We start from the raw sequence: 57,671 nt of genomic DNA, 5'->3' as shown, positions 1-57,671 counted from the left end.
CCAAAATCACCCGCGAGCCTGGGGCAGCGAGCGAAAGTGAACTTGCGGATCCCGCCGCTTTTTGGCGGGAAGGGAAGGAGTGTGAAGAGTGATCGGTAAAACTATTCTTCAGTACGAGATCCTTGAGCAGCTGGGCGAGGGGGGCATGGGGGTCGTCTATAAGGCGAAGGATACGAAGCTCGATCGTTTTGTTGCGCTGAAATTTCTCAGCGCGAAAGTCGCTTCGTCGGAATCGGACAGGCAGCGGTTCATCCAGGAAGCGAAGGCCGCCGCGACGCTGAATCATCCGAACATCTGCACAATTTACGATGTCGGCGAACATGAGGGACAGCTCTTCATCGCAATGGAATTCATCGAAGGGGAAACGCTGCGCGACCGGAAAAGCAACATCTCGCTCAAACAATCGGTCGACATCGGCATCCAGATCGCCGAGGGGCTCGCCGCCGCCCATGAAAAAGGGATCGTCCACCGGGACATCAAGCCGGAAAACGTCATGCTCAGGAAGGACGGGCTTGTGCAGATCATGGATTTCGGTCTGGCGAAATTGCAGGGCGTTTCCCGCCTGACGCGCGAGGGAAACACCGTCGGCACCGTCGGATACATGTCGCCGGAACAAGTCCAGGGGTTCAACGTCGATCATCGGACGGACATATTCTCGTTCGGCGTCTTACTGTATGAATTGATCTCCGGGCAATCGCCGTTCAAAGGAATGCACGAGACGGCGATCATCTATGAGATCGTCAACGTCGACCCGGAACCGATCTCGATCTTGAAACCGGAGCTGCCCCCCGACCTCGATGCGATCCTGCTCGAATGCCTTGCGAAAGAGCCGGATGAACGGTACCAATCGGCAAAAGAAATTGTCAAAGACCTCCGGAAATTAAAGAGGGAATCGAGCAGACAGACTGCGAGCAGAGTCCTGGCGGTCCGGAAAAGCCAGATCGCTTCGGGTTCGAGGGTCGCCCCGCAGACGGTCGAGTTCGAAGCGCTTCCTCAGAAAAAAAAGTTTTCGGTCGATCCCTGGATGATCGCGGCGCTGTCGGTTTCCGCGGTACTGGCCGGGGCGCTCGCGTGGTATTTTCTCGCTGGCGCCGCCCCCCCCGAATTGATCCGGCTCTCGTTCGAAGCCCCCGCGTCCAATATTTTCAATTCGTCGTACGGAGGACACTTGGAAATTTCTCCCGACGGAACGATGATCGCGTTTGTTGCGGTCGACTCAATGGGAAAAGACCACCTCTGGGTTCGCCCTCTCGACTCCCCCACCCCGCTTCTTTTGTCCGGCACTGATAACGCCTACTATCCGTTTTGGTCGTACGACAGCAGGATGGTGGCTTTCTTTGCCGAGGGAAAGCTCAAAAAAATAGATGCAAAAGGGGGGCCGGTGCTGACCGTGTGCGAATCATCGGGGGGGCGGGGAGGAACATGGGACAAAGAGGGCATCATTGTTTTTGCCCCCGGTCCCGACGGTCCTCTTTTTCAGGTTCCTTCCGCAGGAGGTACGCCGAAACAGGTGACAACGCTGGACTCGACCGAGTTCGAGGTGAACCACCGATGGCCCGTTTTTCTTCCGGACGGGAATCATTTCTTTTATACTGTCCAGACAAGCAAGCCTTCCCTTGAGGAGGATGCCGACCATGTCCGGATCGGTTCTTTGAATGACCCGAAAACCAAAATTGTAATCCACGCTTCGAGCAATGTGGTCTACAACAAAGGCTGGGTGATGTATTATAAACAGAATTCGCTGCTGGCGCAGCGCTTCGACGAAGGGGCCGGCGAAGTGACGGGCGAGCCGATTCCGATCCTCGAAAACCTTCTCTATGCGCGTGTCAGGAGCAAAGGGGCTTTTTCTCTTTCGAGAAACAACCGGCTGGCGTACCTCGGCATGTCGAAATCAGACAACGAGATGGTCGTCTATAACTCGAACGGCGCCGTGCAGCGCACGATCCAATCCAAAGTGCCGACAACGTGGGCGTCGTTCTCCACCAACGGAAGATACATCGCCACCGATGCGCTGGATGAATCCTCGAAGAACACGGACCTCTGGATCCACGACATCGATCGGAATGCGGACACGCGGCTGACGTTCGACAAGGGAACGGAGATCGTCCCGGTATGGTCGCCGGACGACAGCAAGGTGTATTTCAGTTCCAATGCGTCCGGCGTGTTCAATATCTACGCGAAGAACAGCAACGGCACCGGCGATGAGGAGCTGGTGTACAGCTCGAAGTACAGCTCGTATGTCACCGACGTTTCGCGCGACGGAAAAAAGCTCCTCCTTTCCATCAACACCCAGGGGCCGCAGAAATGGGACATTGGCGTCTATGATATGGGGGGGAAAAAATTTACCCCCCTCCTGACCTCCGAGTTCAACGAATGGCTCGGGACATTTTCGCCCGACGGGAAATGGTTTGTCTACCAGTCCGATGAGACGGGAAAATACGAAGTCTACATCCGGCCGACGGACGGCTCGCCGAGCAAGTGGCAGGTATCGACCAACGGGGGAGGCTCGCCGAGGTGGCTTACCAACGGCAGGGAGATCATCTACAGCATCAACGACCACCAAATTTATGTTGCACCGGTGTCCGTTTCGGGGAACGAGATCGCCGTCGGCCAGTCGAAGCTCGTGTTCAAGATCGACGCCGGCTTTCAGACAAGTCTCTACGACATTTCAAGGGACGGCAAAGAGGTCCTCATCACCCGAACGTTGAACACGCAAACGCTGAAAAGCGGGTCGCTCATGTTCAACTGGAAGAATCTCGTCGAAAATAAATAACCGGACAGCAGGATGATCGGCCAGACAATTTCACACTATAAAATACTCGAGAAGCTCGGCGAAGGGGGCATGGGGGTTGTCTACAAGGCCGAAGACACGGACCTCAACCGTATTGTCGCGTTGAAATTCCTCCCGCCGCAAAACTCGCTGTCGCAGCAGGATAACGAGCGATTTCTCCGGGAAGCGCAAACGGCCGCCGTTTTGAACCACCCGAATGTCTGCACCATCTTTTCAATAGAAAAAGACGACTCGAACGGGGAGAAGCGTCAGTTCATCGTCATGGAATATGTGGAAGGAATGACGCTGAGGGAAAAGCTTGCCGAGGGGCCGCTCTCGCTCGATACAGCATCGCAGTATGCAATTCAGATCGGCGAAGCGCTTCATGAAGCGCATTCCAAGAACATTATCCATCGCGACATTAAGGCGGATAATGTGATGATGACGGCGAAGAACAAGATCAAGGTGATGGATTTTGGTCTCGCAAAGCTAAAAGGTTCGCTGAAATTGACGCGGACCTCCAGCACCGTCGGCACGCTCGCATACATGGCCCCGGAACAGCTCAATGGTGGAGAAGTCGATTCACGCTCGGATATCTTTTCATTCGGCGTTCTCTTCTTTGAAATGCTCACCGGGAAAATGCCGTTCCGCGGCGAGCACCAGGCAGCGATGGTCTATTCCATTGTCAATGAACCCGCCGAGCCGATCACGAAATATCTCCCCGAAGCGTCGGAAGAGTTGTCGAAAATATTCGAAAAAGCGCTGGAGAAAAATCCCGATGAACGCTATCAAACGGCTATCGATATGTCGGTCGATATCCGGCGGTTAAAAAAGCAGACCTCGAAAATTACGTCGATCCGCTCGCTTCAAAACGATGCCTCAGGAATGAGGCCGGCCGCAGCCCCTTCTGCAGCGCAGAATCTGAAATCGCCGGCACGCGTAATGCCGTGGAATTCGGCGCGGGTTCTTCAAATCGCCGTCGGTGTGTTGATCGTTGTCGTTGCCGTCATTTTATTTTCCAGCAGGACCGCGAGTACGGCCGTTCGTGTCACGGTCTCCCAGATCACTGATATGCCGGGGGAAGAATTGTATCCCGATATTTCTCCCGATGGAAATTTTATCGCGTTCACGCGTAACGAGGGGGAGGAGCAGGATATTTTTCTCCAGCGGATCGGCGGAGGGAATCCTATCAACCTTACGAAGGACTCTCATTCAAAAAATAATAGTGCTGCGTTCTCGCCGAACGGCGACCAGATAGCGTTCTGCTCGGACAGGGATGGGGGCGGGATCTATCTGATGGGGTCAACGGGTGAATCGGTCCGTAGACTCACAAAAACCGGTTACAACCCGGCCTGGTCGCCGGACGGAAAAAAGCTTGCCTACGCAACAGAACAGGTGAGAGTCCCTTATGCGAGAACGACGAGAAGCCAGCTCTGGACGGTCTCGATCCGGGATGGGGCAACTGAGCTGCTGGACTCGGGTGATTGCGTTCAACCACGATGGTCTCCCCGAGGAACGAGGATCACATACTGGGGTTTGCCCACCGGATCCGGTTGGAGAGATCTGTGGACGATCGACAGCGATGGGAAGAATAAAACCCGGATTACCAATGACGCGGCCATCGACTGGAATCCGGTGTGGTCGCCCGACGGCCGCTTCATCTACTTCTTAAGCGACAGAAGCGGCACCATGAATGTATGGCGCGTCCCGATTGATGAAAAAACCGGAGAAGCAAAAGGAGAATTGGAGCAGGTCACTGTGCCGGCTTCGAATTGTGCGTGGCTGACACTTTCCCATGACGGCAGGAAGCTCATCTACTCTTCTTTGGAAACTCGTGCAAATATTTATAGAACGGGATTCGATCCTGTGAACGAGCGATTCGTCGGACCGCCCGTGCAGATCACCAGCGGCTCGAAAACGTACAATTGGCTCGATATTTCACCGGACGGGAAACGGATCGCTACGGCAAGCTCCGGTCTCCAAGAAGATATCTTTGTGATGAACAGCGATGGATCGAATATCCGGCGGCTGACAAACGACAAACCCAAAGACCGGGGAGTGAAATGGTCGAAGGATGGAAATTCAATCTACTCCTATTCCGACCGGAGCGGCAAATACGATTTATGGAGGATAAGTCTCGACGGGAGCGGACTGGAACAGATGACGAACGGTCAGGATAACGTCAACAATCCGCACATTTTCCCTAACGGAGTCAATATCGTGGGTGGAAGCATGAGCGCAACCTGGGTGTTTGACCTGACAAAGCCGATGGAGCAGCGCCTTGTCAGGACCATCCCGAACATTCCTGGTACGGTCGATCGTCTTGGTGTCACCGATATTGCACCCGACAACCAGCTTCTCATCGGAGCAAGAGTATTTCCTGACGGATCCGCTAATGGAATCTATACCTACTCTCTCAATGACGATGAATTCAAGAAGGTCGTCGACTATGGCACTTTTCCGCACTGGATTGAAGGAGTGAACAAGGTGATGTTTTTTTACAAAGGCAAGATCTTTTTGTTGAATAGAAGGACCAACGCTATAAAGGAACTTGATGCCTCGCTCCATGTCGACGTCGAGTATTTTCATGCCCTGTCGCCCGACCAGCGGGCTTTCTACTTTATCAAAACGGAAGCCGAGTCGGATGTGTGGCAGGCAATGATGGAATGACCAGCAAAACTGTCTCACGCAAATCCCGATGGGATGGCTTCGCAATTCGTAGCGCAGCCAGGTTTCTTATCGTATTTTTTGCGCACGTGCGTCTTTGTGTGAAGGAAGCTTCTGAATTTATTCCCCGGATATCTCATGATCGGCCAGTCCATTTCGCACTATAAAATACTCGAGAAGCTCGGCGAGGGGGGGATGGGCGTCGTCTATAAAGCCCAGGACTTGAAACTCGACCGCTTTGTTGCGCTCAAATTTCTCCCGGCTCATATTTCCGGCTCCGAGCAGGAAAAATCACGCTTCATCCAGGAAGCGAAATCGGCGTCGGCGCTGAATCATCCGAACGTCTGCACCATTTACGGGATCGACGAGTACAACGGCCAGCAATATATCGAGATGGAGCTGGTCGACGGCGTCACGCTGCGCGAGAAAGCCGCCGCCTCGCAGCTGACGATCAAGCAGGTCGTCGAGTATGGGATCCAGATCGCCGAAGCGCTGCAGGAAGCGCACAGCAAGGGGATCATCCACCGCGACATCAAATCCGAAAATATCATGATCAACTCGAAGGATCAGATCAAGATCATGGATTTTGGCCTCGCGAAGCTGAAGGGATCGTTGAAGCTGACCAAAACTTCGAGCACCATCGGCACGCTCGCCTACATGTCGCCGGAGCAGATCCAGGGAGTCGAAGCCGATGTCCGGTCGGACATCTTCTCGTTCGGCGTCGTCCTCTTCGAGATGACCGCCGGCAGAACCCCGTTCCGCGGAGAGCACGAAGCGGCGATGATGTATTCCATCGTCAACGAGGAGCCGGAGGAAGCGTCGAAATACCGGCAGGATATTCCGCCGGAGCTGCTCCACATCCTGAATAAATCCCTCGAGAAAGACCCGGAGGACCGCTACCAATCGATGTCCGAGATCATTGTCGACCTTCGGCGCCTGAAAAAAGAATCGACCAGAGTCAATCGCACGCAGCTGGTGTCCCTCCCCGGCGGGAAGCCAGCGAACGTTCTTCCGCCGCCGGAAAAGCCTGGGCGGAAAATACCGTCAAAGAAAATATTGATGTGGGCCGGCGGAGCCGCCGTCCTCGCGGCTGCATTCTTCCTTCTGAAGGATGTCGTGGTGTCAAACATCGGAAGGAACAGCGACAAGAAGATCATCGCGGTCATTCCGTTCGAGAACCTCGGCCCGAGCGACAAAGATTATTTTGTTGACGGCATGACCGACGAGGTCACGAGCCGGCTGTCGGGGCTTTCGGGACTGAGCGTCATCGCGAGGTCGAGCGCAGCGCAGTACAGGAAGACGACAAAATCCCTGAAACAGATCGGCGAAGAGCTCGGCGTCAATTATATTTTGCAGGGGACCGTCCGCTGGGAAGACTTTGACGGCGAGACGCACGTGCGGGTCAGCCCGACGCTCATCAAAGTAGAGGACGGGACGCAGACATGGTCAGAATCGATGGAATCCGTTCTTTCGAGCGCGTTCAAGCTGCAATCCGACATCGCGAGCAGAGTTGCCGGCGCGCTGGACGTTGCCCTGGCGAAGACGGAGAAGACCTCGCTGGAAACGTCGCTCACCGAGAACTCGGAAGCGTACGACTACTACCTGCAGGCGACGCAGTATTCGGACCGGACGGTCTCGAGATCCGATTTTGAGATCGCCGTCAAATTATTCGAGCGTGCGATCCGGCTCGACCCTTCGTTCGCTGCGGCATACGCCAAGCTCTCGTACGTCCATTCCAACATGTACTGGTTCTTCTACGACCGGACCGAAAGCCGGGTCGAGAAGTCGCGTGCGGCGGCTGAAAAGGCAATGACGTTGGCGCCGGAACTCTCTGAAGCCCACGAGGCGATGGGATGGTACTACTACCATGCCAAACTGGACTATAAAAGCGCGCTCGATGAATTTTCTCTTGCACTCAAGTACCGGCCGAGCAATTCGAACATCTATTACGGCATCGCTGCGGTACTGCGCCGCCAGGGAGATATGGCGGGGTCGATTGAGTCGTTCAAGAAAGCGATCGTGGGCAACCCGCGCGGGTCGGATCTGTTCCGGCAGCTCGGGGAGACGCAGACGCTTCTTCGCGATTATCAGGATGCCGACCTTAATTATGAGAAGTCGATCGAGCTCACGCCGGATGTCTCGGCAGTGTATTGGGAAAGGGCGAGAAATTTTCTCCTCTGGAAAGGGGACGTGAACGAGGCGCGCCGGATCGTCGAAGATTGCCGGCGCCAGGGGAAAGACAGCGGGACGGAATACTTCCTTGCCGACATGACATACGAGGTGGAAGTCGTCGGCGGCAATTATGAAGCGGCCAGGTCTGCCCTCAACCACGAGAGCGCCGACGTCATCGTGAACGATCAATTCCAGTATCTTCCTTCATCGCTGCTTCGCGCCGAGCTTGAAGAGCTCCGCGGCAACGGATCCGCAGCAAGGAATTATTTTGACAGCGCCCGTGTCCATCTGGAACGGGAGATCAAAGCACATCCCGCGGACGAGCGCCTGTACGGCTCGCTCGGCATCGTTTACGCAGGACTCGGCCGAAAGGAAGATGCGCTTCGCGAGGGAAAGCACGGCCTTGAGCTTCTTCCGATCGAAAAGGAAGCATGGCGCGGTTCGTACCGGCTGATGGACCTCGCGCGTATTTATGCGATGACCGGCGAGCAGGACCTGGCCGTCCAGTCCCTCGAACGGCTCCTCTCGATCCCGTGCGAGCTCTCGGGAGCGCTGCTGAAGATCGATCCGCGGTGGAATTCCCTCAAGGAGAATAAAAAATTTCAATCGTTGATAAATACCAATCTCTGATAACTTTTAAGGCAGGATGCAAGCATGATCGGTCAGACAATTTCACACTATAAGATCCTTGAAAAACTCGGCGAAGGCGGTATGGGCGTTGTCTACAAAGCCCAGGATTTGAAGCTCGACCGGCTGGTGGCGATAAAATTTCTCCCCGGCCATCTCTCCGCTTCCGCCGACAGCAAGGCGCGGTTTTTGCAGGAAGCGAAGGCTACCGCCGCTCTCAATCACCCGAACATCCTTAACGTGTACGAGATCGACGAACAGGACGACGGGATGTTTCTTGTGATGGAGTATCTCGACGGAACGACGCTGAAAAGATACCTTTCGAACCTCACGAGCGGGACCGGCGTCCCGGTCCATCAGGCGCTCGAGTGGGCTTCCCAGATCGCACAGGGGCTCAAAGCAGCGCACGGAAAGAACATCGTTCACCGCGACATCAAGCCCGAGAACGTGATGCTCGCGCACGACGGGAAGCTGAAGATCATGGATTTCGGCATCGCGAAGCTCAAGAGCAGCTCCGGGCTGACGAGGACCGGCACCTCACTGGGAACGCTGTCGTACATGGCCCCCGAACAGGCGCAGGGGGAATCGGCCGATCAGCGGTCGGACATCTGGTCGCTCGGCGTCGTTCTCTACGAACTTCTCACGGCCGACCTTCCCTTTAAGTCCGAGCACGAAGCAGGGCTCCTTTATCTGATCGTCAACGAAGATCCGCCGGTGCCAAGCCTCATGGATAGAAAAATTCCCCACCAGGTCGATGCTCTCCTCAAAAAAATGCTGGCGAAGGGAAGAACGCAGCGGTATCAGTCGATGGATGAGGTCCTCCAGTCGCTGCAGGAGACGCTGCGCGCGGTCGACAGTTCCGCCTCACAACCGCAGACGAAGGCGATCGCGGTCCTGCCGTTCGGCAACATCAGCCCGGACAAGGAAAGCGATTACTTCAGCGACGGCCTCACGGAGGAGCTCATCATCAATCTGTCGCGGCTGAAGGATATCCGCGTAGTGCCGAGGACGACATCGATGCAGTACAAAACGACAACGAAGGACGTCAAGGCGATCGGGCGGGAGCTCGGCACACGGTACATTCTGGCCGGAAGCGTCCGGAAATTCCAGGACAACCTCCGCATCGCGGTCGAGCTGGTCGACGTCGAAGCCGACGCGCAGTTGTGGGCCGAGACGTACAAAGGAAAGCTCTCGGATGTTTTCGACATCCAGGAGCAGGTCTCAAAACAGATCGTCGACGCGCTGATGGTGAAGCTGACGCCGAAGGAACAGATCGTGCTGACGAAGCGTCCGACGCTGAACGCGCAGGCGTTCGACTGCAACCTCCGCGCGCGCGATTCGATGTACCGGTTCACGAAGAACGGCGTGCAGATCGCCGTCGAGCTTTTTCAGAAGGCCATCGAATACGACGCGCGCTATGCCGATGCCTATGCCGGCCTGAGCGAGGCATACGCGCATTTGTACCAGCAGTTCGACCGGAACGAGACGCTGCTCGACAAGGCCATGGAGGCCGGGCTCAAGGCGCTGATGTACGACCCGTCGCTTTCCGAGGCCTACTCCGCGCTGGGACTTGTCTACCTGCATAAAAAGTCGACCGCAGAAGCCCTCGAGACAAGCCTGAAGGCCATCGAGCTTAATCCCTCGAACCACACGGCGTATTGGACTCTTGGGCGGACGTATGTCACGACCGACCGCACCCGGGAAGCTATCGACCTCTTCCTGAAGGTTGTCGAACTCAACGCCGATTTCTACGCCGCGTACGGAGACCTCGTCCTCTGCTATGTCCGGCTCGGGGAGAATGACAACGTCAAGAAGTGGCTCGACGAATCGCTGGTGATGTTCCCGAGGTACCTGACACTTCACCCCGACGATGCCCGGGCACATATCTTCTTCGCCCTTGCGCTTGTGCGGAGCGGACGCATCGAGGAAGGAAAGGTCAAAGCCGCCCGCGCTATCGACCTGAGCCCGAACGACCCGCTGATGTTCTACAACGCGGCCTGTTTTTACGCCAACATCAACGAAAAGGCGCTGGCGCTCCAGACGCTCAAGAAGGCGCTTGCGTCGGGATACGGATTCCACGAGTGGACCAAGCGCGACCCCGACCTCGACAGCCTCCGCAACGAGCCGGAATATATCGAGATGATGAAGGGAAAATAGCCGATGCTCGGGGAGACGATTTCACAGTACCATATCGTTGAGAAGCTTGGTGAAGGGGGCATGGGTGTGGTGTTTAAGGCCCGGGACACCAAACTCGACCGCTTTGTCGCACTGAAATTCCTTCCCGCCCATCTTGCGGCATCGGACGAAAATAAAGCACGGTTCATCCAGGAAGCGAAGGCTGCCTCTGCCCTTAATCATCCGAACATCTGCACGATCCACGACATCCAGGAACACGGCGGCCAGCTCTTCATCGTGATGGAATTTGTCGACGGAGAGACGCTGCGCGAAAAGAAAGGGACGCTGACGCCAAAGCAGGTGATCGAGTACGGAATTCAGATCGCCGAAGGACTCGCGGCGGCACACGAACAAGGAGTGGTTCACCGCGACATCAAATCCGAGAACATCATGGTGACGGGGAACGGGAGGGTCAAGATCATGGATTTTGGGGTGGCGAAGCTTCGCGAGGGGCCGATGCTGACGAACGCCGGCACCGCCGTCGGGACATTCGCCTACATGTCGCCCGAGCAGATCCAGGGAATGGATGTCGACCGACGGACCGATCTCTGGGCATTCGGCGTCGTGCTGTATGAGATCGCCACGGGAGCGCTTCCATTCCAGGCCGATCACCAGGCGGCGATGATGTACGAGGTCCTGAACGTGGACCCTCCTCCGGCAAACACGAAGCGCCCGGACATCGGGTCGAACGTTGCCTCCGTCATCACCGGACTGCTTCAAAAGGACCAGAGCAAACGGACATCGGCCGCATCGGACGTGATCGAGCATCTTCGGCAAACGCCGAGCGCGGTTCCGGCAGAGGAAGAAGAAAAATCCATCGCGGTTCTTTACTTCGAGAACATGAGCTCTGAGAAGGAGAGTGAATATTTCTGTGCCGGAATGACAGAGGATATCATCACAGACCTGTCGAAGATCAAGCATCTGAAGGTCGTCTCCCGGACGGATATGCTGGCATTCCGCGGCAAGGAGATCAATTCGCGGCTCATCGGGCAGACGCTCCGCGTCAATTACATGCTGGAAGGGAGCGTGCGCAAATCCGGGAACAAGATGCGGATCACGGCGCAGCTGATCGACGTCCGCAACGGCTTCCATCTTTGGGCCGACCGGTACGACCGGCTCCTTGAGGATATCTTCGATGTGCAGACGGAAGTTGCACAGAAGATCGCCGAAGCGCTTAAAATTTCTCTTACAACATCAGAGAAGGAATCGCTGGAGAAGAAGCCGACGGACGACCTGCGGGCTTACGACCTCTATCTGAGGGGGAAGGAATTTGTCTTTCGCCGCGGCAAAAAGAACACTGAGGCGGCGATCCAGATGTTTCAGAACGCAATTTCGATCGACCAAAAGTTCTCTTCCGCTTACTCCGCGCTCGGCGAAGCATGCTCGTACATGTATGCATGGTATGACGGCGACCCGAAATGGCTCGGGAAGACGATCGAGAACAATCAAAAGGCGCTCGACCTCGACCGCGATTCGGTTGAAGCTTCCTTCGGGATCGGGATGGTCTACTACCATCAGAAGCACTTTGACGAGGCGAAGCGGATATGGCAGGACGTGATCCGGCAAAAGCCCGATTTTTATGACGCGTACCGCTGGCTGGGGGCGCTTTCGGACGTCACCGGGAGCTACGACGAGGCCCTCGGTCACTATCAGAAGTGTGCAGAGCTGAAGCCGTACAGCGAAGAACCATGGATGCACACCTACATGACGCATTTAAGAAAACACGACACGCAGTCGTCGGAGAACGCGATGCGAAAAATGATCGAAGTCGGCGAGCGGAAGCTCGGGGTCAATCCGGACGACATCATCGTGCTCAGCAGGATCGTCGGGGCGTACGCCCACTTCGGCGAGAAGGAAAAAGCGTACGCCATTCTCAAGCGGATCACCGAGCTTGACCCGACCGACGGGCTTGCGCAGTACAACTGCGCCTGCACCTACGCGGTGCTGGGGGATACGAAAGAAGCGCTCGCGTGTCTTACAAATGCGATTCGAAGCGGATACAAAAATATGAAGGAATGGGTCAAAGCCGACCCGGATCTCGTTTCGCTGAGAAACGATCCGGAGTACACCGCGCTTGTCGGAGAAATGAGGTGAACCAGCGATGATCGGACAAACTATATCGCACTATACGATCCTCGAGAAATTGGGCGAGGGGGGCATGGGCGTCGTCTATAAAGCCCAGGACACGAAGCTCGACCGGTTCGTCGCGCTGAAATTTCTTCCGGCGCATCTTGCCGCATCGGAGCAGGACAAAGCGAGATTTGTCCAGGAAGCAAAATCGGCCGCCGCTCTCAATCATCCGAACGTCTGCTCCATTATCGATATCCAGGAACACGATGGTCAGATGTTTATTGTGATGGAATTCGTTGACGGGCAGACTCTTCAGGAGAAGAAAGGAACGTTCTCGCATAAACAGGCGATCGATTATGCAATTCAGATCGCCGAAGGACTTGCCGCCGCCCACGAAAAAGGAGTCGTTCATCGGGACATCAAGCCTGAAAATATCATGATTCGCAAAGACGGCATCGTGCAGGTCATGGATTTTGGCCTGGCGAAACTGCAAGGCGCATCCAGATTGACCAAAGAAGGAAGCGTCGTTGGTACGGTTGGATATATGTCCCCCGAGCAGGTGCAGGGGCACGAAACAGATTATCGCACGGATATCTTTTCTTTCGGCGTAATTTTTTACGAAATGCTTACCGGGGCATCACCGTTCAAAGGGGTTCACGAGACCGCGATACTGTATGAGATCGTCAATGTTGACCCGGCACCGCCATCCACAGTAAAGCCGGGACTTCCCCCCGAAGTTGATGCTCTTTTGGAGGAGTGCCTCGCGAAAGAACCGGATGAACGGTTTCAATCGGCAAAAGAAATAGTTAGAGATCTGAGAAAACTCAAGAGGGATTCGGGGAGACAAAGGACAAGCAGTATTGGTATCGGCCGCGGCAGTAAAATCGATTCAGGAACACAAAACTCAACACGAGGCAATTTTTATAGACCGTTGATTCTGGGAGCGTCCTTTGTCCTTCTGGCAATATTCTCGCTGATCATCGGGTGGAATATCCATAAAGAATCATCGAAGGAAGTTCGAAAATTCCAATGGCCTTACGAATATGATTGGTGCGTCTTATCTCCGGATGGAAAGAAGATAGCCTATTCTAAGGGAGAGAAACTCTGGATTCGCCGTCTTGATAAAATCGATCCGATAGAAATTAAGAACGATGGTACCATTACAAATATACTCTGGTCTCCCAACAGCGAATATATTGCATATTTTGCCGGCTTCGAGACATCTAAATATCAACTAAGAAAGATCTCGATCAATGGTACCGGAAATGAATTGATCGTCAAAACAGAAGGCAATTATTATCCAAGATTCTGGGGAATTGATGATTCTATCGTAGTGACAACTTGGGATAACAAAGGAAGCAACATGTTATTAAACGTGCCTTCTTCCGGAGGTGAGTTAAAACCAATGTATGGCGGAGACCCCCTTCTGTCTACGATCAGGGGAAATTTGACCCACGTATTAGGATTACCCGACGGCAAGACCATCCTTCTCAGCGATAATGTGGTTAACGGCAGGGGCGAAATTCTCATACAAACGGGGGACAAACGTACGACCATTTACAGCGGACCTCCGGAGAGTTCTATCGGCAGGCCTGTCTATTCAAACAGCGGGCATATTCTTTTTCCACTTTCCACCCTTAGCAGCTCTGTTCCGGACATCTGGGCAATTCCATTTGACCTCTCTTCCCTGAAAATTACCGGCAATCCTTTTTTAGTTGTCAGGAATGTGAATGCAGACCGAATAAGTGTGACTGAAAACGGGATGTTGTCCTATGTTGACGTGGGCAACTCCGTCATTGGTGCTCAATTGGTCCTGCTTTCCCGCGCCGGCCAGTTTCTAAAAACGATAGGCCAGACTCAATCAGATATTCATTCTCCGGCGGTTTCTCCGGATGGTCAAACAGTCGCGACCATGAGTTCGGAAGGAAATGGAAAATACGATATTTGGCTGCATGACGTAGCGAAAGGAACCAAGTCTCAATTGTCGTTCGACATCCCGGAAACATGGAGGCCAAGTTGGTCTCCCAGCGGCAAGGAAATCGTTTTTCAATCAGGGTTCTTCGATTCATCACGAATCTACGTTCAAGGGGTTAACGGACATACATCCGCAAAACTTCTGATGGGCGCGAATCAATGGGGAAGTTCATCGTATTGGTCTGCTGATGGAAGATTCATCTTGTTCACGCGATCGGAATCCCAGCCTCGAACACATAATGATCTCTGGTATCTGGAATTGGGCAGGGACAGTTCTCAGAAACGGCTCTTCGAATCTAGGTTCAATGAGGATTGCCCCTATATGTCGCCTGATGGACGATTTGTGGCATTCCAATCGGATAAAAGTGGCCAGTGGGAAGTCTATGTTACCGACTTCCCAAATGCCCAACAGCAGTGGCAGATTTCGATTGAAGGAGGGTTGTATCCTCAATGGGTTCGCAACGAGATATTTTTTGTAACTCCAAAGTCGAACGAACTCATGTCAGCCAAAGTGAAGACCAGTCCTGGTTTTCGGGCAGAAAATCCTGAGAAGCTATTTTCAGCGGATGCTGTCCATGTTCAACTGGCATTGGCGTACTCATTCTTCTACACAGTGACCAGGGACGGAAAAAACATTATCGCCGTAAAAAGGCTGGGAGAGTCCAACCGGCCCAATCTGATTATGGTGGAAAACTGGTTTGAAGACTTTAAGGACAAAAGGTAAAGTACATTAATGATCGGACGAACGATATTTCATTATAGGATCCTCGAGAAATTGGGCGAGGGGGGCATGGGCGTCGTCTATAAAGCCCAGGACACCAAGCTCGACCGGTTCGTCGCGCTGAAATTTCTTCCGGCGCATCTTGCCGCATCGGAGCAGGACAAGGCACGATTCATTCAGGAAGCGAAATCGGCCGCCGCTCTCAATCATCCGAACGTCTGCTCCATTATCGATATCCAGGACCATGAAGGGGCTCAGGGGGAGAAGCAGCTCTTCATCGTCATGGAATTCATTGACGGTCAAACGCTGCAGGAAAAGAGATCATCGCTCACTCAAAAACAGGCGATCGATTACGCGATACAGATCGCCGAAGGACTCGCGGCCGCCCACGAAAAAGGGATCGTGCACCGGGACATCAAGCCCGAGAACATCATGATCCGCAAGGACGGGATCGTGCAGGTGATGGATTTCGGCCTTGCCAAGCTCGTCGGTGTGTCGCGGCTGACGAAACAGGGGAGCACGGTCGGCACGCTCGGCTACATGTCCCCCGAACAAGTGCAGGGACAAGAGACCGATCATCGTTCGGATATCTTCTCGTTCGGTGTCTTGCTCTACGAAATGTTGACGGGAAAATCGCCGTTCAACGGCGCTCATGAGAGCGCGATCCTGTACGAGATCGTGAACGTCGACGTTCCCCCCATGTCCACGATCAAGCCGGAGATCGATCCTGAGCTTGACCGGATCGTTCTCGAGTGCATGGAGAAAGACCCGAATGAGAGGATGCAGTCGATCAAGCAGGTGGCGATCGACCTGAGCAGGTTCAAACGGACCTCGAGCCGGTCCAGACAAAGCAGGATCATTCCTGCACAGCCGGCGGCGCTGAAGCCCGGAGCGGAAAATGCTATCCGCGCGGAGAGGCTCCTGCCGCAAAAATATCTCTGGCAGATTCTGACATTGCTCTTCCTGGTCACCACGCTGTTCTTTGCCTGGAATTCGTGGAGAAGCGACAGACCACCGGCGGCCGTCATGAGGTTCACGGTTGATCTGCCCCTCACCACACCGCTGGTCGCCGGGGCTTCAACAGTGGCTATTTCGCCGGATGGAAAATATTTTGTCTACCTCGCGCTATCGTCGGGCGATCCTGTTCTCTTTCTCAGGCCGATCGACAGTTTCACCGCGCATTCTTTGAACGGCACAGAAAACGCGAGCGATCCTTTTTTTTCGCCCGACGGCCAATGGATCGGGTACTTTGCAAACGGAAATTTGAAAAAGATCTCTGTCTACGGCGGCGTGCCGCAGGACGTTTGCACCGTCCCCGGATATATGAGAGGCGGATACTGGACGAAGGATAATTTTATTTTGTTCGGCAATATCAACAACTCCATCTACCGTGTACCGTCGGGGGGCGGAACTCCGGTTGCAGCGACATATCTGGACACGGCCCAAGGGGAGATCAGCCACAGGTTTCCCCAGCTCCTCCCTGACGGCAAAACCGTCATTTTTACGGTCAAGAATAACAGCATGACCACCTTCAACGACGCTCTCATTGTCGCTGAAAATATTCAGACCCATGAGAGGAAGACCCTCGTGCGGGGAGGCGCGTATGCCAGGTATATTTCAACGGGGCACATCATTTATATCCGCGGGTCATCGATCTATGCGGTTCCGTTCGATCCGGATCGGGCAGCGATCACAGGGTCGCCGCTCCCCGTCGAAGAAGGGGGGATGATGAACCCCCTTTCGGGGGATGCTAACTACGGCGTGTCGAATTCCGGAACGCTGCTGTTCGCCCCTCTCGGTTCGTTCTCGGGAACGGAGGTATCGCTGGAATGGATCGACCGGCAGGGAAAACGGAACAACGTTCTCGATACGACCGGAGCGTACGGCGACGGCTCGCTTTCGCCCGACGGACAAAAACTGGCAATGACGATCAGGGCGGCAAATGACGATATCTGGGTATACCAGTTTCACCGGGGAACTCTCAGCCGGATCACGTTTGGCGGCGGGAACAGCGATTTCCCCGTCTGGTCTCCGGACGGGAAGCGGATCATCTTCGCCTCGGAAAAAGGGACGACGTGGAAATTATTTTCAAAACCATGGGACGGCAGCGGAAAAGAAGAGCTTCTCAGCGAAGACGTCGATACCGACCCCAATTCATGGGAATCCATTTCTCCGGACGGGAAAGCCGTTGCGTACGGCAAGAACGGGGACATTTGGGTGCTGCCGTTGACCGATGCCAAAAAACCGGAACAGTATATTGCGTCGCCGGCAACTGAGACCGACCCTTCATTCTCGCCGGACGGAAGGTGGATTTCGTACATGTCAAACGAATCGGGGCAGAACGAACTCTACGTCGTTCCCTATCCGCACGGCGGAGGCAAATACCAGATCTCGACGAACGGCGCTGATTTTGCCGTGCCTCCGCGGTGGCTCCCCGACGGCAGATCATTGATCTATCTTTCGGGAAGGCAGGTGATGGGGGTCCATGTGACACTCTCCCCCTCCTTTGATTATTCTCCACCGCAAAAGATCTTCGACCTTCCGGAATCGTGGAGCGGATCATTTGGAGACATCACAGCGGACGGGAAGAAATTTATCATCGGGACGACGAAATCCGGACCGGTCACAACATCCCGGGTGAATATCGTCGTCGGATGGTTCGACGAGCTGCAGAAGAAGTTTTCCGCACAACGGCAATAACATGCGGCCGGACGGAGAGGCTATGCGATTCCGCGTTTGCTTCGCCTGCCAGTGCATAGTTCGCCGACCGTTGATTCATTGAACAAATGAGATCATGAAGTACGCGATCATATCGGATATCCACGGAAATCTCGAAGCTCTGACGAAAGCGCTGGGCATCATCGAAGAAAGGCACGTCGATGAGGTCATCTGCCTCGGCGACGTTGTCGGATACGGAGCGAACCCGAACGAATGCGTCGACGCTGTTCGACGCACCTGCTCTGCGATCGTCCTGGGGAATCATGACGAGGCGGCGCTGGACCCCGGCGGGCCTCACGATTTCAACCCCATCGCACAGAAAGCGATCGAATGGACCGCGCAGCAACTGACGGAGGAGAACCGTTCGTTCCTGTCGTCGAGGCCGATGAACGTGAAGAAAGAGGATGTGCAGTTTGTCCATTCTTCTCCCCGCTCGCCGGAGCTATGGGATTACATCATCAACGCCGACGATGCTGTCGAAGCGATCCGCAGTTGCGAAGAGAAGATCTGTTTTATCGGACACACGCACGTTCCCGGAATATTCTCGGCGCATGGAAGGTCGAGATCGGTCGTGCGGAGCGAAAAGCAGCTCGTCAACGTCGGCAGCGTCGGCCAGCCGAGGGACGGGAATCCGATGCTGGCGTTCGGGATCTTCGATTCGGTTAAATGGGAGTACGAACTGGTGCGCGCGGTTTATGATATTCAAAGCGCGGCGGAGAAAATTTTGAACGCCGGCTTGCCCCGCGAACTCGGGTACCGGCTGATGTACGGGATGTAATTGTTCTTCTCGTTCCCAATCGGAGATTGGGAACGGGGGTTGAGGTCGTCCATCAACGCATGGTCGTTCCCAAACAGAGTTTGGGAACGAGGAGAGACGCCGGCTTGCCCCGCGAACTCGGGTACCGGCTGATGTACGGGATGTAATTGTTCTTCTCGTTCCCAATCGGAGATTGGGAACGAGGTGAGATGACAGGTTCGGTGGACTCCTCTTACAGATCGTGCTTAGGGTACACCACTCCGCACTCTTTTCTGACCGCGTCGAGCATTTCCACTAATTGAAGGCTGTCGTTCCAGCTCATCAGGCTGCTCTCTTTTTTCCCTTCAAGCAGGCACTTCGCCACTTCTTCCGCTTCATACTCGTAGCCGTTTCCTCTCACCGGGAAATCAAAGATCTTTTCCTTCCCGCCGTTGTAGGTCACTTTCACTTTTCCGGGACAGAACCAGAGATGCTCGAGGAATATTTTTCCCTTATCGCCGTGAATTTCGGCGACGACCGCCGGGTCGGCGAGAAAGGAAGAATACATGACCGCAAGTGTATCCTTGTCGTATTTGAAGGTATAGCTGGCTGAATTGTCTCCCCCTTGCTCGCCCAACCCGGCAATTGCGGAAATGGATTTCGGCTTGCCGAGGAGAAGGAGCGAAAGAAAAATGTTGTAGATCCCCGTATCCAGGATCGTCCCGCCGCAAAGCTCCAGATTATAGTGCCTGTGTTCCGGCCCGTTCTCCGATTTTACGGAGAAAAACGCCGTCAGCAGTTTCACTTTCCCGATCTCCCCCGAGTCGACCAGCTCTTTCGTCTTGATGATGTTCGGAAGAAAACGGCTCCACATCGCTTCCATCAAGAAAAGATCTTTCTCTTTCGCCCTCGCGATCATCGCCGCCGCTTCTTTGCGGTTGACCCCCATCGGCTTTTCGCAGAGGACATTCTTATTGTGATCGAGGGCGAGGAACGTGTTCTCCAAATGGAGATTGTGCGGGGTGGCGATATAGACAACGTCAACGTTGGGGTCGCTCACCAGCTCTTCGTAGCTCCCGTATGCGTGCGGGATGTTGAACTCGCGGGCGAATTTTTTTGCCGCATCGGCAGTTCTCGACCCGACCGCATAGGTCTCACAATTCTCTGCAACTTTGAGGGCGGTCGCGAATTTGTGAGCGATCCATCCTGTGCTCAAGATCCCCCATTTGATTTTTCTGTTTGCCATTGCTTTTTGGGAATGATTAAAAAAGGGAACGTTGTGTGAACGAATGTATGAGTTATTGCGAGGAGAATCAAGATTGGACCCATTCAGGCAACGCCAGGGTTTGAGAATGTCCACTCTCGCTCCCAATCTCAGTTTGGGAGCGGCCTGCTTAATCTATTGTCCCCCTGAAAATATTGACCTCTCAAACAAACTCAGTTCCCTGTCAGAGATTGCGAACGAGAATAACAAGCGGCGGGTCCGTACCGTCCCGCGCAGGGGCGTTTCTTGTGACGACGAAGGAAGCATGACACTGCCCCTTCGCATTCGTAGTTTGTACCGTTCGAAGGACCTGGGGGTACGAAGCAGCATCGACACGGTTTTTCGCCGCTTCACTCCTCAGAATGACCAGCGCCCCGTGCAGTCTTGCCGCTTGGGCGCCTCACATGGTTCTTGAAACTGGTTCCTGTTGGAATTTTCCATACTAAAGAAAACCGGTATTGACTGCTTCCCACTTTCAATAAGCTGGTGCCAATTTTCCGCTCTGTTGCGCGGATTTAGAGGCATAATTGTTGTGCATTTTTCAGGACAGTATATTTTTTCAGTTGGAACATTTCTCGCAGCCCGGGAATATCCTTCGAAAGAGGACGGGCACACGCCATTCAGAAAGGGAGCATTGATGACCACATCGAATTCTACCGATAGTCCTCACCACCAATCCATGCATCAACAGGGTCACAGGAAAAGCAATGGTATTCTGGGAAAGCTCTTCCTGCCGATCGTCGGCTTCCTTTCCCTAGTGTGGATGCTGATCCGCATCATCCCGAAGCCAAGCCGTGCGGAATATCCTTGCATGAAGGTCGCTGCGCCGATCGCCAGCGGTTTCATCGCCTACATCGCCAGCATGCTGATCACCGTCTTTTCGTTCGAAAGATCCCGCCGGTATTTTCGGAATTCAAAATACCTCCTCGGGTCGGCTATGGCCTTTATGGCGCTCGGAGCCGCATTGTTTACGCTCCTGAGGACGGACACGGAGACTCAAGCGCACACGATGAACGACTCGCTCTTCGTGCCGATCGATTCGCCGAACTCTCCGATAGGAACGGGGCAGGGGATCTTTCCGGGACGTGTCGTTTGGGCGAGGGATCCTGCTGCAGCGACGTGGAACGGCATCACCGGAAACTGGTGGTCGGACAACAATACTCACCAGCTCAACGTCGATTCGATGTTCTCCAAGTCTCTCCGTGCGCTTACGGAATCGCCGACCGACAGCGCTTCGTGGACCGCACTCTTCAAATATTTTAACGCAAAACACGGGAAGGGGAATATCGGATATACCCCCGGCGAAAAAATCGCGGTGAAAATAGACCTGAATATGGTCTCGCCGGAGTACCCGCCGGGGAACGCATCATTCACATCGCCCCAGTCGGTACTCAGCCTCCTTCGGCAACTCGTCTATAAGGCGGGAGTCGCCGACAGCGACATCACTGTCTACGACGTTATCAGGTATGTCCCCGATGCGATTTATTCCAAGTGCCACGCCGAATTTCCGCATGTGCATTTCATGGGATGGACGGCCATGAACGGGAGGGAACAGTACGTCCGCGACACCACGATCATTCACTGGTCTGAAAAACTGAACATCGAGCTGGGAGGAGGGAACCCGGCGCATCTTACGACCGCCGTCACCCGCGCGGCGTACATCGTCAACCTTGCCAGCTTCAAGGGGCATCGGTACGCCGGTGTCACGTTCTGCGCGAAGAATCATTTCGGCTCGCTCAGCGTCGACGATACCACGGGGACGCCATACGTCTATGCCCCCCACGCGGCCGGCGTTCATCCGTACATTGCAGTGCACGATATTATTATCCCGGGGAGCGCTGAGTGGACGTTCTATGGGCGGCACATGGGAACATACAATGCTCTCGTCGACCTGATGGGGCACAAAGACCTCGGCGCAAAGACGGTCCTTTTCATGATCGAGGGGCTCTACGCCGGGCAGACCGAAGGAGATATGATTTCTCAAAACAGCCGGTGGATCACGGCGCCGTTCAACAACGGATGGATGTCGAGTCTTTTTATGTCCCAGGACAACGTCGCCATCGAATCGGTCGGGCTCGATTTCATCCGCGCCGAAGCGGCTGTCAATCCGCACGACACCACGATCTACGGCGCTGTCGACAATTATCTGCATGAAGCGGCGCAAGCGGACGATCCTCCGTCGGGGACGTTCTACGCTCCGAACGGGGACGGCGTTCGCCTGCAAAGCCTCGGCGTGCACGAGCACTGGAACAATTCGACCGACAAGCAGTATTCAAGGAATCTTGGACTCAATGAAGGGATCGAGCTGGTGCAGATCAAGAGTTCGACGACCGCGGTTCCGGAAGCGAATGTCCCGGCAGGATATTCGCTCTCTCAAAATTTTCCGAACCCGTTCAATCCCTCCACGACGATCAGGTTCGACATCGCAACACGAAGCCGTGTCCGTCTGTCGGTCTACAATCTGCTCGGACAAAGAGTGGCCGAATTGGCGAACGAAGAACTGAGCACCGGCAGCTACGAAAGAATCTGGAACGCCCGCGTCGCCTCCGGTCTTTATCTTTATCGCATCGAAGCGGTACCGGTCGCTGACCCCAGCAAGCGGTTTGTGGAAGAAAAGAAAATGGTGTTTCTCAAATAGCGCGGTTCAGAGATCATATTGTTCATGATGCGGGAATCCGGCGGATGAGGAAGGAAGTGATTTATGCCCCTTTCCTTTGGCCGAGTTGTCATTGATACCCTGAACCTGCAGGGCTCATGATCATATCGTGGGGGGGCTTTCTCGCGGCGTTATCCCTTTCACTCAAAATCTCCCTCCTCCGGAACGTGGCGCACAAACCTGCGCCCGTCGTGACGTCCATGAGCCGCTCTCGAAGGAACCTTAATGTGTCTCCTCATCGTTGATAGGAAAAAGAAGCCCCGGACGTCCAAGTGAATATTCAGACGATCATCATATATCTTCTGGTTAAGTTCGCCGCCTATGTCTGGTGGTGCCGCGTCGGGCTCGGGAAAAGGGAAGGGGAGCCGAAACCGCCCGAAGGGAGTCTCGATGGGCCGTCGCTCGGTCTTGGACTCTTCCGTTCAATGCTCGGGCTGGTGTTTGGCGCCGGTATCTATTTGTTAACGATCCAGTTCATTTTTCTTTTTGATTCAAATATGCTAGGGGGAGAATTTCTTGCGTACTTTCTGGTGTACATTCCGGTTCGCTGGATCGAGTGGTCGATCGTTGCGATGATCATTTTTCGGCATTCGCGGAATGTTGGTGGATTCGTTCTCGGAGGATCGGCGGTCGATCGACGGTGGCGTGCAGTGGGAATTCTGATTTCGTGTCTGGCCGATATCCCGATCATCGCGGCAATGCACGGCAATCTTTTTTTGGGAAGGATCATGTGCTGACAACTGTGCCGCGAGGGTGCGAGGGTCCAGGGTAAGACCGCTCCTCATCCGAAGGTTCCCGTTGGGATGAGACGCCGGGAACGGGAGCCGGGCACAAGGTTTGACTATCTGCCGTTTTACCCCGATATTTTAAACGCATTTTCCAGCGGGAGAAGCTATGGAGAAACATAGCATGATACGATTCGTTACGTCGGTCGCCGGCGGATCGATGAATGAAGCCGTTGGAATTTTATTGCCACGATACGGAATACTGCCGGAGAGAAATTTAATTGAGAAATTGTCTTATCGAAGCGTCGCTCTTCCTGTTGTTGTCGTTGACTCTTGTTGCGCAGAATCACGGCGCCGGAGGCATTCACGGAATTGTAGTTGTTGAACCGGCTAAGAAGCCGCTCGAGTTTGTCAATGTTATTGTGGTCAAGATCCCGGACAGCACACTGGTCACCGGGACCACGACGGATGAAAAGGGAAAATTTTCGATCATGAATGTTCCGCCCGGAACATTCATCCTGAAATTCACGCTGCTCGGATACGAAGAAAAACAATCCTCAAAATTCACCCTCACCGAGAATCAAAAAGATTTTAACGCCGGCACCATCTCCTTGCGGGAAACGGCGGTCAGCCTGGGGGAAGTGACCGTGACGGCCCAGAAGTCAACGATCAACTCGACGATCGACCGGAAAATCTATAACGTCCAGCAGGACGTGATGAGCAAGAGCGGATCGGTAAGCGATCTCCTCCAGAATGTCCCTTCCGTGCAGGTCGACGTCGACGGCAACGTCAGCCTGCGGGGTTCTGCGGACGTCCAGATCCTGCTGAACGGCAAGCCGTCCCCCCTCCTCGGCGGCAATACTGCCGACGCGCTTCAGCAGATCCCCGCAAATGCCGTCGAACGGATCGAAGTGATCACCAACCCCTCGGCCAGATTCACCCCGGAAGGGACCGCCGGGATCATCAACATCGTCCTGAAGAAAGACGCCGCACTGGGCATGAACGGAAGCGTGACGGCGAACGTCGGGAACGACTGGCGCTCCAATTTCAGCACGAGCGACAACTACAGCCTGGGGGGATTGAATGTCTTCGGGAGTTACTCGATCCGCCAGGATGACCGGAACGGGATCGGCACGCTTTCGCGGCGGCAGGTGGACTCGACCGGAACGTCGAATTTCTTCAACGAGAACGGGACCTCCGCAAACCGTCCCCTTTCCCAGTTCGCGACCTTCGGAGCAGAAAACCACTTCAACGAATCGGAGTATGCCGGCGTCTCGGGCAATTACCGTTACCGGAGCTACACGAGCCACGATGTGACCACGGAAACGCACCTGGACAGCACCCTCTCCGTGATCGATGATTACGACCGCGCCCGCACCGATTTCGATGAGACCGGCTCCGCCGGCTACGCTGCCTTTTACGAGCACGACTTCGACGGCGAAGATCATACGTTGCGCGCCGAGTTCAGCGGCAACCGGCTGTTCGACCAGGAGGATAATCACTTTACGAACACGTACCGGACGCCAGAAGGGGAACTCGAGCGCGACAACACCCTCATCCAGGAGCACGACCGGCGGGAACTCCTCACTCTTGAGTATCATCATGTGCTGGCCGACCACTCCACGCTCGATGCCGGGTACGAAGGAAGGTTTGACGACGACGAATTCAATTTCTACGCTTCCACGTTCGACACGTTGTCGCAGGCATTCCTCGAAGACACAGCGGAAACGAATTTCTTCACGTACCGCGAACAGATCCATGCCCTCTATGTGACCTACGGCAGCACGTTCGGCCGCTTGAGCGCTCTAGCCGGTTTGCGGGGGGAGCGGGTGCTCATCACCTCCGACCTTGTGACCACCGGGACCGTTGTCCCGAACGATTATTCAAAGCTCTATCCGACCCTTCACCTGGCGTACAAGTTGGGGGAGTTCGATGAGCTGCAGCTCAACTACAGCCTGCGCGCAAACCGTCCCCGCGGCGAGGACATGAACCCGTTTCCGGAATACCGGGACCCGAGGAACGTTTACGCCGGAAACCCGGGTCTGAAGCCGGAGTTCATTCACTCTGTCGAGCTCGGCTACCAGATCCAGGAGGAGAAGATCTCGATCCTTCCGAGCGTTTTTTACCGCGACCGGCATAACAAATTCACCTCGCTCACCGAAGCGCTCAACGACTCGACCGTCCTTACGACGCGCGCGAACCTCTCGAGCGACCGATCGGGGGGAGTCGAGCTCGTCGTTTCCGGGAGCCTGTGGGATGTTGTCACCATTAACAGCAGCACCGACGCCTTCTACGAGGAGATCGACGCCACCAACCTTGGCTTCGGCGAAAAAAAATCGACCACAACCTTGAGCGGCAACCTGAACCTGAATTTTGCCCTCGCGAAAGGGTCGACCCTTCAGGTTAACTCCTGGTACCGTTCACGCCAGCTTACCCCGCAGGGAGAGAACCAGCCGATGTATGTCGTGAACTTCGGCTTCCACCAGAACCTGATCGGAGAGCAGCTCACGCTTACCGCCACCGTCTGGGACGCGTTTAAGACGCTCACGCGGAAGACCGAGATGGACACTCCGTCGCTCACGCAGACGACATTCTCCGCACGGGATTCGCGGGTGATTTACCTGGGACTCACGTACCATTTCGGCGGTACGTCGAAGAAGGCGAAAGAGAAAGAGACGGAGTTCGAAGAAGAGAACTGATTGGAACGAGGGAAACTTTATTTTGCAAGAACGGTCGGAAGACCATTCCTGTTAAGACCTACCTATTGATTTCCGCCAGCAAAACCCACGCATCGAGCGCCGCCATGGGGAACGAAGCGATCATGGCGAGGCCCATCCAATAGAGTCCGTTGAAACCCGACGCGAAAACAACGATGCCCGAAGCGACGTAAGGGAGGAGTGTGATCTGATCGGTGGCGATGAGCCGGGCGCAGAGGGGACGGTGCCGCGGCTCCGTCTTCTTCAAGATATTGACGTCGAAGAGAGAAGCCGTGAATCACACGGCAGCGCCGCCGGCTTCCGCGATCAGGACATTCTCCCATCCGCTCATAAAAGATCTTTCCCTCGTTAATTCACAGAGAGGAGCCATTTCCTCGCTTCATCGATCGAACGAAAGACCCCGAACTGAATTCCCTTTTCCTCTGCTCCTATCGAACCCATCCGCAAAAGCCCGAACTGCGCGTCATCCGAAGCGGCGAAGGCAACCCGGTCGTTGAAACGCTTGCTTTGCGATGCGAGAAAGCGGGCCATGATGTTGATCTCCGAAGTGCTCCGGTTGTAGATGCTTCGCGACTGACCGATGTTGATCAAGAGGCAGCATGACGCAGGACAGTGCGCATCGGTAAAGGCATTAAGCACGGCGGCGCGAAGTTCTTCCGTCGAGTATTCCCCCACAGGTTCTACGATGACAATGTTCTCATCGTATCGGTAATGGACCGGCATGGAAGAAGACCTTTCCGTTTTAGGGGATTCCAAAGAAATTGACGGAGATTATCTCCGTCTTGACTTTGCCAGAAGCCTGAGAATTTCCACATAGAGCCAGATGAGCGTCACCATGAGACCGAACGCTCCGTACCATTCCATGTATTTCGGAGCCCCGTTCGCCGCCCCCTGTTCGATGAAATCAAAATCGACCACCAGGTTCATCGCCGCAACGATGACGACGAACACGCTGAAGAGGATGCCGAACAGGGAATTGTCGTTGACCAGGGGGACCGCAATGCCGAAGAACGACAGGACAATGCTGATGAAATAATAGAACGCGATGCCCCCTGTTGCCGAAGCGACGATGAGCCTGAAATTTTCCGACGGTTTGATGATCTCGAACTTGTAGATCAGCAGCAGGCACCAAAAAATTCCGAACGTGAGAAGGAGCGCCTCGATCACGATGCCGGGATAGCGGGCTTCCATCATCGCCGACAATCCGCCGAGGACCAGTCCTTCGAAGGCGGCATAGAGGAGCGAAAGGTACTGTGCGAGGTGCTTGTTGAACACCAGCACGAATCCGGTAATGGTCCCCCCCAAAATGCCGATAAGAAAAAACGGAGCGATCGCGCCGAAATCCTCCGCGGCCCCGAACCGGTCCCACACGAACATTGCCGGGATGAAAACGGTCAACAACAGCAAACCGGTCTTATTCACCGTCCCCTGCAGCGTCATCACGTTCTCGGCGTTGGCGGACTCTGCAAAGCCGGAAAATGTTTCCTGCTTCAAGGCCGGATTGCCGGATTTGAACAATGCCATAGTGAACTCCTCTTTTGGTGAATGATTTCTGCGATCCTACTTGTTCCGGATGGTTTCGATCAACTGATAAACGCTCGCGACATTTTCAATGAGCTCGAAGCAGGGCACGACGGAACGTCCGTATCCCGGCCAGCCGCTCGTTGCAAAGAATGTGCGGACAGGGAATGCGCTGCCGAAGGTGATCGTTCCGCGCCCGTTCTCCCGCTGTTCAAGCGAGATATCTATCTGGAGTTTCAAATTGATGGAGCGTACAGTTCTGCCGAAGAGCCCCGACAGGATGAGCGCCCGTTCCGTCGTGACGGCGTAAACGGTTTTTTGCCGGATCATCAGGTCGGCGACGAACCGTCCGACCGTGATGTAGAGGCCGACGACAACAAAAATGCCTCCGAACAGAAGAAAGAAAGGGGGGGCGCCGCTGTTGTAAGCCATGACTTCCCAGTACACCGCAAACCCTCCCCATGCCAGACTGAACGGGACCATGACGGCATCCGATCTCCTGAAGAGCAATCCCCCCGGCGGACGTCCGGTCCATTGTAGCGATTCGTTCGGCTGCAAGTAGGGTGACATTGCCTGTTGATCTTCGATCTGCATGGAGGCTGCTCTTTCTAAATTGAATTATTTCTGCTCAGCTGAGAATGTCCCCTGGTTTGCCATTCCGTCATTGCTTATCCATGTCCATTGTCCGGCCAATCTCCCCTTCGCGAGCGTTCCGTTCAGCTGAAGATTGTTGTTCCTTACCTTCGGGTTCAGCTCGATCCAGATCTTTTCGCCGTTCACACCGCCGACAAGATTCCCGTCGCCAGTCTGCGGACCGATCCGCTCCGGAGTTCCGACCGGTGCGAAGTGCCATTCACCGGAGAGAGAGGTTGAATCCGCTACGGCAAATTTAAGCCACCCTCGCACCAACACCGTACCGCCGGTATCGTAACTTGTATAGGCATAGGCGCCCGGAGGGACCGAATCGCTTGAGGGACGATTGCACCCGCAATCGCAAAGAGCCATCATCAATAAAAAGAAAACAAGAACAAATCTCAACGAAGAAAATCTCTGTCCAGAATATGATGCCGCCTTGAGAACTGCCATAGAATGAGCGTACGTATGGGGATGATGAGACGTTTGCTTCTCAAACAAAACTACGGCATTTCAGATAAAAATGCAAAACGGCGATAGCGGGGTCTTTCGGCGGAAGATAGTTACTCCGATCCCAGCCGGAGATCGGGATCGTGAGAAACTGTAAGAGTACCGTCTATTGAATTGTGTTTAGGGAGTAGGTTCACTCTGGCACCGCTGAAATGCCGCGCTCAGATCACCACTGTCTTGAACGTGATATGCGTTGTTGTCCCCGGTGTCAGCGAGGTGATGGTGACGGTGATTGACCCGCCGCTGACGGTGACATTGTCGCCGTCCGATGCGTTGGTCTTCGGAACGCCGTCGACTTCGACTCCCATCCCCGTGCCGTAGCTGTTGCTGCTGAACGTTGTGTTGTTCGGGATCGCGCTGTTCAACGTGATGTTGGTGGCATTGGCCGTGCCGCCATTCGTGACGGATAACGTGTACGTCAGGATATCCCCGGGCACGGGACTGCTATTATCAACCGAATTTGCAATCGTGATGGTTGGAAGATTCGAGATTGCAACAGAGGCCGAGACGCTTTCAACATTTCCGCCGCCAAAATTGATCTGAGCGGCGTTGGCGATTGTCTGTGTCGTCGAGATCGTGGAGTCCGAACGGAGCTCGAAGGTCCTCGTGGTCGACCCGCCGGCGGCGAGCGAGAATGCGGACCAGGTGATCGTTCCCCCTTCAAGGTCTGTGCCGCTCAATGTCTGTCCGGAGATCGACCCGCCGTTGCTGATCGTCCCCGGCACGAGGATAAAGTGCGACGACAGCGCATCGCTGACGTTGATGCCCGATTTCGTGATCAGGAACGGATTGACGGCAGTGATCGTGTAGGTGAGCGTGTCCCCCGCAATGGTGCTGCCGCCGTTGTTGTCGAGCACGGCGTTCGAAGATGCGCTCGCTCCGATCCCCCACGTCCCGAACGAAGTCACTCCCGAAAGCTCGACATAGTTGTTGACGCTGTCGTGCGCCGTTGCCCCTTCGTTCACCCACGTGCTGCTCGAATCGTACCAGAGCTTCAGCAGTGTTTCGTTGAGGCTGTTCGTCTCGGGGTTTTCATAATGAAGCCGCAGTGTCGCGGTGAAGCTCCCGCCTGTGTTTGAAAGGACGACGGTCCTGTTCACGGCGAGCATCGTCGGGCTCGGCGGTGCGGACTGCGTTACAGTCACCGTCACCGACGATGGTGTCGAGCCGGAGGTAAAGGTGATGAGAGTGTTCGGTCCTTCGAAAGCGTACGGTGTCGAGAGAGAAAATGATTGCGTCCGCGTAACCGTTCCGATGATCAAGGCGCTCCCCGTCCGCGAGCCGGTGATGGTGACCGAATTCGCCCCCGTCTGCATCGTCCCCATCGTCATCGTCAGCGTGCCGACGCTGATGTTGCTGCTGAGTGAAATGGCGGCGGCCGAATCCTGCTTATTGACGGTGAGCGCGTTGAAGGTCGTCGTGCCGGAGATCGACATCGCCGGGACACCTCCCAGGACCACCGTTGATGTTCCCGCCGAGAATGAGCCGTTGTTTGTCCAGCTTCCGGTCAGCACGATCGTGGCAGAGCCGCCGGCTCCCGCAGCCCCTGCATCGATCTGGAGGTTCCCGGCAACGCTGTCGGTGCCCGAAAAAGTCTTGGCGCTGGGGCTTCCGTTCGTCAGCTCAAGATTGTTGTACGAGAAGGCGGCGATGCTCTGTGCGCCGGTCCCGTTGTACTCGACAGTACTGCCGGCGTTGATGTATGAGCCGGTGGTGAACGTTGCTGTCGGGTTAAATGCACCCGCGATATAAATTGTACCCGAACTCGCCAACGTCACGGAATTGGTTGTCCTTGCCTGGCTGATGCTTAAATTGTTGTAGCTGAAAGCAACGACCGATTGCGCGCCAGTTCCGTTGTAGTCGACCGTACTTCCTGTGTTGACAAACCCGCCGCTCGTAAAAGTTGCCGATGGATTGAATGTGCCGGCGACGCCGATCGTGCCGGAACTTGCGAAGGTGACGTTGTTCACCGTGCGCGGCTGGCTGACGGTGAGATTGTTGTAGTTGAACGCGGCGATAGACTGTGCGCCTGTTCCGTTGTAATCGATCGTGCTGCCGGTGACAACATACCCTCCACCCGTAAAAGTCGCCGTCGGATTGAATGTGCCGGCAATGCCGATGGTCCCGGAATTTGCCAGCGTAACGTTGTTCGTCGTCCTCGCACCGCTGATCGTTAAATTGTTATAGCTGAATGCGATGATCGTCTGGGCGCCGGTTCCGTTGTAGTTGACCGTGCTCGTGCCGGGCGTGAAGGTTCCCGCCGTGTAGGACGTGGCGCCGGCGATATTCAGCGTGCTCGAATTGCCGAGAAGCGAACCGTTGGTCATTGTCCAGGCGCCCGTAAAAGTATGGGTGAATCCCGCACCCAGGTCAAGGGTTCCGCCTGCACCGCTCATCGTAAAGGCCCCGCCGTTCACATTGCCCGTCAATGTTGCCGTGCCGGAGGTCTTCGTCATCGACACTGTACCCGTCGTTGTGAATCCAGCGATACTTTGTGCCGATGTTGTCCCCGCTATTGTGACTCCCCCCGAGCCGCTTGTTAATGTGCCGGCATTGATGAAATCTCCGTCAAACGTCAAGAGATTGGTTCCGGGAGTAAGTGTAGCTCCGCTGACAATGTTCAAGGGGACACTTGTGTTGTTGCCAATGACTTTTGCGGCTGCCAGTGTTACTGTTCCGCTGTTGATGATCACCCCCCCCGTTGCGACAAACGGTGTGATCCATTCCGGCCCGGCGGTCGCTGTCTCGTCGTACTGCAAGGTCGCCGCCGCGCCGTACGTCGGAGCTGCCGATGCTGTTGCAGTTCCTGCCATATCAAGAATATTATTGACTGTAACAACCCCGATGGTTTTCGCTCCGCTGCCTGAAAGTGTGAGATTGTAATACGTGGCAGCGTAGACTGTTTGCGCCCCGGCAAATTCGTAATTAACCGTTCCGGCGGTTTGGTTCAGGCTCCCTGTGAATGTCAACGCCCCCGCGAAATTGATGTTCAAGGCGCCTGTTGCCCCGTTGGCCAGGGTGCCTCCTCCCGCAAGCGCCGTTGTGACGGTTAATATCCCATTGTTGGTGTATGAACCGGTCACAGTTACACTGGGGATGGAAGTTGTTGATGAGCCGCCGATGGTTTTTGTTGCACCGCTGAAGGTATGGACCCCGGTGCTGGCATTGTATGTTCCGTTATTCGCGAGACTCCCGGCGATACCAACAACGGCGGCTCCATTCTCCGTTAACGTGCCGGTGATCGTTACATTGTTGCCAAATGAAAGTTGGGCAGCCGCTGTCTCTGTTATTGCTCCGCCGGCATTGATCGTTACGGCGCCGGTAAATGTTTTTGTGCCTGTGGCATTGGTGATGCTCAATGTGCCGCTTGTTCCGGTGCCTATGGTTGTCGTTCCGCTCACGGTAAATGCAAAGGCTCCGGCAACGCTCAGTGTCGTTCCATCACCGATCGTGAGATTCCCCCCCATGACCCTGGCTGCCGTCTCAGTCCATGTCTTTGTTCCCGAACCGGATATTGTAAGATTGCTGTAAGCAACATCCTTCACTGTTTGCGCCCCCGCACCGCTGTAATTGACCGTGTTGCCGGCAGCGCTGACCGTGAGCGTGGTAAACGTAGGGACGGCAAGATCGCTGATGTTAAGCGTGCTTGTGGAGGTTGCGTTGTTGAAACTCGTGATCGTGCCCGAGGTCGTAAGGTTCACGATGCCCCCGGCGTTGTTTGTCATACCGGCAATCGTACCCGACCCGTTGAGATTGATTGTGCCGGTGTTGGTGAAGCCTGCGAGTAAGGTCGTAAAATTGCCCGAGCCGCTCACGGCGAGAGTGCCCGAATTACTCAAGCCGCCGGATGTCGAACCGATCGAACATGACCCGCCAAGGTTTAATGTACTGGTGTTCGATAATGTCCCGGTGGCTCCTGCAAGCGCGGTGTTGATCGTCAACGTTCCATTGTTGGTGTATGAACCGCTGACAGTAACGCTGGGGATGGAAGTTGTTGATGAGCCGCTGATGGTTTTCGTTGCACCGCTGAAGGTATGGACCCCGGTGCTTGCATTGTATGTTCCGTTATTCGTGAGACTCCCGGCGATACCGACAACGGCGGCTCCACTCTCTGTTAACGTGCCGGTGATCGTTACATCATTGCCGAATGAAAGTTGCGCAGCCGCAGACTCCGATAAAACGCCATTACTATTGATTGTTACAGCGCCCGTGAAAGTTTTCGTCCCCGTTGCGGAATTTGTTGTTAACGTTGCGGTTGATCCGCTTCCGCTGCCGACCGTGGTAGTTCCGCTCACAGTCAATGCATAGGCTCCCGCGGTAAAGGTGGTGCCATCTCCTACAGTGAGATTGCCGCCGACCGTCAAAGCAGCTGCGGTCGTTACCGTTACGGTTGATCCGCTGCTTAAGACCAGATTGCCGTTGATGGTTGCATTCGTCAGTGTCTTCGCCCCGCTTCCGGAAAGCGTAACATTGTTAAACGTGTATGCAAAGGGAGCGATTGCCTGTGCAGCGCCATCGAAATTAACAGTGCTCGAAGAGCACGTGAAGGTCCCTGCGGTTCCGCTCATAAAAGTGCCGCCGGCATTCAAGGTCCCAGCTCCGGAAAATACGATCTGACAACCGGCCCCCCCGGAAGTAATATTACCAGAAACCGTAAGGGTTCCTGTACTAATATTGATAACATCCTTCCTGGCAGCTGTAGTAGCAGAGAGGGCAATGGAGCCGCACGTAATGCTTCCGGTGCCGATGTTCACGGTTCCGGTGGAGCCAGTTGCCGGCCTCGGCATCGTCAATGCACCCGTAATAGAAATGGAATTCGATCCGTTTATCGTCACAACGCTGTTCGCATTGATCGCAGCGAAAGTTAACGATGCGCATTGTGCTGCGACATCGACCGTACAGTTCGCACCGGAGGCGATCGTCGCGGCGACTGCGCTGGTCGGCACTCCGGCACTCCAGTTCCCTGCGCTGCTCCAGTTGCCCGTGCCGCTGAATGTGCTTTGCGCAGCCGCTGTCCCGCTCAGTGCAACAATGAGCAGCGGGATGAGGAGGGATGACGAAAAACTTTTCCGAAGGGATGATATGTGCTTGTCTCGGGTCACGAGCTGAGCTCCCCTTCAGATCAATATGGAATTTGTGATTGTGCAGCCGGAAGGAATCCTTTTCCACCACACGCCGGGCACAACGGAAGTTCGTGCAAAGGCACTATCGTCGGCGATAACAGAACCCCTGCTGAGAGGGGGCAGAATAAGGGATGGATGTAAAACGAAGGGAGAATGAAATACGTGAGATTTTTTCCTCATTTTACCCGCTCACAACGATCCTGAATTCTCTCATACAACGGCGTATCTGCACACAACTGAACCGATCGCCAACAATTGCAATTGAGAAAGGCCACGTAATGCTTCGAGATCAATGTGAAAGGGAATCGATTCAGTGCTGCACAGTCTTCGCAACGATGCCGGTTCCGTGCCGTTAAGCCCCTTCGGATGTGCGTCTCCTAAATCGTTACCAATATATATATTGCCCCGGTTCAAAACAAGGCAGGGGGATGTGAATGTGGCCTGGGACAAACTTGCACTTCATCCGTTTCAAAGCTTATTATTTCCGAAACCAGCGAAGAAGAAGGAGGGACGCTCCGAGCAGAAAGGCGATGAGCGAAGCGGTGAAAATATGGCTGCGGACATTCGTGACGGCCGTTTCCCAGTTGCTCCCGACGTATTTTCCGAGCAGGACGAAGGTCGATGCCCAGACGACCGCCCCCGAATACGCGAAAAGACCGAACGTGCGGTAGCGGAGCCCGGAGACGCCCGCAACGAAGGCCGTGAAATGCCGGACCCCCGGAATAAAGTATCCGACCGGCAGCGACCATTTCCCGAAGCGCCTGTACCATTCGTTTGCCCGTTCAAGCTCATCGTGTGTGATGAGGAGATAACGGCCGTACTTTTCAATGAGCGGGTAACCGAACCAGCGGCCGAGCTCATAGCTGACGGAAATTCCCGACATGCTTCCGAGATATGCTGCGAGCAGCGTGTAATGAAGAAGGAGGGTGTGATTCGATACTAAATAGCCGGCGTATGTCAAGAGCGTTTCGTCCGGAACGGGGAGACCAACGATCCCGAGCATCATGCCGCCGAAAAGAGCGGCGTAGCCGTACTGCGCTATCCAGTGGTAGACAATTTCCATCAGGTGCTATCTTTCGTGAACAGGAATCGGGAGTAAAGGTAGGAAATTTTGGGCTGTGTTCAAAGGCCGGGATCTCTTCTGGCGCCGATCGTCTCCCCCCTTGCTAAAATGGCGGCAAATTGTTAACTACGTGAGGACATCCGGATGACGCAGGGTGAAGGGAAGATCTCTTGCTCGCTCTCCGGATCCTCCTAAGAGAACCTCGTCTCTGTTCATGGATGATGAAGGTCAAGCCGCACTCATTGATATTGTGCGCATTGGTATAATGCTGGCAAGCCCGGCAAAAAAGTTTGCACCTCAATGGACTTTTGATCCATAACATATGGAGCGCCCGTTATGATCTCGCGCAAAGTTGTCCCTCTTGTCTTCTTTCTCCTTCTGTTGTTATTGAATTCACCCAGCACAAAGGCGCAAACAATCTCCACAGCGCCGGTTGATACTTCTGCCGATGCGAATAAAAAAATTATGCTCCGCTTCCTTGAAGAGGGGTGGAACCAGGGGAACCTCGACGTCTGCGACCAGCTGATCGCTCCGCAGGCGATCGGCCACTACCGCGGCAAGGACTTTCCTTCTCCCCCCGAAAGAGCAAAGGAGATCATCCATCGATGGAGAATGGCGTTTGAAGGATTTCACTTCCGGATCGATTATCTGATCGCCGAAGGAGACCGGGTTGCGGCTCATGTGCCGTTCGAAGGAACGCATGCTGCGGCCTTTTTCGGCATTCCCGCGACCGGACGAAAAATCAATGCGGACGAAATTCTTGTCTGTCGATTCGGCGGAGGAAAAATTGTCGAATTCTGGGAAGTGTATGATGAGTATGGCCTGAGAACGGAGCTCGGCAGTTCTGCAGATACGACAAAGCCAAAGTGATCCCAGACTCTCCACCTGTCTAGGGAGCCTCATCCCTCACTTCATCACAACCTGTAACGCACCCCTTTGTGAAGAGCTCGGAGGTGACACCTCTCGGGAGACGGATGCTTTTCCCGCCGGCATTATCCCCGCCGATCCTCCTCGTCACTCATTTCGCCAGGATCAGCCTTGTGGTTTGACTTTTTCCTTCCGACTCAAGGCGGCACCAGTATAATCCCGACGGAAAATCGTTGAGGTTCGCTGTAACGGTGTAGGTCCCCGCATCCTTGTAGTCGTTGAGCACCGTGCGAAGTTTTTGGCCGAGGTTGTTATATATGGTGATCGCTATCGTACCGGCTTTTACGACCGTGAACGGGATCGTTGTGCTGCCGTTAAAGGGGTTCGGATAGTTCTGCATCAGAAGGAAATTCCCCGGGGGGACGCTGCCGCCGTTCACCGGCGTGACCGGCTGCGTAACGAATATCAGCAACGTATCGGACCTCCCGTGCTCGACCACTTCTCCTATCACCGCGTGTGAGCCGACGGGGAGGGGGGAGACTCTGCACGGACAGGGATAATCCATCGGATCCCATCTAACCGCGCTGTGCGGCGGAATGACTCTCGAGGTGATGATCTGGGCGCATGCCATGTACCGTGACAAATAAAAGGTATCGATCACGAAGGATGTCTGGCACGCGGATCCGAAGGTCAGGGTGATCGTGTCCGCCTGCGGATTGAATGCGGTCACGGTCACCGCGACGGTGTCGCCGTAATTGTAGATCGGTTTGTCGGTCCAGACTCCGACCTCGATCTGTCCGGGCAAGGAGCTGCACAAGCCCGCCGTCAAGATAAGGATCATGAAAGGTTTCATTGTTTTCCCTCCCTAAAGTTTTGGCGTGGAATGGTCCGGGCGGCATTTCCGAAGGCATCGCAATTTTGGCATCCGTATGGCGCGCGCTCCTCCAGGAGTACTGCGGATGGAAGCGACACCGCCGGTCTTAACGTTTCCCGGAATCGTTCCCCCCGCAAAGATCGTGATTTATTCCAACTTGCGAAAGTTATAATATTTTGGTAACTAGGTATATCCGTTCAGACGCACTAAGAGCAGCACTACTTCAGAGAGGGAGCAAATGGCTGAGAATAAAACGAAGCCGATGGCGGCGGGCGTCGATGCTTTTCTGAAAAAGATCGCCGACCGGCAGGTCCGGGATGATTGCGACTCGCTCATCGCAATGATGGAATCGATCTCGAAACTCAAGCCGGTGATGTGGGGGAGCGCGATCATCGGTTTCGGCACCCATCACTACGTCTATGAGAGCGGAAGGGAAGGAGATACCGTGATCGTCGGCTTTTCTCCGAGGAAGCAGAATATTGCGCTCTACCTCCACGGCGGCCTCGCCCCGCTGAGCCGGGAACTCGCCTCGCTCGGGAAATTCAAAACCGGCAAGGGATGTTTATATATCAAGTCCCTTGAAGACGTCGATACATCAGTTCTCAAAAAAATTCTTACCAAATCATTCAAGAGTGCAAAGCAATAGGCATCGCTTCATTCGACATTTGTCATTGCCAAAAAGAGACTGTTATGAATTATCAAAAGCATCAACAGGAATATTTGCTTGGGCTGATGAGGATGGCATCTGTGCTCATCCTTTGCAGCGTTTCATGTTTCTCCCGCGTCTCTGCTCAAAGCACCACGGTCTATTTGGACAGCAGCCTGCAGACGATACGAGGATTCGGCGCGGCGAACATCCTGCCGTGGCGCCCTGATATGGACACGGCAGAAGTGCAGACCGCGTTCGGCACAGGCCAGGGACAGCTTGGGTTTTCTCTTTTGCGGCTCCGCCTTCCAAGCTCGCCGAGCGATTTTCCCCTGAGCGTTGCGACAGCGCGGCTTGCAAGCTCTATGGGAGCGAACATCTTTGCGACCCCCTGGTCGCCTCCCGCCGCAATGAAAACGAACAACAATATTGTCGGCGGCCAACTGAGCGATACGTCGTATGCATCGTTCGCGGCATACCTGGAATCGTACATCAATTACATGGGGACGAACGGCGTTCCGCTGTATGCGGTTTCGGTGCAGAACGAACCCGACGCGAACGTGACGTACGAATCATGCTTCTGGAACGCGACGCAGTTCATGAACTTCCTCAGGAACAACGGGTCCGCGATCGGGACGAGGATCATCATGCCGGAGTCGGAGGGCTTCAATCACGCCTTCTCCGATTCGACGCTCAACGATTCCGCGGCGGCTGCGCAGGTATCGATCATCGGAGGACACCTCTACGGCGCAATCCCGGGACCGTATCCCCTTGCGACGAGCAAAGGGAAGGAACTCTGGATGACGGAATATCTGAGCACCGACACCTCATGGTCGGCAGTTCTCGCCACCGGCAAGCAGATTCACGACTGCATGACCGCCGGCATGAATGCGTATGTCTGGTGGTACATCGTTCGGTACTACGGACCGATCGACGAAAGCGGCAACGTGACGAAGCGCGGCTACGTGATGTCGCAGTTTTCGCGGTACGTTCGCCCCGGATTCCGTCGGGTCTACAGTACGACATCCGCGCGAAGTCTGGTCTATGTCACTGCGTACACGAATGGTACACAGATCGTCATCGCCGCGGTGAACATGAGCACGTCGGCGGTGTCGCAGAGTTTTTCATTCCAAAGCTCTCCCGGCGTCAATACGACCTTCACGCCGTATACGACCTCCCAGATGGTAAATTGCAGCCAGGGATCCGGCATCGCCTGCCCGAACGGGAGCTTCTCGGCTTCGATTCCGGCGTCGAGCGTCACGACATTTGTCGCAAATTCAATCACCGCCGTGAAGGATCATCCCCAGATTCCACTCAGTCCGAGCTTGGGCCAAAATTATCCGAACCCGTTCAACCCGGCCACAATCATCAGCTATCAATTGACAGCTAACAGTTTCGTTACTGTAAAAATATATGACGAACTCGGGAGGGAAGTGGCGAAACTGGTGAACGAGCAGGAGTCGCCCGGATCTCATTCTGTGCGGTGGGATGGCGGTAATTTCTCGAGCGGACTCTATTTCTACGAACTGACCGCCGGGAACTTTCACGACGTGAAAAAGATGGTGTTGATGAAGTGAGAACGTGACGGGAAGCAACCTCAAAAGCGAATTTGTGTACGCCTTCGTCGCGTTCGCTCCGTTCACGTGCTCCCCAAAGGGAGCGCGCAGCACGTCGCATCCCCGCGAAGGGAACTTGCTTATTGAGCATCAGTCTCTTAATTGTCAAATTAAAAACCGATCATTGAATTCTCTTCGCATAACGAGTCAATATTTTGAACCGGCCTGGCTATAACATTTCATATCCCACCAAACTTATGCGCCTCATCATTATCGCAGCGGCGGCGCAGATTACATTTGCATTCTGTGCCGACGCGCAGGCGGATCGCCCGATCGATTCGTCCGCGTATGCTCCTATTGTCCGACTGACCGCCGAGCAAGACCACCGGCGGCTTCTCGATCTGCTCCACATCGATTCACTTCGTCCGGGTCCTTCGGGAAATCCCAAAGCGCCGAACGCGGCGAACTCGGACGAATCAAAAGCGACGACGTACACCTCGCTCCCCGATCCATTGCTCCTTAAGGACGGAGCAAGAGTCACCACTGCGGAGATGTGGTGGAAGAAGAGGCGTCCCGAGATCGTCGAGGATTTTGACCGGGAAGTTTACGGCAGGGAGCCGGCAGTACTTCCCGCGGTCAGGTGGGAAGTCGCGAGTGTGACGCACGATTCCAACGGTACGTTCCCTGTCATCACAAAGAAACTCGTCGGCCATGTCGATAATTCTTCGTATCCGCTTCTTACCGTCGACATTCAGTTAACGCTCACGCTCCCCGAGCACGCGGCCGGGCCGGTGCCGGTCATCATGGAATTCGGCTTCGTCTTCCCGCCGGGGTTCAAATTTCCTTCCCCGCCTCCCGGCGCTGCCGCCCCGGCAGGGCCGACCTGGCAGCAGCAGCTCCTTGCAAAAGGGTGGGGATACGCGGTAATCGTTCCAACAAGTTATCAGGCCGACAACGGAGCCGGATTGACAAGCGGCATCATCGGACTCGTCAACAAGGGGGAGCCGCGCAAGCTGGATGATTGGGGAGCGCTGCGTGCATGGGCGTGGGGGGCGAGCAGAGCGCTCGACTATTTCGAGACCGATAAGTCGGTGGACGCGAAGAAAGTGGGGATCGAAGGGCTCTCGCGGTACGGGAAGGCGGCTCTCGTCACGATGGCCTATGACCAGCGGTTCGCGATCGGTTTCATCGGATCGTCCGGCGAAGGCGGGGCGAAACTCCACCGGCGCAATTTCGGCGAGGAAGTGGAGAATGTCGCGTCGTCCGGCGAGTATCACTGGATGGCGGGAAATTTTCTGAAATACGCCGGTCCGCTCACCCCGAACGATCTGCCGGTCGATTCCCATGAGCTGGTCGCTTTGTGCGCTCCGCGTCCCGTCTTTATCAGCTGCGGATCGCCGGCTGTCGAAGGGAATTGGGTGGACGACAAAGGGATGTTCCTCGCCGGCGTGTATGCCGGTCCGGTCTATGAACTGCTCGGGAAGAAAGGCCTCGGAGTTGCCGCAATGCCGCCCATGGAGACCACGCTCATCGACGGAGAGGTCGCATTCCGACAGCACAGCGGCGGGCACACCACCGGCCCCAACTGGCCGACATTCATAAAATTCGCCGAGCGGTATTTCAAGTAATACTGTTCATTAGATTTTCCTCGAAAATAAAAAGGCCGGGACATTCATCCCGGCCTTTTTTCTTTCTGGAGGTGAGTCGTCCTAAAACAGGTTGACACAAATGGAGAAGACCGATGGAAGGACAAGGAACAAATAAGAGGTTACGGCGGACTCAAGGGGACAACAGTCTAGGCTTCAAGCTGGGGGGGTAGGAGAAGTTGAAGCAGGAGAATTCACGTATAAGCAGGCTCAACGGAACTATGGGAGACACAGTCGTTGACGATGCGCTCTCCCGCTCTTCGGGCGGTCGAAGACTCGACTCGGCGAGGTTCACTTACTCCCCGAAAGAGACCTTTGTGAACAGGATGTCCTTCGTCTCGTGGCGCGATGACGCCGCGCCACTCGCTCAGGACGAAGTGTTTCTTTGAGTTGTAATAAAAGCTCGTTCACCCTGAGCGAACCTGTTCCGTTGAAAGCGGAACGTTGACTTGAAGGGCAGACCCGATTCCCCGCTTATCCTTTATCTCCTCCAGCGATTCTTTCTCCTCTTTGCAGTAACCGCTGTCCTTTTGGGAAGCAAGTCCCCAAAATGCGGACGCGTCTGGCAAAGGCATCCCTTCGGGCGGAGCGTCAGTCTAAATTAATTTTTTGAAATGGCTTCTAATTTATTTTTTTCTTCATATATTGTAGCGGTTATCTATGCAGAGGACGATGTGAAAGGAGTCATCAGTACATGTTCCCCGTTGTCCGGTTCTTTCAGTTTATGAGATTGAGATGCTCGCATTATCAAGAAAGAAATTGCTCTTCCCCGTGGCTGTAACGAGTCAGAACGGACACATCCCAATTCTACTGTCGGACTCTTGGCTGCTGCCGTAGTTGTGTGTTAGGGTATGGCACCGGCCATGAATTGACTGCTTTCACCTTCCCTCCGCGAAGAACGCTTCACGCGTTTCTATTCGGGAGAAACTAATGCTTGCCGCTCCGCTCCAGGGGGGAGCTACAACTCTCGCTGATCATCTCGTTCGTACTTCTGGTATATCGGTACAACGCTGCTACCAATGCGGCAAATGCTCTGCGGGATGTCCCGCGGCAGACCACATGGATTTGACGCCGAGCGTCGTCCTGCGGTTGTTGCAAACCAGGACAGCGGAAGCGGAACGCAAAGTACTGGGCAGCTATGCCATATGGCTCTGCCTCGCCTGTCAAACATGCGTTGCCCGTTGTCCGATGGAAGTAGACCTTCCGAAAGCGATGGATGTTCTCCGTGCAGAGTCGCTCCGTCTCAATCTCGTTCATCCCCGCGCCAGAGATATTGTTGCATTCCACACCTCCTTCCTGAATACAATCAAGCGTTTTGGCAGATTGTGGGAAATTGGGTTGATCGCAGAATACAAGGTGCGCACCCTTCATCTCTGGCAGGATGTTGTCCTCGCTCCGGTGATGCTGATGAAGGGAAAACTTTCGCTCATTCCTTCATTTCACAGAAAGCTCGTCAGCCAGGTTTTCTCCGCCGGGCAAAGGAAGAAGGAGCACGCTGCATGAAAATCGGACTTTACCCCGGCTGTTCGTTCGAAGGCTCCTCGCGTGAATACGCTGAGTCGCTCCGCGCGATTGCGCCGAGACTGGGTTTGGAGCTGCACGAAGTTGAAGGATGGAATTGCTGCGGTGCAAGTTCAGCGCATTCGCTCGATCACTCGCTGTCGCTCGCTTTGCCGGCGAGGGTCCTTGCTCAGGCAGAAGCACAAACAATGATGGAGTTGTTGGTTCCGTGCGCAGCGTGTTTTAATCGGCTTGCCTCGGCAAAAACAGAACTTGCCGGCGATGCCCGCGCGCGCGCGGATGTTGCTGATGCGATCAACATGCCGTATGCCGGTACGACGGCAGTGCGCAATATTCTAGAGGTGCTCAATCAGGTACTCACGGCCGAGGTGGCAGCATCATTCCCGAAAACTTTTTCTCATAAGGTTGTCTGCTATTACGGATGCCTCCTAGTTCGCCCGGCGAGCGTCGTCCATCACGCGCGGATGGAAGACCCGACGGAGATGGATGACCTCATGAGGCGGATCGGCGCGACGCCGCTCGACTGGGCGATGAAAACGGAATGCTGCGGTGCGAGCTTTTCAATCACACGGACAGACATTGTCGGGGATCTCGGGGGAAGAATTCTGGAGGATGCCGCCGCGCGGGGCGCTGAAGCGGTGATCGTTGCATGTCCGATGTGCCATTCCAACCTCGACATGCGCCGGAAAGAAATAGAGCGTGCGACGGGGAAGAAATTCGGCGTTCCCATCCTCTACGTCACACAGGCAATCGGCATTGCCCTCGGTCTCGATGCGCAGGCGTTGGGATTACAGCGGCATTTTGTTCCGGTTCGACTGGAAGGCAAGAGCAAAGCTCAACACAATGTACCCGCCCGCACACCAGCGGGGGTGTCGTAGGAAGATCAGGTCAGGCGATGTCACGAATCGGAGTTTTTATCTGTCATTGCGGCGAGAACATCAGCGCGACCGTCGATTGTGAAAAAGTGGCGAAGACGGTTGCGCGCATGCCGGGTGTCGTACAGAGCGTGGACTATAAGTATATGTGTTCCGACCCCGGGCAGAACCTTATCCGCCAGGCGATCAAGGAAAAGAACCTTACCGGCGTTGTCGTGGCTGCGTGTTCACCCCGCATGCACGAACCGACATTCCGCAGGACATGCGCCGAAGCAGGATTGAACCCGTTCCTCTGCGAGATGGCGAACCTGCGCGAACACTGCTCCTGGGTGCATGCCAGAGGAGATGCGACGACCGAGAAAGCCGCCGATCTTGTTGCGATGATGGTCGAAAAAGCAAAGCGGGATAAGCCGCTGTATCCGATCAAAGTCCCCGTTACAAAAACCGCGCTCGTGATCGGGGGAGGTATTGCAGGGATCCAGGCCGCACTCGATATTGCCAACGCAGGGCAAAAAGTGGTGCTGGTGGAAGACGATCCGTCGATCGGCGGACATATGTCTCAGCTCTCGGAGACGTTCCCCACCCTCGACTGCTCCCAGTGCATTCTCACACCGCGCATGGTGGAAGTCGCGCAGCATCCGAACATTACGCTCTACACGTATGCAGAGGTAGAAAGCCTCACCGGCTTCATCGGCAACTTCACAGCGCGGATCCGCAAGAAGGCAAAAAGCATCGACGAGAAGGCGTGCACCGGCTGCGGTGAATGTGTGACGGCATGTCCGATCAAAAAAATTCCGAGCGAGTTCAATACGGGACTCGGCGTGCGCAGTGCGATCTACATCCCCTTCCCGCAAGCCGTTCCGAACAAGCCCGTCATCGACCGCTCTCGCTGCACGTATTTCAAGAACGGGAAGTGCAAGTTCTGCAAGACCAAATGCCCGGCGGATGCGATCCGGTTCGAACAGCAGGATGAATTCATCGAGGTGGACGTCGGTTCCGTCGTCGTTGCCACCGGCTTCACTATCAAAGAAACATCCTTCTTCCCCGAATACGGATACGGCAAATACAAGGATGTCCTGACCGGTTTGCAGTTCGAGCGGCTCCTTTCCGCTTCGGGTCCGACGCTGGGTGAACCGCGTCGCCCGTCCGACGGCACGGTGCCGAAAACGATTGTCTTCATCGCATGTGCGGGTTCGCGCGATCCGGCGAAAGGGATCGAGTATTGCTCGAAGATCTGCTGCATGTACACTGCCAAGCACGCGATGCTCTATAAGCACAAAGTTCACGACGGCAATGCGTACGTCTTTTATATGGATATTCGGGCCGGGGGCAAGGGGTATGACGAGTTCGTGCGCAGAGCGATTGAGGAAGACGATGTGAACTACATCCGCGGGCGTGTATCGCGGATCTATGAACGGGAGGGCAAGCTGATTGTGCGCGGCGCCGATACGCTGCTCGGTGGGGAGCCGGTGGAGATTGAAGCTGACATGGTCGTGCTCGCAACGGCGGGTGTTGCGAACGAAGGGGCGGAGGAGCTTGCGCAAAAACTGCACGTCAGCTATGATGCGCATCATTTCTTCTCGGAAGCGCATCCTAAACTGCGTCCGGTGGAGACGAATACGGCCGGAATATTTCTTGCCGGAGCGTGCCAGGCGCCGAAGGACATTCCCGACTCCGTCGGCCAGGCCTCCGCCGCTGCAAGCAAGGTGCTCGGGTTGTTCTCCGCCGACGAATTGACGCGCGAGCCGGTGATCGCCGTTGTGAATCGCGCGGCGCCGCCGGTGTTCTCAACATGTATCGGATGCTTTACGTGCCAAACGGCATGTCCGTACAATGCAATCGAGCAGGAAGAAATAAGAACGCGGGAAGGAAAACTCATGAAGACGGTTGCGAAAGTCAATTCCGGGTTATGCCAGGGATGCGGCACGTGCGTGGCGTTCTGCCGGTCAAAGTCGATCGACCTGCAGGGCTACAGCAACGAACAAGTATATGCAGAAGTCATGGAGTTGTTAGCCTAATGGAACCGCCGTTCGAGCCTAAGGTTGTCGCGTTCGTCTGCAACTGGTGCACGTATGCCGGCGCTGACTTGACCGGTACGAGCCGCATCAAGTACGCGACGAATGTCCGCATTGTGCGGTTCCCATGCACGGGCCGTATCGACTATAATCTCTTGCTCAAAGCATTCGCTCAGGGTGCGGACGGCATCATCGTGTCCGGCTGCCATCCGAACGATTGCCACTACACTTCGGGAAACTTTCACGCGCGGCGCCGATGGATCGTTTTCCGGCAGATGATGGAGTATATGGGCGTGGATATGCGCCGCGTGAAATTCTCGTGGGTTTCTGCCGCTGAAGGGGCAAAGTGGGCGGAGGTCGTGAACGCTGCCGTCGCTGAAGTCCGCGAGCTTGGACCGGCGGCGGCATTTCAGAGGATGACCAAAGAAGTTGCATGATCAGCGGGCGGAATCGATCCAATCCGGTCAGAGAAAATCTATGCAAGCCTTACATGAGAAAGCGAAAGAGCTCTTAGAATCCGGAAGAGCGAACGTGATCGTCGGCTACGGGAATGGAAGCGGCAACAGGGTGCGCCCCGTTTTCATTCGAACCGCTGAGGATGTGCCGCAGCTCGTGTGGGATCAACGATGCCGGCAAAATCTTGCCGTCTATCTCCTTAAGCCTGAAATCAAAAGAATGGGAACGCCGGCCGTCGTCACCACCCCCGCGGTGGTACGGTCGATTATCCAATTGATCGCTGAGCGGCAGATCAAAAGCAGCGACCTTGTGCTCCTCGCTATTGAAGATGCCGCAGTGATTGAATTGACGGACAATGCCTCGCTCGAAAAGTATGCCGCAGCCCATCCGGTGGTATTTCCGCCCCCCGTGAAGAAAGAGATCGAAACGCTCGCTGCGATGTCCGTCGAAAAGCGGTTCGCGTTTTGGCAGGATGAATTATCGCGATGCTTCAAGTGTTACGCATGCCGTTCATCATGCCCGTTGTGCTACTGCGACCGCTGCATCACGGACTGCAACCAGCCGCAGTGGGTGGACGTCGCAGCGAACGCGATCGGGAATTTTGAATGGCACATCAATCGCGCGATGCATCTTGCAGGGCGGTGTGTGCAATGCGGTTCGTGCACCATCGCATGCCCGGTCGGGATTCCGATAGCACTCCTGACGATCGAAGCGACACGCATCGTCGAGCGGGAATTCGGCCAGCATGCCGGAACGCAATGCAACGCGCCGGCCGCGTTATCGTCGTTCCGCGCGGAAGATAAAGAAGCATTTATCCTGTAACGCCTCAAGCAATCGTATGGATACATACTCACTCTCCCATGAAAACTTGCTGACACTTCTTGATGCGATCACTGCATCCGGCAAGAAACTCTACGCGCCGCAGCGCAAGGGGGAGAAAGTTTTTTTCGCTCCTGTTACGGATGTGAACGCCGTGGTGTTTGACTTCACCCAGACAACGGAATCGCCAAAGGAACTGCTCTTTCCGAAATATCAGAGGCTTATCTCGTACGATTTCGAAGACGGCGAGGTACGCGTGAAGGATTACGCAGCGGTGCCGGTGCCCGAATGCGTGCTTTTCGGTTCCCGTCCCTGCGACGCTTCGGCGCTGCAGCGGCTCGCCGATTTCTTCGCCCGCGATATTTCCGATGTATTTGTCGCTCAACGAATGAACGCACTGACCGTCATCAGCGTGAGCTGCACAAAAGCTGATGCCGATTGCTTCTGCACGTCTGCGAGCAGTTCGCCCGGGGACGCAACAGGAAGCGATATTCTCTTGACGCCGGTCGAAAACGGCTGCTATTTCGTCGAATCCGGCTCGGAAAAAGGGGCTGCTCTGATTGCATCGCACAACGATCTGTTCGCAGAGCCCGCGCCCATCGGGAAAGAAATATACTTAGCAAAGGTTGAAAGGGCATTTTCGCATCATGAGCTTTCCCAAAAGCTCGCGGGGGGTTTCGGGAATGCGATCTGGTACGAAGCTTCCTTGCGCTGTATTGGATGCGGCGCGTGCGCGTTCGTATGCCCGATGTGTTCGTGCTTCGACATCCAGGATGAGGGGACGGCAAAGAAAGGCGATCGTGCGCGCTGCTGGGATTCTTGCGCGTTCGCGCTGTTCACGCTGCACACGTCCGGGCACAATCCGCGTCCCGTCCAAAGCGACCGCTGGCGGCAGCGGGTGATGCATAAGTTTTGCTACCAGCCGCAGCAGTATGAATTACCCGGTTGTGTCGGCTGCGGACGATGCTCGCGTGCGTGTCCCGCAGATATGAACCTGAAAGAACAGCTCCTTGATGTTGCCGCCGCGATCGAAACGGTGTGATGCTCCGGGTTTCGTTTGTTGAGGGGCGGGAGAAATTGCGATAGCGGTTCAGTAAAAGCCGGAATCGAAATATGTCTTCAAACAATACGTACAATCCGTATTTGATGCGGATCGAAAAGGTCACCGAAGAGGCGCCGGGCGTCAGAACGTTCCGTCTGAAATTTAAGAATGATGCCGATCGTGAACAGTTCACCTTCAACGCAGGACAATTCGGCGAGTATTCCGTCTTCGGGGAAGGCGAATCGACCTTCTGTATCGCATCATCGCCGACGCGCAAAGAATACATTGAGTGCACCTTCCGCCAAGCCGGCCGCGTGACCTCCGTGCTCGCCCGAAAAGAAGAGGGGGACATTATCGGGTTCCGTGGCCCCTATGGAAACATCTTCCCTCTTGAAGAGTGGAAGGGAAAGAACCTGTTATTTGTTGCGGGAGGTATTGCGCTGCCGCCGATGCGTTGCGTTATCTGGAACGCGCTCGACCTGCGCGAATGGTTCAACAACGTCACCGTTGTCTACGGCGCTCGTTCCGTTGCCGACCTTGTGTATAAGCACGAATTGGACGAATGGGGAAAACGATCCGACATGACGCTCGTGACAACGGTCGATCCGGGGGGAGAAAATCCCGCATGGAAAGGCAAGGTTGGATTCGTCCCGAAGGTCTTAGAGGATTTGGCTCCGTCAAGCGAGAAGACGATCGCCGTTGTTTGCGGTCCCCCGATCATGATAAAGTTCACGTTTCCGGTACTGGAACGATTGGGTTTCGCACCGCAAACGGTCTTTACGACGTTAGAGAATAGAATGAAATGCGGTGTAGGGAAATGCGGACATTGTACAGTCGGGTCAGTGTATGTCTGTAAAGACGGACCGGTGTTTACGTACGAGCAGCTCCGGAAACTCCCGCCAGAATATTAATTGAGAGATGAGGTAAACCGAATCCGGCTGCGAAAAAAGGGGATGACGGCTACCGGAATGAATACTGCACACAAAGACCGTTGGCCGTCGGCATGATGGACAGCCCGCCGTTGGCGCCGCCTCGTCCTTCGCGCTCTCGTTCTCTTGAAATAACATAGAGACCGGTCGCAATTCCCAGCGCACTGCCTGCCGCTACGTCGGATGTCCAGTGCTGGGTGAAGCGCACGCGTGAATAGGCGGTCAGCGCAGCCATGCCGTATAGCCCGATCGATGCAAAAGGATTGTTGATCTGTTCGGCGAGTACCGTCGACATCGCGAACGCTGCCACACTGTGCCCCGAAGGGAAGGATTGCCGTTCAGCGTCCCAACGGAATGCCTTGAAGTCGTGCGAATTGCCGCCAGGTCCCGGGCCGGTTCTAGCCGTGACGTACCGAAGGACGATGACCGCTGAACCGGAGAAGAGCAGACTTTCGAGAAGGAGCCGCCCGGTGACTCGAATGTTTTTCTCCCCTGAAAAGAGACCTGCTGTATAAACCCCTGCAGAAAAAATCCCCGCGTAGGGGAACTCACCGTAATAGGTTGGAATCTCCCATGGAGAATTCGGCAGTTGATCATCTGTCTGGATGCTGAACATGCTGGCGAGATGGCTGTCAGCGGAGACCAGGCCAATGAGCCCCCCGGCAGCTCCCCCGGCAATGATCCAATCCCGGCCGGAAAAATGCGCCGGTGCCGACCAGTAAGAAAGACCGTCCTCTAGTGCGATTTTAGCATCGTTGATTACGATCCGGTCGAGGGACATGGCCGCCGCGGAATCCTGTGCGGCCAGGTTGAAATTCGCAAGGGATGAAAAGAGGGCTAAATATGCAAGGCGGCGGATCATAGGAGCAGGCCGGGCCGAAACCAATGCTATGAAAAGGGATAGTTGTCTGAAAAATATACTCAAATAATGGGACCAATCCAAAATGGGGTTATTCCTGCTCTATGTTGTTTTGTAGATTTACTTTAAAGAGATAAATCACTACATTTTCGCTATCCACCAGAAATGTTAGATAGTTAAGTTTACTACCCCCTGTGTTGATCTGTATCGTGCAGTTGGGGGAAAAGGATTATTGTCCCATGTGGGTTGCATAAATGTGACTCAAAGGGCGGAGCTGTGAGAAGTCGGAAGAGCAGAAATGAATAAAATGTCGGTCAGAGCGGAATGCGGTGCGGATTTGCAGCTCCCGCAATCGCACTTTGGTTCAGGTATCTGGCCGGGAATGCTCATCGTTGGTTTCTTCGAAAGGGTATCGGAAATATGAGACGAAGCACGATGCTTCTCTTTGCAATATCAGCAGCGGGCATTTTCCGGACACTCCCCGCGCAAGTGACCACAACAGCCGTCCCGTTTCTGATGATCGCTCCCGACTCGCGCGCCAGCGGTATGGGAGAGGCGGGTGTCGCCCTGGCCGACGATGCGTGGGCGACATATTGGAATCCGGCGGGGTATGCGTTTCAATCAGGCTCCGAGGCATCGATCAATTATTCAGACTGGCAGCCTGCACTCGACCTCGGCGATGTTTGGATCGCGAACATGGTGTACAAGCAGGACGTCAGGCAGCTGGACGGAACCGTATCTGCGGCATTCACGTATCTCAACCAGGGGGAGATCGGGCGGACGCTGAACGACGCGACCGTCCTTGAGACATTCAAGAGTTACGAACTGGCTTTTGTACTCGGCTATTCGACGAAGCTTTCAAATGTACTCGGCATCGGCTTCAACCTCAGGATCATTCACAGCGCCATTTCGCCGTTCGGTTCGCCTGACGGACAGGGAAACGGGATCGCGACCGGAGGGAGCTTCGACGTCGGCATGCTCTACCATCCTCAGTCCCTCGTCATTCCCCTGGTGAATCACAACCTCGGCGACAGGCTGAGTTTGGGGTTCAACCTCTCGAACATCGGGCCGAAGCTGACGTACGGCGATGCCTCGCTCGCGGATCCAATTCCGATGAACCTTCGTCTCGGACTTGCGCTGAAGCTTTTCAAGAACCAGTACAACGACGCGACCTTCATCGCCGATTTCAACAAGCTGCTGGTCAATGACACGGACAGCGGTTCGGACGTATTCTATAAAGCCTTCTTCACTTCCTGGACGGGGAGGACGATCGGCGAAGAATTCCGTCAATTCGACACTGGGCTGGGTTTCGAGTACTGGTACGGGGCTCCGAAACTTTTTGCCTTCCGGACGGGTTATTTTTATGAGGACCCCGCCTACGGCAACCGTAAGTTTTTCACCTTCGGCGTCGGCGTGCGGGTGGAGTCGTACGAATTTGATTTCAGCTATATCGCGGCGTCGGAGAAGGACGATCCCGTCGGCGGAACGCTCCGGTTCACGCTTCTGGCCTCTTTTGGGGGACTCTCGAAGAGCGACCGGGCGTTGCCGTAGGCGGTCATCAGGAGAAAAGTGAGGCAGGACACGGCGAGTAAAGGGGAAGAATATCACATTTAATAAAGTGCTGCAAAATCAGTCACCTGTGCCGATAGACTATCAATCAACCAATGTTCACAATTAAACGAGGTTTATCTATGAAACGTGCGATACGAATACTTGCGATAGCATCCTTCTTGCTCCTTGGCGTCCATTCTTCACGAGCGCAGTGGATTCCCGATACCCTCATTAATGAAGGGAAGGTGTATTCATTTGCCGTAAACGGGTCAAACCTCTTTGCGGGAACAGACAGCGGTGTGTTTCTCTCGACCGATAATGGCACAAGCTGGACAGGGGTGAATAACGGTTTAGTAAGTGCCCCTGTCTATTCCTTTGCTGTAAATGGCACTACCCTCTTTGCATTGCTTGCCGGAGCAGGAGTGTATCGTTCTACCGACAATGGCAGCACTTGGACCGCTGTCAATAATGGAATTACTGATCTATTTGATAATTCCCTTGGAGTCAGCGGAACGAACATTTTGGCAGGGGGCGAAACGGGGCACATATATCTTTCCACCGACAACGGAGATGACTGGACAGCTGTCACTTCTGGAGTAGTAAGTTCTAATATTTCTTCTTTTGTCCAAAGCGGAACAAACCTTTTTGCAGCTTCCTATGGAGAGGGAGTTATTCTGTCGACCGACAACGGGACCACTTGGACACCGGCCACTACGGGATTATTCGCTAGCGTGAATTGCTTAGCAGTTTTGGGTTCTAATCTCTTTGCCGCAACCGACAGCGGTGTATTCCTTTCTACCAACAACGGTGCGAATTGGCAGCCGGCCGACTCAGGGTTGACATTGCTGTTTCTGCCGATGAATTCTTTGGCCGTTTCCGGCACAGATATTTATGTTTCGTCATACTTAGTTTACAAATCCACCGACAATGGAACAAGCTGGGTTGACTCGAGTGATGGATTACCAGAAAGCTCACCTGTTAATGCTTTGGCTGTCCAAGGTTCGTTTCTTTATGCGGGAATGACGGGGGGCTTGTACCAACACGACCTCCCTGTGGACCTCCCTGTTGAATTGGCAGCATTCTCCGCTTCCTACACCGGGTCAACGATTGAGCTGCAATGGAAGACGGCAACGGAAATCAACAACGCTGGATTTGATATACAACGGCGATCAGCGGGCACGCAGCAGTGGACAAAGGTCGGCTCGGTCTCTGGCGCGGGCACAAGCAACGTCCCTCATTCGTATTCTTTTAAGGACAACGTCGGGACCGCAGGTACCTATTCGTACCGGTTAAAGCAAACCGACCATAACGGTGCGTTCAGCTATTCACGTGAGATCGAAGTGTCCATAGGCGGAGCGCCGAGGGTTTTCGGGATGTCGCAGAATTATCCGAACCCGTTCAACCCGTCGACAAATATCCAGTTCACGGTGCCGGCGGACGGACGTGCAACGTTGAATGTATACAATGCGATCGGACAGCTGGTGGCGACGCTGTTCGATGGAATCGCGAAAGCCGGACAGTATAACCAGGCAACGTTCGATGGCTCGCGCTTTGCGAGCGGAATATATTTTTCGCGGCTGGAGTCGAACGGCAGGACTGAGCTGAAGAAGATGCTGCTGTTGAAGTAACCCCACACAAAAAAAGTGTAATTGTCATTCTTCGCTCCGTTCAGGGGGATACGAGAAACGGGATTTTCATTCTGACAAACAATGTAACGCCATTGTCATTCTGAACGGAGTCCCGCGATAGCGGGACGGAGTGAAGAATCTGGACAGCAGGGGTGCAAATCAAAGACGAAAATTGCGGCACAATCCCCCGCGCAATCCAGCCCCTTCGCTCCGCTCAGGGTGACACGAGAAATGGGATTTTTATTCTGACAAACAACGCAACGTCATTGTCATTCTGAACAGAGTCCCGCTATGGCGGGACGGAGTGAAGAATCTGGACAGCAGGGGTGCAAATCAAAAACGAAAATTGCGTGACACAAATCCCCCATGCAATCCAGCCCCTTCGCTCCGCGGAGGGTGACACGAGAATTGGGATTTTTATTCTGACAGACAATTCAACGTCATTGTCATTCTGAACGAAGTCCCGCGATAGCGGGACGGAGTGAAGAATCTGGACAGCAGGGGGCAAATCAAAAACGAAAATTGCGGCACAATCTCCCGTGCAATCCAGCCCCTTCGCTCCGCGGAGGGTGACATAATAAAGAGATCGCATAGATTGTTCCGTTTTAGCCGCACACAGCCTCATTTTTTATAAACTCCTCAGACCGCAGCAGATGCTTACGAATAGGATCATCAGATGAATTCTTACCGGGAACCGCAAAGTAATGACAAGGGCAACGGACGACACCAGGCAGATTCGCTCGTGTCACCTTTGTGGGAATATTTGGCAATTCTACTCCGAGGGAAGTGGATCATTCTGGTCTCGGTGTGCGTGGCAACCGGCCTCGCTTTCCTGTATTCTAACGACACAAAACCCAAGTTTGAAGCAAGCTCTCTCGTTTTGATCGAGACGAAAGCTAGCGATAAGGCAAATCCGATGCTCGATTTGACGGGAGCGACCGCCGCAACCAAGATTTCGAACGAGATCGAGATATTGAAATCCCGGTCCACCATCCAGGCCGTTGCCGAAGCACTCCTTTCTCAAAAATACATCAATGACAAAAAAACGAAGATCATACCTATTTTGAGGTCGGCGGGGGGCAGAGACTCCCTGGCGACAGTCGAAGAAGTTTCGGAACGATTGGAGGGAGCTGTCGATTTTTCTCCGATCCATGAAACCGATATTGTCAAGATCACGGCAGTGAGCGGGGATCCCGTGGAAGCGGCGCTGATCGCGAACGTGTACACCGAAATTTACACCACGCAAAACCTCCAGGCAAGCCGTCTCCGGACCACCGCGATCCGCGAGTTTCTGCAGTCACAACTTGAATCAAGGAAAGCATTGCTCGATTCAGCTGAAAACAACCTGCAGGACTACATGCGTTCTTCCGGCGTCGTTTCCCTCGATGCAGAGGGGACCAAAGTTGTAGACCAACTAACGGCGCTTGAGGCTCAACGGGACGCCATCGAAGTAGAGAAAAGTTCAAGGCTGAAAACGCTCGCTTCGTATAAGGAAGAATTTGAAAAGCTTGGACAAAGCTCTGCCAGAGCGATCGAAGAATCGAACGACAGCTACATCGCTCTTTTGCAGGAGCAGATAGCGAAGCTTGAAGTGCAGCGCGATATCGTGACCGCGCAGAACCCCGGTGTCGCCGATCAGAAACTTTATTCCGACAAATTGAAGGAGATCGACCAGCAGATAGCCTCCCTGAAAAAGACGCTCGCCGGCCGCACGGACCAATTCCTCAAGTCCGTCCTCCCCGGCACGGGGGGGACATCCGGAGGAGGAAGCGGGTCGTTTCTTGCCGAGGCAAAGCAGAGGATCATCGAGCAGAGCATCGAACTTCAGGCCCTCGACGCGCGAAAAAGCGCGCTCGACGGCGTGATCCAGGACTATGAAAAAAAATTCAATCAGATCCCGAAGAAGAGCATGGATCTGGCTCGATTGCAGCGCGCGAAGATGAGCAATGAAAAACTCTATTTGCTCGTCGAAGAAAAGTATAACGAAACGTCGATACAGGAAAAATCAGAATTCGGGTACGTAAACATTGTCGACCCGGCCGTGGTGCCGCTGACGCCCGTGGGGACGCGTCTTCGTGTCTATCTTATTTTCGGGTTTGTTGTTGGCCTGACCCTCGGAGTCTTCGTCACGTTCGTATGGGCGTTTGCCGACGTCCGCATACGAACACCGGAAGACCTGAAGCGCCACGGGTTTGTCCCGCTCTCGACGATCAGCCGGATGAACTACGAAATAAAAAGGATCGTTGAAGATACCAGGGACAGTACGGCGCAATCTCCGCTCGATATACATCTGGTCTCTTTTTACCGGCCGTTCGGACCGATTGCAGAATCATACAGGCATCTGCGGACCAATGTGCTTGCAACCCAACAGGACAATTTCCCCCGATGCATCATGATGACGAGCGCGATTCCCGGAGAAGGGAAAACGACGACGGCGTGCAACCTTGCCATCTCGCTTGCTCAGGCGGACAAGAAAATTTTGCTCGTGAACGGAGACCTACGGCGTCCGACGATCCATGAGTTCTTCGGGCTTACAAACGAGCGCGGGCTCGCCGGCTTTCTTTCCGGGGAAGCGGGTCTTGAGGATGTGCGCCAGCGGGGAGTTCTGGAGAACCTCGATATCATCGCTTCCGGAGAGCTTCCGGACAATCCTTCCGAGCTTCTTGGTTCAAACAAAATGAAGGAATTCATCGGAATGATGAAACAGGAGTACGACATCATTCTTGCCGACGCACCGCCGCTGCTGGCTGTGACGGATGCAGCCGTGCTGGCAAAAGAAGCAGAAGGCGTTGTGATCGTTGCATCTGCCGGGATGACGAGGGCCAATGCCCTGATGTCCGCTGTCGAGCTGCTTCACAGCTTCGACGCAAGATTGCTCGGTGTGGTTCTGAATAACTTTGATATACGCTCTTCTTTCGGCTCGTATGCGTACGGCCACCCGAACGGCTACTATGGTTATGAATCAGGATACTACGGTTCCAACGGGAAGAGGAAAAAGTCAAAAAAAAGAACGAACCGGCCGCTGGAATCCCACACGTGAGGCAGCGTATCATACTCTGGTTGCTGCAGAGAATTAACGACATACATGCAAATCCTGGCATCCAGTGCGACCAAGCTGGATTCGGCATCCGAAGTAGTTCCGTTAGAATTTTCGTTGGATTGACTTTAAAATTGAAACCGAGACACTAAAAGCTTTCTTAAAAACGAATTTTTGCCGACCATTCTCCCAGAGGGATGCCCTCGGGACTGTCTGTCCTTCGACGCGTTCGCTCCGCTCACTTGCTCAGGGTGAACAAATAGTAGGCTCATCCTGAGTAAGTCCCGCGTTAGCGGGACGCATCGAAGGATGAAATGACGTATTTTTGAGATAGCTTCTATTAAACTTGAAGGTTAACAACACCATGAGAAAATATTGCAGCATTGTTTTTGCCGCATGTCTGATGTTGTGTCTGACAGACGCGGATGCACAGATCAATCCCAGCTCCTTTCTTTCAGCAACGTCGGCGGGGGAGACGAGCACGAACTACTATTTTGCCCGCCCCAACGACCTTACGCTCATCGTGAACGTGATAGGATTCGTGCAGAGACCGGGCAGGTACGAAATCGCGAGCTCGATAGACCTGATCAATTTGATCGCGTTGGCCGGTGGACCGACGCCCGACGGATCGTTGAGTAAAGTGACCATCATCCGGATCGACGGAAAAGGAGAGAAAGTTACACGACGCGAGTTTCACGTCGACCTGGAAGACCTTTCATCGGTGAAACAAGAAGAGCTGCAGCTAATGCCGGGGGATTTCATTATGGTGAATCGCACCGGCTGGGCGAAGTTCAGAGATGCCTTCGAGGTGGTCGTGGAGGTCTCGGCGGTAACGATAGCCGTCACTCAGGTTCTTAACTATTCGAAGAAGTAATATCAGGAACTCGAGGCGTTGTTTCTCGCCAGTGTACCGGCAAAGCCAGCCTCCAAAAGAGCCCTCTCTGAGGGGATGAACCACTCTTTTTGTAAAGCTTAACGGAACGCAGATTCATCCTGAGTAAGTCCCTCGAATGCGGGACGCATCGAAGGGCAAAGTAAGGCCCTTCGACTCGCCCCGATAGAAGACATCGTGACTCGCTCAGGGTGAACGTCCCTTGTTTTGTAAAGCCTAGCAAAAAGCAGGTTCATCCCGAGTAAGCCCCGCGAATGCGGGACGCATCGAAGGACGAAGCAACGCGCTTCGCCTCAACCCCAATAAAGAATATCGTGATTCGCTCAGGGGAAACGACTTTTACAAAAAACGAGATTATTTTTAAGAATGTCAGTCGTGGCACCTCAATGGTATGCCCTCTACCTGCGTAGCAGGTACGAAAAAAAAGTGGCCATCGAACTGGAGAAAAAAAAGATCGAACAATTCCTCCCGTTGATCGAAGAGGTGCACGTATGGAGCGACCGGAAGAAAAAGGTGACGGAGCCCCTCTTCCGGGGATATCTTTTCGTCAGAACCGATTTGCGGGACAGAGAGACAATCCTGAGGACAAACGGAGTTATCCGGTTTGTCGGCATCCAGAGCAAGCCGTCGCGAGTTCCCGATTTGCAAATAGACTGGCTTCGGCGGGTGGTCGGCGGATCAAAAGCAGTCCAGCGCGAATCGTATCTCGAAGTCGGTGAAAGGGTCAGGATCATCAGCGGACCGTTGATTGGGGTAGAGGGAATCATAAACAGAGTGAACGGAGGCTCACGCGTGATTGTGCCAATTGCCGCAGTGCAGCAGTCTGTTTCGTTTCAGGTGCCGTCAGAGCTTCTGGAACTTATCCGCAGTAATGATGGCTGAATTCTGTCCGTGTGAGGAGAGAAAAGGCTCTCGTGAAGGATCGGACAGCCGATCAGAGATTTATTGTTATCATGGTGCAGGATCTTTACCCACCCCGTTTGCACTGTCATTCACCCGATATCCAGAATCTCGATGCATCCCCTCGCGGGCATACCAAATACTTTACTCCATCTGCGGGGATTATTTTTTAGAGAAATTCAGAATTGGTTTCCCGTTCAGCCTCGTTGAAGGGAATTGTACTGCTTTTTTGCCGGAGGGCTAAAGAAATGAAGCAAATATTCTACATCTTTCTTTCGATATTGATCGCCATTCCGCTCGTCCAGCCAGGAGGCGGTCTTGCAAATGCTCAGACGACGTACTATGTTGCCGCAGCGGGCAATGATGCAAACCCGGGGACTCAAGCCCAACCGTGGCTTACGCCGATGCGGGCGGAATATGCAAAGTTAAATCCAGGTGATTCTGTTCTTTTCAAGCGCGGAGATGTCTTTGAAGGCGGGATATTTGATACCTTGATCGGCACGTGGGCAAACCCCATAGTGATCGGAGCGTATGGGTCAGGACCAAGGCCGATTTTTTATGGCGACTTGAGAGGAAGGACATGGACACCAACGCCAGGACATCCGAATATTTATCAATGTTATGTTGGTGCGGGAAGTGATTTCCAAAACGGCTATAAGCAGTATTACAACGGCGCATGGACAAATTCAAGCGGAGTCAATTACCGAAATGCCTTC

At 54.4% G+C, this 57,671-nt stretch carries 39 protein-coding genes; 29 read left to right on the top strand and 10 right to left on the bottom strand.

Annotated elements, in window-relative coordinates:
* Positions 1 to 88: 88 nt before the first annotated feature.
* The 8 genes from VMF88_00700 (at position 89) to VMF88_00665 (ending at position 18,672) form a co-directional block, all read left to right on the top strand.
* Positions 89 to 2,773, top strand: coding sequence for a protein kinase (locus tag VMF88_00700; GenBank protein HTY09563.1), 2,685 nt, complete (start codon positions 89 to 91; stop codon positions 2,771 to 2,773).
* Positions 2,774 to 2,785: 12 nt separating this feature from the next.
* Positions 2,786 to 5,440 carry a protein kinase gene (locus VMF88_00695; protein HTY09562.1) on the top strand — a complete coding sequence of 885 codons (2,655 nt, stop codon included), beginning with the start codon at positions 2,786 to 2,788 and terminating at the stop codon, positions 5,438 to 5,440.
* Between the two features lie 135 nt (positions 5,441 to 5,575).
* Positions 5,576 to 8,239, top strand: coding sequence for a protein kinase (locus tag VMF88_00690; GenBank protein HTY09561.1), 2,664 nt, complete (start codon positions 5,576 to 5,578; stop codon positions 8,237 to 8,239).
* Positions 8,240 to 8,263: 24 nt separating this feature from the next.
* On the top strand, positions 8,264 to 10,393 hold the full coding sequence (locus VMF88_00685; GenBank protein HTY09560.1) for a protein kinase: 2,130 nt from the start codon (positions 8,264 to 8,266) through the stop codon (positions 10,391 to 10,393).
* A 3-nt stretch (positions 10,394 to 10,396) separates the two neighbouring features.
* A complete protein-coding gene (locus tag VMF88_00680) occupies positions 10,397 to 12,505 on the top strand; it encodes a protein kinase (protein ID HTY09559.1) in 2,109 nt (702 codons plus the stop codon).
* A gap of 7 nt (positions 12,506 to 12,512) precedes the next feature.
* Complete coding sequence (locus VMF88_00675) at positions 12,513 to 15,179, top strand: protein kinase (GenBank protein HTY09558.1); 2,667 nt, start codon at positions 12,513 to 12,515, stop codon at positions 15,177 to 15,179.
* A gap of 9 nt (positions 15,180 to 15,188) precedes the next feature.
* Positions 15,189 to 17,876 (top strand): protein kinase, encoded by a 2,688-nt coding sequence (locus VMF88_00670; GenBank protein ID HTY09557.1) that lies wholly within the window; start codon positions 15,189 to 15,191, stop codon positions 17,874 to 17,876.
* Positions 17,877 to 17,970: 94 nt separating this feature from the next.
* Positions 17,971 to 18,672 (top strand): metallophosphoesterase family protein, encoded by a 702-nt coding sequence (locus tag VMF88_00665; GenBank protein HTY09556.1) that lies wholly within the window; start codon positions 17,971 to 17,973, stop codon positions 18,670 to 18,672.
* Between the two features lie 211 nt (positions 18,673 to 18,883).
* On the opposite strand, the gene VMF88_00660 is transcribed toward VMF88_00665, so the two are convergent.
* Positions 18,884 to 19,876: a Gfo/Idh/MocA family oxidoreductase gene (locus VMF88_00660; GenBank protein ID HTY09555.1), complete on the bottom strand. Its 993-nt coding sequence runs from the start codon at positions 19,874 to 19,876 to the stop codon at positions 18,884 to 18,886.
* Positions 19,877 to 20,531: 655 nt separating this feature from the next.
* Between VMF88_00660 and VMF88_00655 the strand changes: the two genes are divergently transcribed.
* From VMF88_00655 to VMF88_00645, 3 genes are all read left to right on the top strand, one after another.
* Positions 20,532 to 22,532 carry a DUF362 domain-containing protein gene (locus VMF88_00655; protein ID HTY09554.1) on the top strand — a complete coding sequence of 667 codons (2,001 nt, stop codon included), beginning with the start codon at positions 20,532 to 20,534 and terminating at the stop codon, positions 22,530 to 22,532.
* 290 nt (positions 22,533 to 22,822) lie between these two features.
* Positions 22,823 to 23,287 (top strand): hypothetical protein, encoded by a 465-nt coding sequence (locus VMF88_00650; GenBank protein HTY09553.1) that lies wholly within the window; start codon positions 22,823 to 22,825, stop codon positions 23,285 to 23,287.
* Between the two features lie 269 nt (positions 23,288 to 23,556).
* Positions 23,557 to 25,974, top strand: a complete 2,418-nt coding sequence (locus VMF88_00645; GenBank protein HTY09552.1) for a TonB-dependent receptor — start codon at positions 23,557 to 23,559, stop codon at positions 25,972 to 25,974.
* Positions 25,975 to 26,032: 58 nt separating this feature from the next.
* Here the strand turns inward: VMF88_00645 and VMF88_00640 are convergent, their stop codons facing one another.
* From VMF88_00640 to VMF88_00610, 7 genes are all read right to left on the bottom strand, one after another.
* A complete protein-coding gene (locus VMF88_00640; protein HTY09551.1) occupies positions 26,033 to 26,239 on the bottom strand; it encodes a hypothetical protein in 207 nt (68 codons plus the stop codon).
* 101 nt (positions 26,240 to 26,340) lie between these two features.
* The gene (locus VMF88_00635) at positions 26,341 to 26,715 is read right to left on the bottom strand and encodes a hypothetical protein (protein ID HTY09550.1); all 375 of its coding nucleotides are present in this window, start codon (positions 26,713 to 26,715) and stop codon (positions 26,341 to 26,343) included.
* Positions 26,716 to 26,763: 48 nt separating this feature from the next.
* Positions 26,764 to 27,516 carry a Bax inhibitor-1/YccA family protein gene (locus VMF88_00630; protein HTY09549.1) on the bottom strand — a complete coding sequence of 251 codons (753 nt, stop codon included), beginning with the start codon at positions 27,514 to 27,516 and terminating at the stop codon, positions 26,764 to 26,766.
* 36 nt (positions 27,517 to 27,552) lie between these two features.
* A complete protein-coding gene (locus VMF88_00625; protein ID HTY09548.1) occupies positions 27,553 to 28,107 on the bottom strand; it encodes a hypothetical protein in 555 nt (184 codons plus the stop codon).
* 24 nt (positions 28,108 to 28,131) lie between these two features.
* Positions 28,132 to 28,599: a hypothetical protein gene (locus VMF88_00620; GenBank protein HTY09547.1), complete on the bottom strand. Its 468-nt coding sequence runs from the start codon at positions 28,597 to 28,599 to the stop codon at positions 28,132 to 28,134.
* A gap of 218 nt (positions 28,600 to 28,817) precedes the next feature.
* Positions 28,818 to 33,758 carry a hypothetical protein gene (locus VMF88_00615; GenBank protein ID HTY09546.1) on the bottom strand — a complete coding sequence of 1,647 codons (4,941 nt, stop codon included), beginning with the start codon at positions 33,756 to 33,758 and terminating at the stop codon, positions 28,818 to 28,820.
* A 499-nt stretch (positions 33,759 to 34,257) separates the two neighbouring features.
* Positions 34,258 to 34,842: a DedA family protein gene (locus tag VMF88_00610; GenBank protein HTY09545.1), complete on the bottom strand. Its 585-nt coding sequence runs from the start codon at positions 34,840 to 34,842 to the stop codon at positions 34,258 to 34,260.
* A 336-nt stretch (positions 34,843 to 35,178) separates the two neighbouring features.
* Between VMF88_00610 and VMF88_00605 the strand changes: the two genes are divergently transcribed.
* Positions 35,179 to 35,712: an ester cyclase gene (locus tag VMF88_00605; GenBank protein HTY09544.1), complete on the top strand. Its 534-nt coding sequence runs from the start codon at positions 35,179 to 35,181 to the stop codon at positions 35,710 to 35,712.
* 148 nt (positions 35,713 to 35,860) lie between these two features.
* Here the strand turns inward: VMF88_00605 and VMF88_00600 are convergent, their stop codons facing one another.
* Positions 35,861 to 36,562, bottom strand: a complete 702-nt coding sequence (locus tag VMF88_00600; GenBank protein HTY09543.1) for a T9SS type A sorting domain-containing protein — start codon at positions 36,560 to 36,562, stop codon at positions 35,861 to 35,863.
* 259 nt (positions 36,563 to 36,821) lie between these two features.
* Here VMF88_00600 and VMF88_00595 point away from each other — a divergent pair, with 259 nt between their 5' ends.
* From VMF88_00595 to VMF88_00545, 11 genes are all read left to right on the top strand, one after another.
* Positions 36,822 to 37,229, top strand: a complete 408-nt coding sequence (locus VMF88_00595; GenBank protein HTY09542.1) for a DUF1801 domain-containing protein — start codon at positions 36,822 to 36,824, stop codon at positions 37,227 to 37,229.
* A 44-nt stretch (positions 37,230 to 37,273) separates the two neighbouring features.
* Positions 37,274 to 38,806: a T9SS type A sorting domain-containing protein gene (locus VMF88_00590; protein HTY09541.1), complete on the top strand. Its 1,533-nt coding sequence runs from the start codon at positions 37,274 to 37,276 to the stop codon at positions 38,804 to 38,806.
* 236 nt (positions 38,807 to 39,042) lie between these two features.
* Entirely contained in the window at positions 39,043 to 40,413 is a 1,371-nt protein-coding gene (locus VMF88_00585) for an acetylxylan esterase (protein ID HTY09540.1), read from the top strand.
* A gap of 239 nt (positions 40,414 to 40,652) precedes the next feature.
* The gene (locus VMF88_00580; protein ID HTY09539.1) at positions 40,653 to 40,820 is read left to right on the top strand and encodes a hypothetical protein; all 168 of its coding nucleotides are present in this window, start codon (positions 40,653 to 40,655) and stop codon (positions 40,818 to 40,820) included.
* Positions 40,821 to 41,361: 541 nt separating this feature from the next.
* Positions 41,362 to 41,934 (top strand): 4Fe-4S dicluster domain-containing protein, encoded by a 573-nt coding sequence (locus tag VMF88_00575; GenBank protein HTY09538.1) that lies wholly within the window; start codon positions 41,362 to 41,364, stop codon positions 41,932 to 41,934.
* Positions 41,931 to 42,830 (top strand): CoB--CoM heterodisulfide reductase iron-sulfur subunit B family protein, encoded by a 900-nt coding sequence (locus VMF88_00570; protein HTY09537.1) that lies wholly within the window; start codon positions 41,931 to 41,933, stop codon positions 42,828 to 42,830. Before VMF88_00575 ends, VMF88_00570 begins: the two co-directional genes overlap by 4 nt.
* 17 nt (positions 42,831 to 42,847) lie before the next feature.
* On the top strand, positions 42,848 to 44,845 hold the full coding sequence (locus VMF88_00565; protein ID HTY09536.1) for a CoB--CoM heterodisulfide reductase iron-sulfur subunit A family protein: 1,998 nt from the start codon (positions 42,848 to 42,850) through the stop codon (positions 44,843 to 44,845).
* Positions 44,845 to 45,279, top strand: a complete 435-nt coding sequence (locus tag VMF88_00560; protein ID HTY09535.1) for a hydrogenase iron-sulfur subunit — start codon at positions 44,845 to 44,847, stop codon at positions 45,277 to 45,279. Before VMF88_00565 ends, VMF88_00560 begins: the two co-directional genes overlap by 1 nt.
* 40 nt (positions 45,280 to 45,319) lie before the next feature.
* Positions 45,320 to 46,120, top strand: coding sequence for a hypothetical protein (locus VMF88_00555; GenBank protein HTY09534.1), 801 nt, complete (start codon positions 45,320 to 45,322; stop codon positions 46,118 to 46,120).
* A gap of 16 nt (positions 46,121 to 46,136) precedes the next feature.
* Positions 46,137 to 47,159, top strand: coding sequence for a 4Fe-4S dicluster domain-containing protein (locus VMF88_00550; GenBank protein ID HTY09533.1), 1,023 nt, complete (start codon positions 46,137 to 46,139; stop codon positions 47,157 to 47,159).
* A gap of 71 nt (positions 47,160 to 47,230) precedes the next feature.
* Entirely contained in the window at positions 47,231 to 48,070 is an 840-nt protein-coding gene (locus tag VMF88_00545) for an FAD/NAD(P)-binding protein (protein ID HTY09532.1), read from the top strand.
* 49 nt (positions 48,071 to 48,119) lie between these two features.
* Here the strand turns inward: VMF88_00545 and VMF88_00540 are convergent, their stop codons facing one another.
* Positions 48,120 to 48,950: a phosphatase PAP2 family protein gene (locus tag VMF88_00540; GenBank protein HTY09531.1), complete on the bottom strand. Its 831-nt coding sequence runs from the start codon at positions 48,948 to 48,950 to the stop codon at positions 48,120 to 48,122.
* A gap of 417 nt (positions 48,951 to 49,367) precedes the next feature.
* Between VMF88_00540 and porV the strand changes: the two genes are divergently transcribed.
* From porV to VMF88_00510, 6 genes are all read left to right on the top strand, one after another.
* The gene (porV, locus tag VMF88_00535; protein ID HTY09530.1) at positions 49,368 to 50,498 is read left to right on the top strand and encodes a type IX secretion system outer membrane channel protein PorV; all 1,131 of its coding nucleotides are present in this window, start codon (positions 49,368 to 49,370) and stop codon (positions 50,496 to 50,498) included.
* A gap of 140 nt (positions 50,499 to 50,638) precedes the next feature.
* Positions 50,639 to 52,126, top strand: coding sequence for a T9SS type A sorting domain-containing protein (locus VMF88_00530; protein HTY09529.1), 1,488 nt, complete (start codon positions 50,639 to 50,641; stop codon positions 52,124 to 52,126).
* Positions 52,127 to 52,802: 676 nt separating this feature from the next.
* Complete coding sequence (locus tag VMF88_00525; GenBank protein ID HTY09528.1) at positions 52,803 to 55,166, top strand: polysaccharide biosynthesis tyrosine autokinase; 2,364 nt, start codon at positions 52,803 to 52,805, stop codon at positions 55,164 to 55,166.
* Between the two features lie 361 nt (positions 55,167 to 55,527).
* Complete coding sequence (locus VMF88_00520; GenBank protein HTY09527.1) at positions 55,528 to 56,037, top strand: SLBB domain-containing protein; 510 nt, start codon at positions 55,528 to 55,530, stop codon at positions 56,035 to 56,037.
* Positions 56,038 to 56,421: 384 nt separating this feature from the next.
* The gene (locus VMF88_00515; protein ID HTY09526.1) at positions 56,422 to 56,937 is read left to right on the top strand and encodes a UpxY family transcription antiterminator; all 516 of its coding nucleotides are present in this window, start codon (positions 56,422 to 56,424) and stop codon (positions 56,935 to 56,937) included.
* A 266-nt stretch (positions 56,938 to 57,203) separates the two neighbouring features.
* Positions 57,204 to 57,671, top strand: a 468-nt coding sequence (locus VMF88_00510) for a hypothetical protein (GenBank protein ID HTY09525.1), incomplete at its 3' end; no start/stop codon positions are given.

The sequence above is a fragment of the Bacteroidota bacterium genome (assembly GCA_035506275.1).
Lineage (GTDB): Bacteria > Bacteroidota > Ignavibacteria > UBA10030 > UBA8401 > JAGVPT01.
Note: the sequence above shows the minus strand (reverse complement) of the source record. Positions and strands in the feature narration are given on the sequence as shown.

Coding starts and splice junctions, on each gene's coding strand:
- VMF88_00695 (HTY09562.1), top strand. CDS start 2,786: ATGATCGGCCAGACAATTTCACACTATAAAATACTCGAGAAGCTCGGC.
- VMF88_00690 (HTY09561.1), top strand. CDS start 5,576: ATGATCGGCCAGTCCATTTCGCACTATAAAATACTCGAGAAGCTCGGC.
- VMF88_00685 (HTY09560.1), top strand. CDS start 8,264: ATGATCGGTCAGACAATTTCACACTATAAGATCCTTGAAAAACTCGGC.
- VMF88_00680 (HTY09559.1), top strand. CDS start 10,397: ATGCTCGGGGAGACGATTTCACAGTACCATATCGTTGAGAAGCTTGGT.
- VMF88_00675 (HTY09558.1), top strand. CDS start 12,513: ATGATCGGACAAACTATATCGCACTATACGATCCTCGAGAAATTGGGC.
- VMF88_00670 (HTY09557.1), top strand. CDS start 15,189: ATGATCGGACGAACGATATTTCATTATAGGATCCTCGAGAAATTGGGC.
- VMF88_00665 (HTY09556.1), top strand. CDS start 17,971: ATGAAGTACGCGATCATATCGGATATCCACGGAAATCTCGAAGCTCTG.
- VMF88_00660 (HTY09555.1), bottom strand. CDS start 19,876: ATGGCAAACAGAAAAATCAAATGGGGGATCTTGAGCACAGGATGGATC.
- VMF88_00655 (HTY09554.1), top strand. CDS start 20,532: ATGACCACATCGAATTCTACCGATAGTCCTCACCACCAATCCATGCAT.
- VMF88_00635 (HTY09550.1), bottom strand. CDS start 26,715: ATGCCGGTCCATTACCGATACGATGAGAACATTGTCATCGTAGAACCT.
- VMF88_00630 (HTY09549.1), bottom strand. CDS start 27,516: ATGGCATTGTTCAAATCCGGCAATCCGGCCTTGAAGCAGGAAACATTT.
- VMF88_00625 (HTY09548.1), bottom strand. CDS start 28,107: ATGCAGATCGAAGATCAACAGGCAATGTCACCCTACTTGCAGCCGAAC.
- VMF88_00620 (HTY09547.1), bottom strand. CDS start 28,599: ATGGCAGTTCTCAAGGCGGCATCATATTCTGGACAGAGATTTTCTTCG.
- VMF88_00610 (HTY09545.1), bottom strand. CDS start 34,842: ATGGAAATTGTCTACCACTGGATAGCGCAGTACGGCTACGCCGCTCTT.
- VMF88_00605 (HTY09544.1), top strand. CDS start 35,179: ATGATCTCGCGCAAAGTTGTCCCTCTTGTCTTCTTTCTCCTTCTGTTG.
- VMF88_00600 (HTY09543.1), bottom strand. CDS start 36,562: ATGAAACCTTTCATGATCCTTATCTTGACGGCGGGCTTGTGCAGCTCC.
- VMF88_00595 (HTY09542.1), top strand. CDS start 36,822: ATGGCTGAGAATAAAACGAAGCCGATGGCGGCGGGCGTCGATGCTTTT.
- VMF88_00590 (HTY09541.1), top strand. CDS start 37,274: ATGAATTATCAAAAGCATCAACAGGAATATTTGCTTGGGCTGATGAGG.
- VMF88_00585 (HTY09540.1), top strand. CDS start 39,043: ATGCGCCTCATCATTATCGCAGCGGCGGCGCAGATTACATTTGCATTC.
- VMF88_00580 (HTY09539.1), top strand. CDS start 40,653: ATGGGAGACACAGTCGTTGACGATGCGCTCTCCCGCTCTTCGGGCGGT.
- VMF88_00575 (HTY09538.1), top strand. CDS start 41,362: ATGCTTGCCGCTCCGCTCCAGGGGGGAGCTACAACTCTCGCTGATCAT.
- VMF88_00570 (HTY09537.1), top strand. CDS start 41,931: ATGAAAATCGGACTTTACCCCGGCTGTTCGTTCGAAGGCTCCTCGCGT.
- VMF88_00565 (HTY09536.1), top strand. CDS start 42,848: ATGTCACGAATCGGAGTTTTTATCTGTCATTGCGGCGAGAACATCAGC.
- VMF88_00560 (HTY09535.1), top strand. CDS start 44,845: ATGGAACCGCCGTTCGAGCCTAAGGTTGTCGCGTTCGTCTGCAACTGG.
- VMF88_00555 (HTY09534.1), top strand. CDS start 45,320: ATGCAAGCCTTACATGAGAAAGCGAAAGAGCTCTTAGAATCCGGAAGA.
- VMF88_00550 (HTY09533.1), top strand. CDS start 46,137: ATGGATACATACTCACTCTCCCATGAAAACTTGCTGACACTTCTTGAT.
- VMF88_00545 (HTY09532.1), top strand. CDS start 47,231: ATGTCTTCAAACAATACGTACAATCCGTATTTGATGCGGATCGAAAAG.
- VMF88_00540 (HTY09531.1), bottom strand. CDS start 48,950: ATGATCCGCCGCCTTGCATATTTAGCCCTCTTTTCATCCCTTGCGAAT.
- porV (HTY09530.1), top strand. CDS start 49,368: ATGAGACGAAGCACGATGCTTCTCTTTGCAATATCAGCAGCGGGCATT.
- VMF88_00530 (HTY09529.1), top strand. CDS start 50,639: ATGAAACGTGCGATACGAATACTTGCGATAGCATCCTTCTTGCTCCTT.
- VMF88_00525 (HTY09528.1), top strand. CDS start 52,803: ATGAATTCTTACCGGGAACCGCAAAGTAATGACAAGGGCAACGGACGA.
- VMF88_00520 (HTY09527.1), top strand. CDS start 55,528: ATGAGAAAATATTGCAGCATTGTTTTTGCCGCATGTCTGATGTTGTGT.
- VMF88_00515 (HTY09526.1), top strand. CDS start 56,422: ATGTCAGTCGTGGCACCTCAATGGTATGCCCTCTACCTGCGTAGCAGG.